This window comes from Sporosarcina sp. JAI121, from assembly GCF_013408665.1.
GTDB lineage: Bacteria > Bacillota > Bacilli > Bacillales_A > Planococcaceae > Sporosarcina.
This window is the reverse complement of sequence record NZ_JACCCL010000006.1, coordinates 1-55,678: the sequence shown is the minus strand read 5'-3', so window position 1 is coordinate 55,678 and position 55,678 is coordinate 1. Positions and strand designations below refer to the sequence as shown.

Sequence of the window (55,678 nt, the reverse complement as noted above, 5' to 3'; positions counted from 1 at the left end):
AGCTTACTAAGAAACGTTTTGCTCAAGTGCGTTAGCACTCTCGCTGTATTTCATTGACGTTTTGCTGTTCAGTTTTCAAGGTTCATTCGAGAGTAATCGTATTGTGTTCCTCTCACTCTCAGTTATCGTTGTTTCGGTGACAACTTTTATATCATATCAAGTTAGGCCGTCCGTGTCAACAACTAATTTCAATTTCTTTTTTCGTTGTTTGACTGTTTTCGATATGTCGGACTGGCAACGTTATCTAATATAACACCTGGTCTTTTTAAATGCAACACTAATTTCAAAAATAGTTTCAATTACTTCTCCAGTAAAACAAAAACCGCTATACAAGGCCCTTTCAAGAGGCATGCATAGCGGTTATTACCTTTATTCTTTTGAACGCATCTGCGGGAATAGAAGGATGTCACGAATCGATTGCGCATTTGTTAACAGCATGACAAGTCGATCGACACCGATTCCAAGCCCACCAGTAGGCGGCAATCCATATTCAAGTGCTTCAATGAAGTCATCATCCATATCGTGCGCTTCGTCATTCCCTTGTTCTTTCTCAACAAGCTGTGATTCGAAGCGTTCGCGCTGATCGATTGGATCATTCAGCTCTGTAAATGCATTCGCGTGTTCACGACGTACAATAAACAATTCAAACCGATCTGTAAAGCGGCCGTCTTCCGCATTTTTCTTCGCAAGCGGAGAGATTTCAACCGGATGTCCATAGATGAATGTCGGTTGCACAAGTTGCTCTTCAACTTTCTGTTCGAAGAATTCATTCAACACATGTCCTACTTCCATCACCGGCTTCACTTCTACTCCGTGTTCTTTGGCTAGCGCATGAGCTTCTTCCTTCGTCATCTCTTTCCAGAAGTCGACGCCCGTGTATTCTTTTATCGCGTCAGCCATATGTAGACGAGTCCACCCCGGCGCTAAATTAATCAGATCTTCCCCATATTGTACTTGCGTTGTACCAAGCACGTCCTGTGCAATGTGTGCAACCAGATTTTCCGTCAATTCCATAATATCGTTATAATCCGCATATGCTTCATATAGTTCTATCATTGTGAATTCAGGGTTGTGACGAGTTGAGATTCCTTCATTACGGAAAACACGTCCGATTTCATACACTTTCTCGAGTCCGCCGACAATAAGGCGCTTCAAGTGGAGTTCAATTGCAATACGCATATAGAGCGTCATGTCGAGCGCATTGTGATGTGTAACGAACGGACGTGCGGAAGCTCCGCCTGCAACAGCATGAAGCATCGGTGTTTCCACTTCAAGAAAACCTTGTCCATCCAAGTAACGGCGCATCGACTGGATGATCCGGCTTCTCAAGATGAAAGTTTCTTTACTGCCTTCCGTTGCAATCAGGTCCAAATACCGTTGGCGGTAGCGCTGTTCGATATCTTTCAATCCGTGGAACTTCTCCGGCAAAGGACGCAGTGCTTTTGTAAGGAATGTGAACTCCGTCGCTTTAATAGATAGTTCACCGACTTTTGTTTTGAAAATCGTTCCGGAAATTCCGACGATATCACCAAGGTCTGTACTATTGAAGAGTTTGTACGCATCCTCACCGATTGCATCTTGTCTTACATAGATTTGAACTTGACCACCAAGATCTTGGAGATTCGCGAATCCAGCTTTCCCTTTTCCGCGCTTCGTCATAATACGGCCTGCGACTGTCACTTCATGTGGTGTTTCATCAAGCTCTTCTTTCGAGAGCCCTTCATAGCGTTCCCTAATTTCATTTGAGAGATGTGTCCGTTCGAATCTTGAGCCGAATGGATCCATTCCACTTTCCCGTATATCTTCCATCTTCTGGCGTCTCACCAAAAGCTGATCGTTCATTTCATCCAAGTGTGACATTTCTTTCACTCCTTCATCATTATCCGTACATTGGATAGCATGCATCTATTGTACACAATTTGCGCCGCCTGGACACGCTTTACTTATCCGCATCCCCGATTGGTTCATAAAAAAAGCTGCCACAATACTGGCAGCCCGGATTATCCGATTCAAACGGCACTTACACCCACTGCCACTTGCTCACGTTGCATCATTTCATCGGCAAAGCCGTTCATCAGGCTGGTTAATTCATCAGCCGTTTCCATTGTATTGATTAGGTTGCGTATTTTTGCGTTACCTCGAATTCCCTTCATATACCAAGACGCATGTTTGCGCATTTCGCGTACAGCGACATGTTCACCTTTCAACGCCATTAGACGCTGGAAGTGAAGAAGACATACATCAATTTTCTCACGCGCAGTCGGTTCACCCATCAGCTCACCCGTCTCGAGGTATTGGACAGTACGATAGATCATCCAAGGATTCCCCAAAGCTGCACGCCCGATCATTACACCGTCAACGCCTGTTTGGTCCAGCATTCGTTTCGCGTCTTGAGGTGTTTCCACATCGCCATTTCCGATTACAGGGATAGATACCGATTCCTTCATCTGGCGGATGATATCCCAGTTCGCTTTGCCTTCATACATTTGTAAGCGCGTCCGTCCGCGGACAGCAACTGCCGCGCCGCCCGCAGCCTCGACCGCTTTAGCATTTTCCACCGCAAAGATATGTTCATCATCCCAGCCGATGCGCATCTTCACACTAACCGGTTTATCGACATTATCAACGACAGCTGAAACCATCTCATGAATTTTGTTAGGGTCAAGAAGCCATTTCGCTCCCGCCTCACATTTGATAATTTTGTTTACAGGACAACCCATATTGATATCTATGATGTCTGCCGCCGTATGTTTGTCGACGTATTGTGCAGCGTCAACGAGCGTCTCTTTTACTCCCCTGAAAATCTGCAGGGATAATGGATACTCACGTTCATCTATATGAAGCATACCCATCGTCCGATCGTTTTTGTACACGATCCCTTTATCACTGATCATTTCCGCATATACGAGTCCGGCACCGAACTCTTTAACCGTCAAGCGGAAAGCCGAGTTGCAAATACCTGCCATCGGTGCAAGGACAACACGGTTGTCCATTGTAATGTCACCGATTTTAAATCGTCTCTCTTTACTATCATTCACTCAATTTCTTCCTTCCCTTTAAAAGCCCATTACCTATTTTCACCGACTAGATGGCTAGAGACATTTCATTCGCCTTCTAGCAGGAAATCATCGACCCCGTTAACTTTCTTCCAAAGTAAAACACCTTCATCCGGCATCGGATCTGCCATTAAAGGTGCAATTTCCAGAAGTGGAACGAGAACAAAAGCCCGCTCATGCATTCTCGGATGCGGTACTATCAAGTTCTCTGTTATAATATTGTCGTTATTATACAACAATACGTCAAGGTCAGCAGTCCGCGGACCCCATCTTATATCGCGAACCCGGCCTAGTCCATGCTCAATCTTTTGACACACTTCCAACAGGTGCTGCGCCGCTAAATCCGTTTCCACGCACAATACCATATTTAAGAAATCGGCTTGCTCAGTAAAACCGACAGGTGCTGTTTCATAAACCGACGATACCGAAGTAACCGTTATCCCTTCATGAAAATGAAGTCCCCGCACAGCTTCCGTCAGATGACGCAACCTATCTCCGATGTTCGATCCGATTGAGACATAAGCCACATTCACACGAAACGCCCCCTTGTAATATCGACCGACACCGACACATAATGACCAGGAATTGGCGGATCTGGTTTGACTAGCACAACACGGACGCCAGTCACTTTATCCGCAAACTTCTCCAATACATCAGCCGCAATTACTTCTGCAACTGTCTCGATTAATTTTACAGGTTCACCTTCGATAATCGATTTGCACACACTATATACTTCCGCATAATTCACCGTCTTATCCAGATCATCTGTTTTTCCAGCTTCCGCAAGATCTGTAGCCAACGATACCGTCACTCGGAAACGCTGGCCAAGTTTCGTTTCTTCGGGCAGCGCCCCGTGATAACCGTAAAACTCCAATTCATTCAGATGAATATAATCCATACTGCATCCTCCTATTGTTCGAAATCCGATTTCCCGGTTAGCACATCCATCATTTTCGCCATACGCGCAATTTCTCTCACGTCATGGACCCGCATAATGTGACAGCCATGTTCAATTCCATAACAGACCGTTGCACCTGTACCTTCCAGCCGTTCCTTGACAGGCAATCCCAGCACACTTCCGATAAGCGACTTCCGTGATGTTCCGAGGAGGACAGGATAGCCCATCTCAGAAATCCGATCGAGCCCTTGCATCGTCCATATGTTTTGAATTGCATTCCGAGCGAAGCCGATGCCTGGATCGAGCCACATATTTTCATGCGCTACGCCTGCCGCAGCTGCAATACGGACACTCTCTTCCAAGTCGGCGATTACTTCATCCATGAAATCACTTTCGTATACCGCCTTCTCGCGGTTATGCATCAAAATAATCGGCACATTGTACTTCGCCGCAACGTCGGCAATATATGGCTCACGTTTAGCCCCCCATATATCGTTTATAATCTGCGCACCCGCCAGCACCGCTTCTTCCGCGACTCCCGCCTTATATGTATCAATCGACACCGTGCATCCTAGTTCTTTCGTCAATGCCTTAATGACTGGAACTATTCGTTCAAGCTCTTCTTCCAACGAAATCGGGATATGCCCAGGACGAGTCGACTCACCGCCTACATCGATGATTTTCGCGCCGTCGCGAAGCATCCCTTCCGCATGCTTAAGCGCAGTATCAATTCGTCCGTATTTTCCACCATCTGAAAACGAATCCGGTGTGACATTCAAAATCCCCATAATAACTGTTTCTTTTTTGAAATCCATTTCTGTGTTTCCAAACTTGTATGTGTCGCGTGCATGAGCCAACTTCATCAACAGCTACCTTCTTTCATCTGATTTAACGCTTGTATATACTTTTCATGCAATTTTTTATAATAAACGCCTGAAGCTCCCGGAAGCCGAGTTTCTTCTATCATAGATAGCGGCACAAGTTCCTGCACTGCATTCGTGACGAAAAGCTCGTCCGCCCCTTCTACATGTCCTTTGCCGTAAAACCCTTCATCCACTACGATTCCATCAGATTTAGCACACTCAATGACAAAGGCACGCGTCGTCCCCGGAAGAATCCCCGTTTCGATAGCCGGTGTAAACAGTGCGCCATCCCTCACCCAAAAGACATTTGACGTAACGCCTTCCGCGACAAAACCTTGCGCCGTCACGAAAAGCCCTTCTATCTCTTTCAATGAAGGCAGCTCCAACCGCCCCCGTACATTGTTCAGGAAGTTATGTGATTTGTGGCGCACAGCACTTTCCGGTTGGTTACGCGGGGTGTCGAGCCAAACCGCTCTTTTTTCTGTACCACGAACAGTTGAAGCCAATTCTTTTCTGAATAAAATGACGTTCGGCGATGTGTAGGATGAAGGTGCTAGCCCAATGTCATGGACGCCCGCCGAGACATTTAACCGGAAGTATCCGTCCTGACAACCACTTAATTCATCCAATCTACGGATCGCGGCAAGGATTTCTTCCCTATTATAAGGCATCTCAATCCGGTATTCCTTGAGTGCACTGTTTAGTCTGTCCATATGTTCATCATACAAGAATACGTCGCCTTCATAGGTCCGGAATGTTTCAAAAAAACCGGCGCCATATAGAAATCCATGATCGAACGGGGATATCTTCAATTCCTCCGCCCGCAGGTATTCACCATTCATCCAGCACCACATACCGAGTCCTCCATTCTTACTTTTCTGCCATCACCTTCGCTTGCCAAAGAGCTTTTGCTTTATTCAGCGATTCAACGTATTCCGCTTCAGGCGATGAATCAGGGACAAGGCCTGCCCCCGCTTGGATATGTGCAATCCCCTCCTTGATGTATGCTGTCCGGATGACGATATTCAGTTCGAAATCGCCGTTAAAACCAAACCAGCCAATCGACCCTGTATATAAACCTCTTCGTGTCGGTTCGAGTTCTTCGATGATTTCCATCGTCCGTAGTTTCGGAGAACCTGTAATTGAACCACCCGGAAATACTCCTTTGACGATGGCAGCATTCGAAATGCCTTCGGCGGCTGTTCCGCGGACGTTCGACACGAGGTGCATGACGTGCGAATATTTTTCCACGACCATGAATTCATCCGTTTCCACCGTTTCAGGTGCACAAATGCGTTCAAAATCTTCCCGCTCCAAATCTACGAGCATAATATGTTCGCTCGTTTCTTTTTCATTTGATAATAAGTCCGCTTGCAGTATTTCGTCTTCGTCTTCGTTTTTCCCTCTCGGTCGCGTCCCGCCAATTGGTCGCGTACTCAATTCATCCCCACGCTTTTTCACTAACAGTTCAGGTGAACCTGAGACGACGGCAAATTCCGGCGAACCGAGTGACGCCATATAAGGTGATGGATTAAATGAACGAAGCGCTTCATACATATCAAGCGGATTTGCAGTAAGCACTTTTGATTGTCTTACTGAGAGATTAACCTGAACGACATCTCCCTGCGCAATGTAATTCTGCACATCGCGGACCATCTGTTCAAACTGAGGTCTGTTTACGGATACAGCGAGATCATCTTCACCTACGGAGATTTCTGCCGCTTTGCCCGGTGAAAACACCTGTTTTTCCAATCCTTTTGAAGCGGCCGCGATCCATTCGGATTCCAAATCATCCGGGTCCAATCCGAGATTTGGAAGAGTCATGAAATAAGCCGTGTCCGTCTTGACGTCAAGTACTGCCCAGCGGTCGAATAAATAGAAAAACAGGTCAGGTGTATCTAGGTCGTCTACCGTTCCGACCGGGATAGTTTCATAGCGCCGAACGTAATCGTAACTGATAAAACCGGCTACACCGCCTTGAAAATCGGGCAGGCCCGGAATAGATTCCATTTCATACGACCGGATGAAATCGGTCAGTAGTTCGAGAGGCTCCCCTTCTCTCACTTCTTCCGTTCCATCACGCCAGATAAGTTGTATTTTATCTCCATTCAATGTCCGCAATGTGACGAGCGGATCAACCCCCGCCATACATAACGCACCACCACGCCCACTTTCAAGAAGGATATGACTATCATGCTTATGTGCTAATTCCTTATATGTATAGAAAAATTGTTCTTTCGTCATCGCCGACTTTGTATAAGCTATCTCTTGTTTGTGCATTCCGATTTCCTCCCGAAAACAATTAGTACCTTCATCTTACCGCGCGAAAGCCGCTTAATGCTATAAAAAGAAAAGCGGATGGCATCTTTTTATTTGGGGAGCGATCATAATACACTGCTGACAAATCATATACTCTCGCCAACTGATCTCATTTCACAGCGGAACGACCGGAACGTAAACATTTAATCAACAAAAAAAGAAGGAGCACCTCGGCTCCTCCTTTCTTCCTCTATTACTCTTCATCAAATTGATAAAGCGGTGTGCTCAAGTACCGCTCGCCGTTCGATGGGAGAATCGCCACAACTTTCTTCCCTTTTCCAAGTTTTTTCGCCACTTGCAGTGCCGCAAAAATCGCTGCTCCGGATGAAACACCACCGAGAACACCCTCTTCGCGAGCTGCACGCCTTGCAGTATCGTATGCCTCGTCGTTCGTCACTGCAATGATTTCATCATAAATATCCGTGTTGAGAACTTTAGGTATGAACCCGGCACCGATTCCTTGGATTTTATGCGGTCCTGGCTTTCCGCCTGAAAGTACAGCAGAGTCCGTCGGTTCGACAGCGATGATTTGAACTTCCGGGAAGCGCTCTTTCAAGACACCTCCCGCACCCGTAATCGTTCCTCCCGTTCCAATTCCAGAGATGAACGCATCCACACGATCTAGCGCATCTGCAATTTCAGGACCCGTCGTCAAACGGTGAATTTCAGGATTCGCTTCATTGTTGAACTGTTGCGGCACAAACCATCCATTTTCCTTTGAAAGCTCTTCCGCTTTTCCGATGGCACCTTTCATTCCTTCAGCACCCGGTGTCAGCACAAGATCTGCACCATAAGCACGGAGCAGATTGCGTCGTTCCGTACTCATTGTATCCGGCATGACCAGAACGGCTTTATAACCTTTTGCCGCCGCAATCATTGCAAGGCCTATTCCTGTATTGCCGCTTGTCGGTTCAATAATCGTGCTTCCTTCTTTTAGAGCTCCCGACTTTTCTGCCGCCTCAATCATTGCAAGTGCTATGCGGTCTTTAACACTGGATCCAGGATTCATATATTCCAGTTTCAAGTAAACGTCCGCGTCATCCGCGCCCGTCATTCTGTTCATTTTAACAAGAGGTGTTTTCCCAACAAGATCTGCTATCGAGTTTCCAACTAACGTCATCATTACCCTCTCCCAATCCCTACTATTTTGATATGCTATATTGTATTAATCTTACTACCATTCTGTGTTCATTGTCAACGTTCGAATGCCCACTATATGTATTATTTTCCCTATCCATTCACACTTATTCTCCTGAAATTAGAAAAGCTATCCGGATTGACCAATTTACATTGGTTTTCGAATAGCCGACTTTCATTTACCGTAAAACCATTTTGCATCAAACTCTTCCCAAAATGCCTCAGGACTAACAGATTGCGAAATTTGTTCAAGCGCAAGTTCGCGCTTGATATGATCTTTTACTTCCTTGAATTTAAATGACTGCCCTTTCACGACTTCACTTACACGAACTACAGCAAATGTACCGTCACTCAACTCTATCACTTCACTCGTAGAATTCTCTGTCGCACCGGATGCAGCCTTAACGATGGCCTTATCGATTGAATCGGTTGAATCGTTGATGTATCCAATATCTCCACCCAGACTGGCCGAAGCAAGATCCATCGACCGTTCTTTTGCAAGAACGTCAAAACTCGAACCTTTGGACAACTCTTCTATCGTCTGTTTCGCCTCGTCCATAGTCGGCACAACGATGATAGCTGTCCGATAAGCCGTTTGAATATTGTATAGCGCACTATTTTCATCATATTGCTTCTTTATCGCACCGTCTTTTACAACGACGTCTTTCGTTAACACTTTTTCAAGGATAAGATTGGATCGGATTTTTTGCCGCATCGTTTCTTCATCTTGACCTGAATGGGAGCGGCCATCCACAGAACGGATGAGGGCAATTTCAAGATTAACCTCTTTATCTGACACTTTGATCCCGTATCGGTCCGCCGCCACTTCCATCACTTTGTCATTCACAAGATTAAGAAGTGTTTCACGTCCAACTTCCTTTTCCATCGCCGTCATCCATTGTTCCCTGGTGATTGGCTCGCCGGAGACCGACGCAACCACTTCATCTGTCTGCTTTGGCTTATTTGGCATAAGCCAACCGACAAACCAGAAAATATTGAAAGCAAAAAGAATTCCAATCAAGATAACGAGCGGCCTCGTCTTCAGTTTGCGCTTTTTTGAACTTTCCGTTCCTGTATCAGGCTTCCGATTGTATTTCATCGATAAAGCCTTCCAACTCTTCTTTCGGATACATATACGTTTCCATGCAGAAGTGACAATGCGCTTCCGCTTTTCCATCTTCGTCGATCATTTCTTGGATTTCTTTTTCGCCCAGGCCGATAATAGCATTGCCAAATCGTTCTTTCGAGCAATTACACGCAAATGCAACATCCATGCGGTCAAGAATTTCCAAATTATCCGCCCCCAGGACTTCGGCGAGAATCTCTTCAGGTGTCAGACCACGGGCGATTAAGGTTGAAATCGGTTCAACGTTCGCAATACGCTCTTCCAGTTTTCCAATCGTTTCATCCGACGCGCCCGGCATAACCTGAATAATGAAACCACCGGCTGCCTTTACCGTATTGTCCGGATTCACGAGGACGCCAAGTCCCACGGCTGAAGGCACTTGTTCTGAAACGACGAAGTACTCGGTAAAGTCTTCGGCAATTTCACCAGATGTAATCGGAACCTGTCCTGTAAAGTAATCGCGCAGACCGAGATCCTTTACAACTGTCAGCATACCGTCCGTTCCAACAGCGCGCCTTACGTCAAGTTTTCCTTGTTCATTCAAGTCGAAATGTGTTTGCGGATTCGATGCATATCCGCGGACTTCCCCATGTGCATTTGCATCGATGACCATTGAACCGATGGGGCCGTTGCCATTAACTTTGATCGTTAATTTATCTTCGCCTTTTGACATGGCACCCATCATGACCGCTGCAGTCATCGACCGGCCCAGAGCGGCTGTCGCTGTCGGCCACATCGCATGGCGGCGTTGAACTTCTGCTACCGTTTCTGTTGAGCGGGCTGCATACGCACGGATGGTCCCATCGAACGCCAGCGCTTTTACCAGGTAATCATTCATTTTTATCCCTACTCCTTTTACATGTTTCTTTCATATATGAGATGAAGCCCTTTCAGCGTCAGGAAATTATCCACGATATCAATTACCGTAGTTTCACTTGCGATCAAATCAGCAAGTCCTCCTGTAGCGATGACTGTGGGTTCTATTTTACTTTGTGCTTTCATGCGGGCAACAATACCATCGACTTGTCCAACATATCCATAAACGATCCCGGCCTGCATAGCTGCCACCGTATTTTTACCTACAACATGATCCGGTTTGGTCAATTCAATACGCGGCAGTTTAGATGCCCGATCGAATAATGCTTCCATCGATATTCCGATACCCGGTGCAATTGCTCCACCCATGTACTCCCCTTTTTCATTAACATAACAATAGGTCGTCGCCGTCCCGAAATCAACGACGATTAGCGGATTCCCATATTCATGAATCGCTGCAACCGCATTGACAATACGATCCGCCCCGACTTCACGCGGGTTTTCATACTTGATGTTTAATCCCGTTTTGAGTCCCGGACCTACAACAAGCGGTTTTTGGTTAAAATACTTTCTGCACATCTGCTCAAGCGGGAACATTACCGGCGGAACAACCGATGAAATGATAATGCCGGTTACATCCTCGAAAGAGAGTCCAACGTGCGAAAACAGCGACTTCACTTGCATCGCATATTCATCTTCCGTCTTATGTCGATAAGTTTCCATACGCCAATGATGTTTAAGTTGCCCCTGTTCATAGACACCAAGGACAATATTCGTATTTCCTGTATCCAGCACTAATATCATAATAGTTTCCTCGCTAACTTCGTCATTTTCCAACACATCATACCACATTCCTACGTATAGAAAAAAGCCGACTGCTTCAAAAGAAACAGTCGGCTCTCATTGGGTGTTTAATCTCTGCGTTCTTCATCAATCGGTTTAAGAGGTTGGTCCCCTGTGGAATCTTTCGGCAAATCGCCGATTGACGGATCCGTAGGCGCTCCCGTTGAATCGGAAATGACTGTGTCATCGCCCCCAACTTTCGGTTCAGAAGCATCAACTTTCTCGTCCAAGCCGTAACGGCCATATGGACGATCAGGCAATGTTCCATGATCTTTCAGGTGATTGATTTGCTCCGCATCAAGTGTTTCCACTTCAAGAAGCGTCGTTGCAATCAAATCAAGCAATTCGCGTTTCTCTGTAAGAATCTCTCTCGTACGAGCATATTGTTCTTTGATGATACGTTGCATTTCTTGGTCGATTTCATATGCGATTGATTCGGAATAGTTCTGTTCGGAGTTGAAGTCACGACCAAGGAACACTTGCCCTTGGGACTGCCCGAACTGCATAGGTCCAAGCTTATCGCTCATCCCGTATTCCGTTACCATTGAACGTGCAATACCGGTTGCGCGTTGGAAGTCATTGTGAGCTCCAGTCGAAACTTCACCAAGGACGATTTCCTCTGCAACACGGCCTCCAAGAAGTCCGGCAATCTTATCGAGAAGCTCAGGTTTCGTCATGAAGTAACGATCCTCTTTCGGAAGCATGACAGCATAACCGCCCGCCTGTCCGCGAGGGACGATTGTTACTTTATGGACGATTTCAGCGTCATCGAGCATAAGCCCAACAACAACGTGACCCGCTTCATGGAAAGCTACAATATCGCGTTCTTTTTTCGATATGACACGGGTCGTCTTGGCTGGTCCCGCAATAACACGGTCAGTTGCTTCGTCAATGTCCGCCATATCGATTTTCGTTTTATTACGTCTTGCAGCAACAAGTGCCGCTTCGTTCAATAAGTTCTCAAGGTCCGCACCCGAAAATCCTGGTGTACGTTGTGCAAGCGCCTTCAGGTTGACAGTATCGTCAAGGGGTTTGTTGCGCGCATGAACTTTAAGGACTGCTTCTCTACCTTTTACATCCGGTCGGCCAACCGTAATCTGACGGTCAAAACGTCCAGGACGAAGAAGTGCAGGGTCGAGGATATCCGGTCGGTTTGTCGCAGCAACGATGATAACTCCTTCGTTCTCGCCAAAACCATCCATTTCAACAAGAAGTTGGTTCAGTGTTTGTTCACGTTCATCGTGTCCACCACCGAGGCCCGCGCCTCGTTGACGGCCGACTGCGTCGATTTCATCGATGAAAATAATACATGGTGCATTCTTTTTAGCGTTTTCGAAAAGGTCACGTACACGTGATGCCCCGACTCCGACGAACATCTCAACGAAATCAGATCCTGAGATTGAGAAGAACGGTACACCCGCTTCACCTGCAACCGCACGTGCCAACAATGTTTTCCCTGTACCTGGAGGTCCTACTAACAGGATCCCTCTCGGAATACGTGCGCCGACTTCGACGAATTTACTTGAGTCCTTCAGGAAATCAACGACTTCCACAAGTTCCGCTTTTTCTTCGTCCGCGCCAGCAACATCTGTGAAACGAACCTTTTTGCGATCATCTGTATGAAGCTTCGCCTTACTCTTACCGAAGTTCATAACACGGCCACCGCCGCCACCGCCGCCTTGTGCCTGATTCAACAGGAAGAAGAACAAAATAAAGATGATGATGAATGGCAGAAGACCCGTGAAAAAGGATACCCATGCGCTCGCCACAGGAGTCGGAAGGATTACAATTTCCGTTTTGGTCTCTAAAGCAAGAGTACGAATATCTTCTTGTGTAGCGACATCATTCATGATGTTCGTCACAAATTCCTCGCCCTCTTCATAGCCTTCCATTACACCCTTCACTTCGAGAACAAGCTGAACGGGCTGCAGGCTTACTGACGTCACTTTTCCACTTTCCAACGCAGTAATAAATTCATCGTACCGAATTTCTTTCATTTTCGGATTTGTATTGTTTAGTGAACTGAATATCCCCATGATTGCAAGAAATATCAGCCCGTATAATAGAAAGTATCGAAGTATTCGATTCATCCCAAGCCTCCTCATTTCATTAGACAGAAAACTAGTGTAAATCTTATCACAGGTCCGATTCAACCTCCAAAGGAAATGCCTTAGCAGAAATAACTTTCCGCCGGCCTTTTAAAAGATTTTTTGGCACCAGTTTAAAATGAATAGATTTCCTTTTTCAACACGCCGATATAAGGCAAGTTTCTGTACTTCTCCATGTAATCAAGTCCATATCCGACAACAAATGCGTCAGGCACGTTGAAACCAACGTAATCCGCTTTCAGATCCACTTTGCGACCGGTCGGCTTATCAAGAAGCGTGACGATTTTAATAGAGTTCGCTTTGCGGTATTTCATCAAGTCAACGAGATAGCTTAACGTCTTGCCGCTATCGATAATATCTTCGATGATAAGCACATCGCGACCTTCAACACTCGTATTCAAGTCCTTGACGATTTTCACCTCTCCTGATGAAACCGTTGCGTTGCCGTAACTCGAAACGTCCATGAAATCAAGTTCGATGTAAGCGTCTATGCGCTTGATGAGATCGCTCATGAATGGCAATCCGCCTTTCAATACGCCGATTGCAAGCACGAACTTATCCTGGTATTCCTCAGTCAATACCGCACCAAGCTCACGTATTTTCCCTTGAATCTCTTCCTCTGTAATCAGTACTTCTTCGATATCCTTCTCCAACATCGATATTCCTCCTCTTTCCTAATAAATCAGTGACAACCTTCTTGTACTAACTATGTACTTACTCCGATCTGTCCTATTTCCAGAAAACGGTACTCCATATCGCACTCCTGGAACCGCACACACCTCACCTTGTGCAGTGACAAGTATCGGTAAACGGTCGCGTTCTGTCATGGCAACCTTTTCATCGATAAATAACCTGGATAAACGCTTTGGATTTTCCATTCCGGGCAACAGGATTCGATCCCCATCTTCTCTTCTTCTGATAGACAAGGGAAATGCGGAATGGGGCAGATCAAAATACATGATTTCATCTGAATCTGTGAGTAATTCTTCAGCGGGGTTATCCGCTTCGTTCCAATAAATTTGCAAGTCATTTCCCCAACTGGTCCAAGTACCCTTCGGCAATATTTTCTGCCCGGTCATTTCCTCGTTTGGTGTATCACGAACGAACGTCAGCACGTCATATTCCCGAACAAATCGGTAACCGCGTGGAAGGTGAATGGATACATTGCCATTTTGTGAAGCCAGGTGATACAACAGCTGGTTTATGAGTGCGGAATTATATTTCACGGGCACATTTTCCCCATCGTAAATATACTTCAATAGTAGTGTAATCATACGCCTTTGTAAAGCTTGGTGCATGTCAGAAAAAGCATTTCCATCAACGGTGGGCAGACCCGCTTCTGTGAATGTCATGATTTCATCCAAACGGTCCTGCGCAAGTGTTTCAAGCAGCTCTTCGTCTTGTTGAAGCAAACCCGTCATTCTCACTGCATTTTCGGCGGCCGCCGGGTTTTCATTCAAAACAAACGGGAGGACCCGGTGGCGGAAACGATTGCGCAGATAGGTATCACTTCCGTTACTCGGATCTTCACGATAATGTAAGTCATTTTCCGCAACATATGAATATAGTTCCGCCTTCATGACGGGCAGGAAAGGTCGGATTAGAAGCCCTCCATCGATCTCGCGTTTCACGGGTATACCTGAAGGCATACGACCTTTTGTCATTTGCATCAATACCGTTTCCAGCTGATCCTCCGCGTGATGCGCCGTCGCCAACACGCTGTAACTATGCTCTTGCATAATATCTGTGAAAAATGCATACCGCCCGTCGCGGCATACGGCTTGCACATTACCGCCGTCTTTTTCGATGATGTCCGGAACCGGAACACTTCCACCAAAAAATGGAAGTCCGTGCATTTCACACATTGTTTCCACGAATGTACCGTCGATTGCAGACTCTTTTCCGCGCAATTTATGATCGACATGAATTGCGGCAACTTCAATTCCCATTTTTTTTCGATTTGAGGCCATGAAATGGAGAAGCGCCACTGAATCCACCCCGCCCGAACAAGCAACAAGAACACGGTCACCCGGGGCGACAAGCGACCAATCTTTGATGAAGCGAAAAATTACCTGTCTGAAGCTATCCATTACCGGTCGCCCTCCTTTTACAAATATCCTCTTTATGAAATTTTACCATAAAGTTACCGTAAGCCCCCACTTCTACATAAGCGGGGGCTCCGAATAGTTATCCAATCGCCTTTTCCCGGGAAATAACTTGTGAATATGGTGTAAAACTGGACCACTTGGGCAGTACGTGGTCGACTTTCATAACTAACACAGTACGGTCATCTCCTATTACGCCAAATTTCCGCTCCATTTCATACATAATACGGTCTGCAATTTTATCGCACTCTAGACCTCCAAACTTATCAAGGGTGCTGTACAATGATTTCTCTTGTTTCTCGAGCGGGATGTCGCCGTTGAAAATGCCATCCGTCAACATAACGATTATATCCCCCGATTTCAGCTCTTCATTTTTCGCCTCAATAGAAAAGGACGGCAGAAAACCGACAGGGACGGATTTACTGTCCAGCCTTAAGAAATCTTCCCCTCGTTTAATGTACGTACTCATTGATCCAGCTTTCCATGACCAAATCCGACCATCCTGTAAGTCAATGAGTGCCAGGTCAAGAGTGGCATACATGTCGTCCAACCCATTTAATGACATCATATAATGAAGTGTGTGCATAGCTGTTTCGGGATCCATTTTTCGGTCTAGGCATTCCCTCATCAGACGGATCACCTTCCGGCTTTCACGATATGCATTGAGGTCCTGGCCCATTCCGTCCGACAACAAAACCGCCGTTAATCCTTCATGAATAGGGAATACCTCGTATGCATCACCGGCATGGAACGTTTCGCCGCCTGCCGTTGCAACAATGCCGTAATCCAGCGAAAAGCGGACAGCCGAACCGAATGTCAGTTGAATATGCGGAAAAGGATCTTGTAACACAACGGATTTGGTCACCCGGAATGGTTCGTCATACATTTCTTCAAGGACTGGCAGGATAAGTCTTTCCGCTACAGTCGTATCCGTTTCAAAGTCGGATCTTTTCTCAGGTATACAACAGATGACACGACGCGCGCCCCTCTCCCCCGATAAAATGTCTATCTGGAAGTACTCGATAGCTTTCTCTTGCAGCCGTTTCGCCAGCTCCTCCTCGGCAGGCTTATAAACGGACAAATCCTCTTTTACTTCGTTCATTATTTTATCAAGATGTGTACTCATATCCCTTAATTGAAGAGCCAGCATTTTTCGGCCATGTTGAAGTTGCCCCGTCAAAAGGCGGTTGGCAGCTTGTTCTTCAAGCTCCGTCACAAGCCCGTTGAACCGTATGCATTTGTATTTAATCTTTTCCTCGACCCGGTGTCGCCTTGCTTTTTTTGTCATGGAATAGGTCGCTTCCCATTCATTGAGAAGTCCACCTATGTTATCTTCCGCACCCTCCCAACATTTCGAATATCGGAAACAGGACTGACAGATTTTCGGTACGACTTGGGGCGATGATAAATCGGCACCATTATCTTGAGGAGAAAATCGGTCGCTGACAAGCGTTGACATGAACTCGGAAAACTGTTGAAAGTCAGATAGCTGTTCGTCAAGCCGCTCCGACAACCACTTTTGTCTTTTTTCAGCGACCTCCGTGCTTTCGGGATAAAAGATTTGTCGGATCGGCTCAAGTCTTTTCGTAGGGAACAATAGAAATAGAACAGTGGCAAATCCGATTGTCACAAAATGCGAAGTATCAAGCGGCAATGTCAAATCATACATAAAGAAAAACACCGATACGGAAGCTCCGCCTACCGCTATGCCGATTTTCCCAAAACGACGCAGTGTGCCTGCAAAGAAACCGGTCATGCCATACACCGCCATCATTCCAGTGAATGATAATTCCGCCAATCCTACAATGGCGGCGATAATCATCGCGACTGTCGTTGAAAACGGAAGTCCGCCTGCAAGTGCTGCCAGTAAGATCGTCACATGAATGAGCGTGCCCGAAACCGATACGGGTCCTATCATTATTCCACTCATACCGGTTGTTGCCATCGCACCGACAAGGCAAGCGGCACCAAGCCGTTCAGGCGTCCATTTCCCAAAAAAGATGCGGTCCGCAGGAGGAAATGCAACAAAAAGAAAAAAGGTCATAAATAAGGCAAGAACCGCTTCAAAGCCAATATACAATTGAACGTTCACCGGCGGCTGTCCAACATGCATAACAAATTGCCATAACACTTGGACAACAATGAGACTGGTAGCCACTGTAAGTGGTATCGATTTTCGCATTATCGGATATTTAATGACTGCGTTGAATAAAGCAATCATCAATAGATGGATAACAGCTTGTCCAAGCCCAAGAAAAGCACTGCCAAACATCCCCCCGATGAACACCCATATAAGATGCTTTCTAAAGCGCGCCTTCGCCAGTGCCCAAACCGGCAAGAAAAACGGCACCGCCGCATCGAACAAAACGGCTTGTGATAAGAAAAAGGAACCAAATAAAAAAAGGAGTGCAACTGAAATATGCATTTTCCGCTTCCCGATCATCTCGAGATACATAGCAATCGGATGGCCCACCGGACGCACTACACTATCTATTAGTTTCATTTCCCATTCCCCCTATGTCTACTATGCTCTGAGTATACATAGGCAAACGGCAGGAAATTGTCTGTTCGTGACAGAGAGAAGACAAAATCTTTCGACTCATTCCGAACTGATTTTTCTTTTTTCTTTAGAATGGGTTGACACTTGCAGAGTTCACTTGTATTATAAATATTGTTGTTCCGAATAGCACAAACAAGCGCTTTTGAGGAATCGATTAAGGCGGCGTAGCTCAGCTGGCTAGAGCGTACGGTTCATACCCGTGAGGTCGGGGGTTCGATCCCCTCTGCCGCCATACTAATAGAACGAAGCCGTTTCTATGTCACAGATTTACGACATAGAAACGGTTTTTTTGATTTTGAAATAATAATACTAAGGGTAATTATTTGATGGACTATGACTATTTACGCGGGTCATAATTATCTTCGAGATCGCCATGACTTCGTTTGCATTTCCCATGACTACCCCTTTACTGCCTATGGTACTCTCAGAATACTTCCATATAAAAACACCAAAAAGCGGCAATCAAGGGTAATAACCCTCGACCACCGCGTTTCTTCATACTATTGTACATTTTTTCATGAATTGAAACAGCTAGCAAGTTATCCTCTACTTGCACCACGGCCGCCGCGTTTCGATTCTGTCGCTCTCTTCAATGTTGAGAGGCGCTCCTCGCTATCTTTCATGAACTTTGCCATCTTCTGTTCAAAGTTCTCCGGACGATCAGGAGCGGGACGACCACCTTGACGCGGGCGTTGCGGGCGCTGAGGACGTTCTGGACGCTGCTCAGATTCAGGCTTCGCTTTTCTGATGGATAACCCGATTTTACCGTCTGCACCGACGTTCATCACTTTTACTTCAACCATGTCACCGACTTTAAAGTGATCATTGATGTCTTTGACATAATTATCCGCCACTTCACTAATATGGACCAGGCCTGTTGAACCGTTCGGTAGCTCAACAAATGCCCCGAAGTTTGTGATCCCTGTTACTTTACCCTCTAGCTTGCTGCCTACTTCAATTGACATAAAAAAAATGCTCCTCCTTAAAATTTAAGCGGGCCCCGCGCTGGGAGCCTTGCAACCGTATTAATGAGCCCTGCAATTTGCAGGATCCTTACTTCCATTATAGCCAATAAAAAAAGAGTGTCAATAAGACTACTCTTTTCCTTTTGCCTTTTTTTCCGTTTTTTTCTTGTTTTCCGGTATCGCAAAAATTATTTCGCTCTTTTCAGACAAAAAGTATTCTTTGCGCGCAAGCTTGGCGATATAGTCATCGTCATTCAATTTCACAAGCTGTCTTTTCAGCATATCTTGTTCTTCTTGCACGTCTTCAAGCTGAGATAACATCTCCGCTTTTTGCAGTTCTTTCGCTGCCAATTCCTGTTTTTGGTTGAAGAACATATTCGTCAGACCGCCAAGGATAATGGCTGCTACGATGGCAAATATCGTTAGTCTTCGATATAAACGAATTTTCCGCGCATTCTTCCGATATGCTTTCTTTTGAAGGGAGCGGACATATTCAGTTTCAATCGATGCGACCCTTTCGGACGATTTCCTCTGTTGCTTTTGTTGCATGTCCCGCACATCCTCTCTTCACACAGTACAAATTGTTATTCCATAGATTATATCTCATTTCACTCTTCTTTTAAAGAGTTTCCCTGAAACGATACGGAATATTTTTACAAATGGTGTGGAGAGTACTGCAAAGACTTTTATGATGAAGCGAATGATCTGCCGGATAAAAGAAACAATCAGACGTGCCAGGAACCACAGCGGTTTTATGAGCAGCGCCAAAATGACTCTTCCGAAAAGTCGGAAGGGCTTATGGAAAATCGTCGCGTAAAGTAATAACCCGCTGACCTGGGCTAACGGATCATACATCCGCCAAGCCCCATCCCTTACAAGAAATAGAATATAAAATGTCCCACATCCGACAAGTATCCAGCCAATTACCTCAATCCAGGCCGCACGCCTCCGGATGATTGATTGCTTCCCGGCATGCGCGGTCCCGGTTCCAATCATGTCCATGAACGCCCCGGCAACAATGCCCGTCCCAATCATAGCGAGCAGACTAAGAAATTGGACGGATAGACTCATCCAAACAATTTATGGAGGAAACCTTTTGAGCCTGATTCTTCTTCATCATATTGAATCGTGGCGACCGTACCCTCCAATGTAAGGAGTCCTTTATCGACGTCGAGATGAACGATGCGCAGTTCCTCTCCTCTGATTTGCAATAACCCTTGAGATGTCCGAACGAGAAATTCTTCCTGATCGAAGCGGTCGATCGATTTTACCGATGTGAGATCCATCCGTTTTCTGTTGCGCATCGTAACGACGTGGTCTCCTGATGGAATTGCGTACGTAGGACTGTCGGTTTGAAATTGCATTATATGCTTCCCCCTTTGCTTGTACGTTCACAGCCATCTTATGCCAGGACATAAAAAAACATGACAGGAAGATTCCCTGTCATGTCCTTCAGTCTTCGTCATCTATGAATTCCGGCTCCACTTTTTCAAGTTTCTCTTCCTTCAAAATGGTATACATTGAGGCGGCATCATCTTTTTTCGTCGTATCTTTCAACATATTGATTTTCACCGTAACAACTTTCTGACCGAAACGGATGGCTAGTTCGTCGCCTTCTTTCACTACGGATGATGCCTTTGCAACTTTTTCATTAATCGTTATACGGCCTTGATCGGCTACTTGCTTTGCCAGTGTACGCCTTTTGATGAGGCGGGATACTTTCAAGAACTTATCGAGTCTCATAATTATCACTCCCTTCTTTCGCTAATTGCCAAAATGCTTCAAGTTCGTCAAGTGTATAGTCAGCAAACTCGCCCCGTCCATCTTTCACACTTTTTTCGACGAATGAAAACCGTCTGTTGAACTTTTGATTGGCATGTACCATCGCTTCTTCCGGAGATAGCTTAAGGAAGCGAGATATGTTGACGATTGTGAACAGGACATCGCCTAGCTCGTCCATTTGACTATATTTCGTTCCACTTTCAAGTTCTTTGCGGAATTCCATCCATTCTTCCTCGAACTTTTCAAATGCACCATCAATCGTCGGCCAATCAAAACCGACCTTTGCCGCCTCTTTCTGGTAATTGAGTGACGTCAGGAGTGATGATGTAGGTCGTTCTTGCCCTGCCAAAAGCGATGCGGGTTGCGGTTTTTCTTCTTGCTTAATTTCTTGCCAATTTTGCAGGACTTCTTCAGAATTCTTCACATTCTTATCGCCAAAAACATGCGGATGCCGGCGGATCATTTTCGAACCGACCGATTGAAGTATATCCTCCATCGCAAAGTAACCGTCATCTTCCCCGATTTGAGCATGAAGGAACACTTGAAGCAACACGTCACCAAGTTCTTCAATTATCGCATCATCATCTTCGTTATCGATTGCTTCAAGCAGTTCATGCGCTTCTTCAATCAAATACCGCTTCAATGATGCATGCGTCTGTTCACGGTCCCACGGGCAACCGTCCGGAGCGCGCAGTGCGGCGATGATTTCCCTGAATGTCGACCAGTCTTTCAACCTTGCTTCCCGTTCGACTACAGGCGGTACGTATACAGTGGTTAAATTGTCGATTTCAGTCACACGGTCCAGTTCAAATAGCGGGACCGTGCTAATTTTCTCACCTGATGAACCGGCCGCCTTCACAATCGTTACTGGGTGATCGTAAGCGTATTTCTCCATCAGTGAAAGTTTCACTTCGGACGCTACGAATGCATCGTACACTTGTCCAATCAGCACATGCTGCGTCATATAAAGCTCATCGCGTTTCATATCCGTACCGTCGAGCAGCTGGAATCCTTCAATCGGGTCAATACGCAGCGCAGCGAAAATCGGGTCAAGAAAACTGTTTCCGCCCGCAATTTCAAGCTGAACTATACCTTCGCGCTCCTTCCCGACTAATAATTGGACTGTTCGTTCCGCCACAAGCGGATGTCCCGGTACAACATATGTCACCGGTTGTTCTGCACACATAGTCAGCAGCCGATCTACGATTTCATCATATACTTGCTCGAATGAGTTGTGTTTCTCATAAATTTCATCGAAGCTTGTCAGAATAATTCCTTCTGCTCTTAATTCAGCGACGGCGGGATGCTGATCCGTACGCGCTACGATAAGGTTCGCTTCCTTTAATTTCCGGTATGTCCCGAGGGCCAATTGGTCAAGGTCGCCTGCGCCAAGACCGATGATTGTCAACTGATGCATGTCATTCACCTTTTCTTAATGAGTCGTAATTGCAATGTAGCCAACCGCTTGCCGAATGGCAGTAGATACCATTCCTTCTCTGCCATTATACGTGATTTCATAACGACGAAAAGGAAAACACTCGCGCCCGCTGCAACGGACGTTAGTGCAATAATTGTCGCCCCGATCCGACTTGATAACCTGTCGAATAAAACCACGTCTGCAATAAGCATCCACGGCAAAACAACAACAACCATAGCCGCAGTAGCCCCTGTTACCCATCCATAAAAGCGGGCAGGTGCCAAGCGGATCGGCCAGACCTTTTTAAAATATAGTATCAATCCAACTGTAATTGTAGCAAAACCGATATTACCCGCTATTGCCGCGCCCGTGACATTCCAAACAGGAACGAAGAGTAGATTTGCAGCTATTTTCACTAGCAGTCCTACAATAAGAAGTAACGTCGGTACTTTCACTTTTCCTGCACCTTGAAGCATCGCTGTTATCGGTAAAATGAGCGACAGCCAAAAAATTTGTAGCGAGAAAACAATGATTGCCACGGAGCCGTCACGTGTTTGAAACAGCATTTCATTCACATAGGGCAAAACGAGTGCAAGCCCTGCGGCGGCGGCCCATCCGAATAGGAAAGCCGTCCGGAACGTTAGCTGGATAAATGGCAACGCTCCCCGTCCAGACTTTTTTGTCGAGTGATGGGCGATAAGTGGAACAATGGCGAGCGCCAGTGTCGAAGCGATTAAAATCCCCATCTGCACGAGCGGTTGTCCTCGATCATAGACACCTTTCGTCTCCATTGCCTCATCCTCGACAAAACCGTTCGATAGAAGAATATTGTAGACCGTAAATGAATCGGCGAGCTGAAACATCAGGAGAATGAGTGAACTTGCGCTGACCCCCAAGCTAACAACCGTCAATTCTTTCACCACTTGCCATGTATCCACATTTTCCAGCGGTCCCTTGAACGTATTCCGGAAATAAAGCGCTAGAATGACAACGCCTGCACTCTCCCCGATAACCGCCCCCCACATCGCCACTTCACCCGCTACATAAAGCGAAGAGCCTGTCCGTACCACAATCCATGTCCCGATCAAAATCACCGTCACTCGGAAAGCCTGCTCGCCGACGCCTGAAACTGCAACCGGTACCATACGACCATCCGATTGGAATGAACCCTTCAAAACCGCCAGCGCGGGCATGAGCAGAACGATATATGCACCCGCTCGTAAAAGGGGTGTTAACCCGGAATCGCCCATGGATTTCGCGAAAAAAGGAGCAAAGAATGTTAAAACGACAAAAAACAGTATTGATAAAAACAGAAGGTAAAAAAAAGCCACACGCATTATTGCTTTCGTTCGACCGCTATTTGTACTCCCCGCAAGCAGTTTCGATACAGCCACCGCAAAGCCATAAGACGTCCAGACAATAAAAATACCGATAAACGGATATACTTGTTGATAAATATAAAACCCTTTGTCGCCGACAAGATTTTGGAAAGGAATCCGGTAGACCGCGCCAAGCAATTTCACGATGATTGCAGAAACCGTCAGAATCGACGCGCCTTTCATGAACGTTTTCATATTCCATTGTTGCGCCATATCCGTGCCTCTTTCTTTCGTACATAATACCCCCATTATATCATGAATAAGAAATGGAAAAATTTCTCGTAAAATCATCAAATATTTAAAATTCATTAATAATAGGTTTAACACTTTAACATTTCGGGAAAGACGTAGGTATGACTAATTGTAAATACTTTACTGTAAATTACATTTAAAAATATTGATTCCATAAAAAGTAAAACGGAGGGAAGTTAAGATGATAAAAAAAGTTCCTGCAAGACGCGTACTATCCGTAAAAATAAAATCAAAAAGACAAGACATGTATATAAATGCAAAACATTTTGGATTTACCCATCCGATTGTCGTTGCGTATAGTCAGGAACTGGACACTCTACTGAATAGATATCAAGGTATCCGATCAATACAGTAATTTTAAAAGTTCACACCTTGTCAAACAATTCATCAAAAAGAGCTACAAACCGCCTTGGTTTATAGCTCTTTTTTTGAATGACAAAACCGCGAATAATATCGACACCAATGTACTTTTACAGTATAAATTTTAGACAGTTCCTCTGTACTTGAAGACTTTTGTAGAAGTACGTTCACGGCAATCCTATTTGTTATTGAAAAATTCCAGTGAATCCTAGAAATACAAGCGAAAGTCAAGCAATCGCCGTAAAACCGTAAAGTAGTCATCTAATACAATACCGCCGTACATATAAAGGACATTTCGACCACCTAAAAACGCAACGAGCAGGCCGCCGACTGCTCATATTATTCCCCCTCACCCTTGACCAACAGCGATTGCTAGTGTTGGAAAATCATCAGTATATGGCATTGTTATCGTGATTTCCTCCATAATTATCGGCTGACCGTTATTTAATCTGAAAGAATTCAAAGTGGAAGAAAAGCCCTGGTTTGTTACGAGTCTTCTGTCTACCTTAATGCCGGTCACATTAATCGCTTCCCACGTACTAATAAAAAGTGTCTTTTTCTCCTGGTTATTGGGAGAAAAAGACACTTTTTATTTACTCTTTTGTTATTATAGTTGAAAATCCGTGTTCAGTTCCATTTTTATTTCATTTTCCGCAAGAGATAAAGTAAATACGGCGTTCCGATAAGCGCAACAATCAATCCGCTCGGAATATCTTTTGGCGCAATGACAATCCTTCCGACAAAGTCTGCGGTGACAAGAAGCAACCCACCTAATAATCCGGATACGACTAGCAAAGGCAGATGGCGGAAACCGACTAATCGGCGCGCTATATGAGGCGCTACAAGCCCGACGAAGCCAACCGTCCCCACAATCGCTACGGCGGCCGTACTTATGGCGACACCGACGACCAATGCCCAAACACGGGTTGATTTAACGGACAGTCCAAGACCCGCCGCCACATCGTCCCCGAAGGTCAGCGTATCCAAACTGCGTGTCAGGTAGACGGCCGGTCCGATGAACACTGCAAATAACAAAATGGCTAGCTGTACATCATCCCACCCTTTGGCGTATGTACTTCCTGACAGCCAGACGAGCGCAGCGGCGACAGCTAATTTTGCTTTTACGACAAATACTTGTGTTGCAGCCGATCCGAACGCGGAAATCGCAATTCCCATAAGCGCTACAAGCATCGGTTGGAAATTGTTTTTCCATGACGTCCCTAAAATAATACCGAGTGCGATGGCAGCTCCCATGACCGCACCGAGCGGCATGTATTCAACCGGAATGGCGGGAAATAATACGAGGAGCATCATCGCTCCGGCACCGCCCATCGATGTGACACCTAAAATACTTGCATCCGCCAGCGGATTTCGTAGCACTCCTTGCAACAATACCCCGGCAATTGCAAGCATCACTCCGACGATGAACGCCGTCAATACTCGCGGTACCCGGAAATTCCAGACGACAGGTTTCAACCATTCCGTCGTCCAAGCTGAACCGTTAAACGATAAGGCCAATGAAATCACAACGACAATGAGTGCAACAACGATTGTGATGACAACCGGCAGTTTCATCGGCTCCAATGTACCGCCCATTTGACGGTCGCCCCGACTATGCGTTTTTGCGGTTTTCCATGCCAAGTACAACAACCATGGCCCGCCGATTAAAGCGGTCATTGCACCAACTGGAACCTCTTGCCCGGGCTGGATCAACCTTCCTAACACATCTGCTCCGATCAGTATGACACTTCCCCATAGAAACGACTGCAGGAAAATATGCAAATGTCCGTGAATACCAAGCATCCGGACGATATGCGGCGCCATTAAACCGACAAAACCGATTGGCCCGACAACACTGACCATTGTAGCTGCAAGCACAATTGCAACAGCCCACGCAAGTACTTTAACAAAACGGACATTTTGACCGAGAGACGATGCAATGTCTTCACCGAGCGAAAGCGTGTCCATTGGTTTCGCTAAAATTAATGCGAGGATGAAAAAAACCAATATAATTGGTGCCGCAAATGACACGCCTTCCCAATTCAACTGAACAAGCGTGCCCGAGCCCCATAAAAAAAGACCGTTCGTTTGATTTTCGAATAATAGTTGTAAAGAACCTGTCATCGACGCAAACAATAACGATATGATCATTCCTGTCAGCGCAACGCGTACCGGCTCCATTTGTTTGCCCGCAAGTACGACAACTAGAACAGATGACAGTACAGCACCCGCTAATGCGACTAGAAATGGAAAATTACCGAGAAGCGATGGAAAGAAGATCATCGAGACGACGACGAAAAAATATGCTCCCGCATTAATGCCTAATGTGCTTGCGGACGCCAATGGATTGTTCGTCAACGTCTGCAAAACAGCACCCGCAACAGCAAGCGCTCCACCAGCAAGAATCCCTATCATTAAACGGGGAAGACGAAGAGAGAGCACGATATCCTGTACTCGCCCCTCCGTCCACACTTCTTTTATTAATTGCGAAATTGAATAATCCGCTTGTCCTTGCGTTAAGTGAATGAAAGATAATAAAACCAACAGGAACAACCCAATAATCATGACACCGAAGGATCGTGCTCCTGAAGTGTTTCTTGCCATTACTTACTCACCATCGTGCTTGTGATCTTATTGAGCAATGTTTCAGCTGAGAGAGGACCTCCATATAACCAAGTATCTCCGCCGAGATCATACAAGCGGTCTTCTTTCACGAAATCAAGGTTTTTCCACACGGCGTTATCTTTTAATTGTTTATCATAAATATTGTCCTCGCTTTGTACGCTATACAAATAATTTGCATTTTCGTACTTCGTTAACCCCTCTACGTTATATGTGCTCGAACCGAAAACTTCAAATTGGTCTGGCACATGGATATTGTTTAGGCCGATTTTGCCTAAAATTATTGAAGCCATTGAGTTTGGTGTAAATACACGGATTTCCGGCGCTTGAGGCCCCGTGTAAGCAAGTGTCAAAATCACATCTTTTGTTTTCAAATTGGCGTCGTTGATTTTTTCTGTCGCTTCCGCATACTTTGTATCCAGGTCAGTTAATACCTGTTTCGCTTCGTCCGTTTTATTAACAGCCTTAGCAATCTCGTTGAATGTTGTCGTCATTTCTTGATACAAATCTATTTTTTCATCTTCAGGATACGGATTAAAAATGACGGTAGGTGCGATTTTTTCCAAATCTGCAATCATCCCATCATGACGGAAACTCGTACCGATGATTAAATCCGGCTCCAATGCAGCAATCGCTTCCAAATTCGGTTCTTGGCGGCCGCCGACATCCGCTACGTCTTTGCTTAGCTCCGCATCAATATTCACCCATTTATGATATTCTTCTATATCTGCCATCCCAACAGGCTGAACGCCTACTGCCAACAAATCCTCCGCATATGTCCATTCCAAAACAACAACTTTTTTCGCAGGCTTATTAAGTGTCACTTCACCGTTAACGCCTGTAATTGTTATACTTGCGTCCGCTTTTTCATTTTCTACAGCTTTGTCTTCTTCTTTCTTCGATGAACAACCGGCTAACACTACTGCAAAAATTGTTAAAACAAGCAGCGCCTTTATGGACTTCTTCATAATTGAACATTCCTCCATTTACACATTCATTGATTATCATTCTCATTTAATATTTTAAACTTGGTTATGCAGTTTTGTAAAGTTTTTTCTGAAATAATTGATTATCATTCTCAATGGACACCAAATATGCTATGCTTATCTCTAATTGAAAATGAAAGCTATTTAGATTTCCTATAGATATGGAGGCATTCCTATGTATACTTCAATAACAGCCGACAACCTATCAATCGGCTATCAAGATAAACTTCTCTTCGAAAACTTGAATTTATCGATTCCAAAAGGTGAGATTACTGTTTTCGTCGGTAGTAACGGCTGCGGTAAATCCACGTTACTGCGTTCCATCGCCCGTCTTTTAAAACCTGCGGATGGTTCTATTTTACTTGAAGGTAAGGATATCCATTCGATGTCTTCACGAAATGTTGCAAAGAAAATGGGCATTCTTCCACAAGGTCCTGTGTCGCCTGAAGGATTGACCGTACACGATCTTGTGAAACAAGGACGCTATCCGCACCAATCTTGGCTCTCAAGATGGACTGAAGAAGACACGAAGAAAACGGAAGCTGCACTGGCAGCAACCCGGATAAGCGAACTTCGGGACCAATCAATTGACACATTGTCAGGCGGTCAGCGTCAACGTGCATGGATTGCGATGACACTGGCTCAAGATACAGATGTCATTTTGTTGGATGAGCCGACGACATACCTTGATATGACACATCAAATTGAAATATTGGATCTGTTGTTTGAACTAAATGAACAAAAGGGCCGTACGATTGTCATGGTTCTGCACGACTTGAACTTGGCATCGCGTTATGCACATAATATCGTGGCCATTAAAGATGGCGGCGTCCACGCGCAAGGTAGACCGGAAGATATTATCAACTGTGATTTAGTCCGTGCTGTATTCGGGATGGAATGCCAGGTTTCAACAGATCCACTATTCGGCACACCGCATTGCGTTCCTTATGGGCGCGGCCGCTGCGTCGTGACGGAACTCCGGAGCAATACAGGTGCCTGATCTACAGCCGGATCAGCTAGACGCACTGAAACGTTTCAGTGTACATGTAGGTGAACAGTCGAACGTATTTTCATCGGTTGCAGATGTTTTATCCGAATCGGGAAGCGATAAGCTATTCGAAAAGGTCAAAAGCTTGTCAGGCGCCTCAGATGATACTGTTGCATCGTCCGTTTACATGAGAAGGCATGGTTTTTTCATTGCCGCGCAACTGCATTTTTTGAGTGAATATGATTTACTATGGGCGGGCGATTTGGAGGATATTTCATTATTCATCGAAAACGAGACGATTCTTTTTTCTGTTCCGGCTGCCAGCTTTAGAAGCGCACAAAACCGTGAACAGGATATCCGCTTTATTCTTGAATCGTATGGGCATCCTGTCGTCGACTATTTAAGCAAGCGTGGAAAAATTGCAAAGTTAATTTTGTGGGAGAATGTGTGGGGCTATGTCTTGTGGATGTACTCGATGCTACTTCAAGAAAATTCACTGTTTGCGCAACAAGACTTAGATGTTTTATTGGAAGATGAAACTTGGAAACCCGCGATGCGCCGCTCCCCTTTTAAACAATATCTGAAAAACCAACTAGCACTGGACGCTATGGCAAATTTCAAACGAGTGACATGTTGTTTGTATAAAGAACTTCCGAATACAGATAAATGTCCGTATTGTCCATTAGCGAAATAAAAACAGCCCATTTAAACCGCTTTATCCGGTTTAAGTGGGCTGTTTTTATGTTTCCATCTGTTTTGCTAAGAAGTGTGCAGCTGTTTCCGCTGCTTTTTGTTCGGTTTCGCCGATGAAATGCACTTTCGACAGCAGGTAGACGGCACCGATTGTATCCCCCGCCGCAATAATGGGGGCAATGCAGTAAGACTTGACTTGTTCCACTTGTCCAGGAACCCATTCTACCGCTTTTTCAAGTTTTTCTGTAACGACTTTACGGCCTGCCAGAATTTCATCGATATCCGGGGATAAATGGCGATTCAAGTAATCTTTTTTCGATAAACCGGATACGGCGATCATTTCATCCCGATCACTAATCAGCGCAGGCGTACCAAGCGTTTCATACAGGGTCTCCGCATATTCTTTTGCAAATTGCCCGAGTTCCGAGATCGGGGAATATTTCTTCAAAATAACTTCGCCGTCCCGATCGGTGAAAATTTCAAGAGGATCTCCTTCACGGATCCTAAGTGTCCTCCGAATCTCTTTTGGGATGACTACCCTTCCAAGATCATCGATTCTGCGGACGATTCCAGTTGCCTTCATACATGATGCCTCACTTTCCACAAAATTGAACATAGACCTCATTTCAATTTTAGTATGCATCAATAGTGGAGAAAATATGCAACATGCCCTTTAGACGGAATCAGTAGTAACTGTTTCCTTTGTAGAGGATTCAAGAATCTTCATCATCGCTTCCAAAACATCAAATGCGGTCTGCTTTCCTGTATGGCGTTCATCAATCGTCATGACGAGACAGCCGTTTTCCATTGTGAAACCTACAGCACGGCCAAACGTCATTGAGTCGGACACAAGTTTTGAACCGTTTGTTTTTGCTGTCCCTTCCGGCGTGATACGGACTTCAATAAGCGATTGCTGTTTTTTGATTGATTCGACGCCTGCGATGCGTCCCCAAGCTTTTATCCGTGCAACACGGAGCAGCAGGTCTGCTTCAAGTGGTATATCACCGAACCGGTCTGTCATTTCGTCGACAAGTTCAATATAGTCCGCTTCACTTTCAATCGCTTTTACCAATTTATACATTTGAATCTTTTGGAATCCATCGCGAATGTACTCGTCGGGAATGTATGCGTTAAGTGGCAATACGATTTCCACGTCGGGTATATCCGCTTTCACGATACCTGTCTGTTTCTCCTCCACCGCTTCTTGAAGCAATTGCGAATAAAGATCGAATCCGACCGAGTCGATAAAACCGTGTTGCTGGGAACCAAGCAAATTACCTGCACCACGAATCGATAAGTCGCGCATCGCGATTTTAAAGCCGGATCCAAGTTCTGTAAACTCCTTGATAGCTTGCAGACGGTTTTCCGCAACCTCTGTCAGTACCTTATCGCGTTGATATAGGAAATAGCCATACGCAACACGATTTGAACGCCCAACGCGTCCACGGAGCTGGTAGAGCTGTGATAAACCCATGCGATCGGCGTCTTGAATGATAAGTGTGTTGACGTTCGGGATATCGATACCAGTTTCAATAATCGTTGTCGTCACCAGAACGTCATACTCGCCTCCAAGGAAGCTTAAAATGACTGCTTCAAGCGCGGATTCTCCCATTTGTCCATTGGCGAATCCTACCCTCGCTTCCGGCACCAGCTGCTTGATTTCATCGACTTTCCGCTCCATGTCTTCCACCCGGTTGTACAAGTAGAATACTTGCCCACCCCGGCTCATTTCCCTTTCAATCGCCTCACGGATGAGTGCGAAGTTTTGTTCCATGACATATGTCTGGACCGGAAAACGGTTTGCGGGCGGCGTTTCAATGACCGATAAATCACGGACACCAAGCATCGACATATGAAGTGTCCGTGGTATTGGTGTTGCTGTCAATGTCAGGACATCGACATGTGTTTTCAACTGTTTAAGTTTCTCTTTATGCGTTACACCAAATCGCTGTTCTTCATCGACGACGAGTAATCCGAGATCGTGATAAACGATGTCTTTCGATAGAAGGCGATGTGTGCCGACCACGATATCAATCGTACCGGCTTTCAACCCTTTCAACGTCTCTGTCTGTTCCTTTTTTTTACGAAAACGATTTAAGAGGGATACTTCGACCGGGAAACCGGAAAAGCGTTCTTTCATCGTCTCATAATGTTGTTGGGCAAGAATTGTTGTTGGTACGAGAAAAGCCACCTGTTTTCCATCTGATACAGCTTTGAATGCAGCACGGATGGCGACTTCCGTCTTACCATAACCGACATCACCACAGAGCAGGCGATCCATAGGGCGCTCTCTTTCCATATCCCGTTTGACTTCCGCAATTGACCTGAGCTGGTCATCCGTTTCGTCGTAAGGGAATGCATTTTCAAATGCCATTTGCATGTCATCATCTTCCGGGAAGGCGTGTCCTTTTTCCGATTCACGTTTGGCATAAAGCTTAATCAGGTCGTCCGCAATATCTTGAACAGCCGCTGTCACTTTGCTTTTCGTTTTCTTCCAATCGGTTCCGCCTAACTTATGAAGTTTCGGTTCCTTTTCTCCGGATGCGACATATTTCTGAATCAGGTCAATCTGATCGGCAGGGACGAACAGCTTATCTTCCCCGCGGTACCGGATGTCGAGATAATCTTTATGGATTCCGCCTACTTCAAGTGTAACGACGCCATAGTACTTTCCGATTCCATGATGGACGTGAACGATATAGTCACCCGGTTTGATTTCCGAGTAGCTTTTAATGCGTTCGGCGTTCGTCATCTTTTGAGGGCGTGCTTTCCGTTTCGGATTTCCTTTGAACAACTCGGAATCCGTCACGACTGCGATTTGTTGGAAGGGAAGCTCAAAGCCCGCTGACAAATCGCCGTCGACAACAATGACACTGACTGCCTTCGAAGGTTTCCCCGTAACAACAGATGTTATATCATAATCTTCAAGGATTGATTGGACTTTTTGCATCCGCTCGTTTCCATCCGCGATGATGAAAACAGTAAAATGTCCTTGCTGCCACCGCTCCATCTCATTTTTTAACAGGTTCATCTGACCATGGAACTGCTGCATCGGTTTACAGGAAAATGTCACAGTCTTTTTGACCGTGATTCCCGGAACTGTGCGGATGAAAAGGGATAAGTACACTTTGCGCTGTTGCAATTGAGCATTCATCTCTTCGAACGAGAGTGAGAGTTTTGAATCGTGGACAATCTTGCCTTCTTCAAGAAGGGCAACCATCCATTCCTTTTCTTCTGATTCAAGCGACCCGGCAACTTCAAGGATCCGTCCGATTTCATCGAACAGAACGATACCATTACTAGGGAAGTAACTTTCAAGAGTAGTAGTAGCGGCAGACAATGAAGCATACTTCAACATGTTTTCAGGTGTTGTACCTTCTCTCATCAAGCCAATATCACCAGTCATATTAATGGTCAACCGCTCTTTTGCTTCAGCGTCCTTCATCTTTTTTAAACTGACGCCAAGTGCACTCTCCAGATTCTCAGCGATAAATGTAAGATCTTCAGCCGTCCAGACAAACTCTGCTGCAGGCAGAATCGATACAGTTTCCAACTTGCCTGTTGAACGCTGGTCTTCCGCTGAAAACGTGCGTATGGAGTCGACGTCCGTGTCAAATAACTCAATCCGGATCGGTTCTTCCATATTCAACGGATAAAGGTCCAGGATTCCTCCACGCAAAGCAAATTCGCCTGGTGCCGTTACCATTGGTTGTCTCGTATAGCCCATTGATACAAGCTTATCGAGCCAATTCGGTATGTTGATCTCCTCGCCTACTTTCGTCGTTAACGAGCCGACCAGCCACCGTTCTTTCTCCGGCAACAACTTTTTCATTCCCGCAATCGGGGTGATATAAATCCCTTTTCCGATTCTCGCCATATGATCCAGCGTGTCAATCCGCTGAGCCCGAAGCTCATAACTTGAAATAGAAAAATCCGCAGCAATGAGTTCCTCTGCAGGATAAAGATGAACGAGCGAATCGCCCAACATTTTAACGAGGTCTTCGTATGTACGCTGCGCTTGCAACAAATTCGGGGAAACGATTAGAATCGGCTCTTCACTCGACTCATGAAGCACTTTGAAAAGTATCGACTTTGCCCCGCCTGACAATCCGGCGATAAGCTGACGGTCTTTTCCGGCCTCCAACTCTTTCACTAGTTCGCTAATCTCTTTCTCTTGTGAAATTAAATCTATAAGCGCTTCCACTGCTGCACATCCTTTCTTCCTTGGTATATGTGGTATGGAAAAACAGAAAAAGCTTTGGACGCATTCGCGCCAAAGCGTACATCTTATTGAAGCCACTTCTGGAGTGTATAGTAATCCGGGAAACTACGGAGCGATTGCTCACACTGCTCACAAATGCACCGCACCGCCAGCGCCCCATCCTTTTCATACGTCAGAAAATGCTCCACTTCCTCCTTGTCTAGCTTTTGCAACAGGAGGATCGTCTCCCTCGCGGATTCAAAAGGAAGTGTGCCAATTTCAGTCTCACAATGCCGGCAAGTATAACGGATCGCCATTTTATTCTCCGCCCCTTTTTTACAAAGTATAGGCGAAAGATGGCACCATTATACCTTAAATCCCATTAAAGTTGTTCATCACATCGTTAAATGGATTAGCCAGCCATGCTTCACAAGCAGATGCACTTTTTTGCACCATGTCTTCAATCGAAGGTTTTTCTTCCTTACTAAACGGAGCTAAAACATAATCGGCAACTTTCATGCCGCCGACAGGTCGTCCCACACCGATTCGTATCCTGTTGAACTGATCTGTGCCTAAATGTGCGATAAGTGATTTCATGCCATTATGACCGCCGGCACTTCCCTTTTGACGCAACCGAATCGTTCCAGGTGCAATATCAAGATCATCATAGAGAACGACGATATCTTCCACATCGACTTGAAAGTAATCCATAAGGGGACGGACGCATTCGCCGGATAGATTCATATAAGTAAGCGGTTTGACGAGCATCACTTTTCCTTGCGGATGATGTATAACGGTATACATGCCATTGAACTTAGATTGCATCGCGGGTGCCGACAGACGGTCGCCCAGTTCGTCAATGACATGGAATCCTACATTATGGCGTGTTTGTTCATATTGTTTACCCGGATTCCCGAGCCCTATTATCATTTTCATCGATTTATCTTCCTTTTACAATAGGTGATTTAGAAAAGCGCAGGTGCCGTCAAGTGAACACAACCTAAGTTCGCCACGTCGTATTGCAACAAGGAGGGAGGTCGTTCAATCCTCCCCGCTGCGTGACCTACATCCCGTAGGCCGGCTCGGGTCATAAGACGGACCAACTAATGACCCGAGCTTTTGGCGCCTGGAGCCTAGCCACTGTTCCGTTTTGAAAGTATTATACTTTTTTATCTTTTATACAGAAAAGAAGCGCACGGGGTTTCCGCGCGCTCATTTTCCGAATTACTTTTCGTCTTTTTTATCGCCGATTACTTCGGGTTCTGCTTCCGTTGATTCAGCAGCATCACTTTCAAGTTCTTCCATCTCTGCAGCAGTACGCGGAGAAGAAATTAGAACAAGTGCATGAGTATCTTCATTTAAAATTTCATACTTCGATTTCTCACGAATTTCCGCAACAGTGATCGATTCGCCGATTTCAAGATTTGTAATGTCGATATCGAATGTTTCCGGTATGTCGGAAGGTTTCACTTTGATCTTCACTTCATGATTCGGCTGCTGAAGTACACCGCCCTGTTTCACCCCTACAGATTCACCTATAAGATTTACGGTTACATCTACTTCAAGCTCTTCCGTCATATTGATGGCAAGGAAGTCTGCATGCCGGATATCACCTTTTAAAGCGTCAGATTGATAGTCATTGAGGACAACGTTTATGTCCTTGCCGTCGACATTCAACTTGATGACGCCATTGCGCCCTGTTACGCTAAGCGTTTTCAACAGTTCGCGCTCTTTTACTGAAATGGGTGTAGACTCTGTTTGGTAGCCGTAGACTACGGCTGGAACAATGCCTTCTTTTCTTAATTGTGTCAGTGTTGATTGTTTCGCTGGTGCTCTCATTTCCGACTGTATACTAGTACTCATATTATTTAGTCACCTTTCTTAAAAAAGTTGTGCTAATCAATAAATACCCAAGGACAGACGACATGAAACATCTTGCTCAATCAAATAATGTGCTTACGGACTTCTCTTCGAACACACGGACAATTGCCTCGGCAAGCAGTGAAGCGATCGACAATTGCTTTATTTTCGGAGACTGTTTCGTTTCCGGCAGTTCAATTGAATTGGTAATGACCAATTCTTTGATTTGTGAGTTGTCGATCCGTTCGATTGCAGGACCTGACAACACAGGGTGTGTACAACAAGCATACACTTCTTTGGCTCCACTTTCGATTAAAGCGCTCGCCGCAATTGTAATCGTTCCTGCTGTATCGATGATATCATCAATGAGAATCGCAGTTTTGCCTTCCACGTTTCCGACGATGTTCATCACTTCGGCAACATTCGGGCGAGGACGGCGCTTGTCGATGATTGCAATCGGCGCTTTCATACGATCAGCCATCTTACGTGCACGTGTTACACCGCCATGATCCGGTGATACTATTACTAATTCGTCACTGTTGATACCTTTTCCTTTAAAGTATTCTGTAAGGATTGGTTCAGCAACAAGGTGATCGATTGGAATATCAAAGAAACCTTGAATTTGCGGCGCATGAAGATCAATAGCAATAACACGATGCGCTCCCGCTGTTTCAAGTAAATTTGCAACTAGTTTCGCCGTAATCGGCTCACGTGATCGTGCTTTCCGGTCTTGGCGCGCATAACCATAATAAGGCATGACGACATTGATCGTGCGTGCAGACGCACGTTTCAAAGCATCAATCATAATAAGAAGTTCCATCAAATTTTCATTGACAGGGTACGATGTCGACTGGATGACGAAAACATCACAGCCGCGGATACTTTCTTCGATGTTGATTTGGACTTCTCCGTCACTGAATTGTTTGACGGAACATTTGCCGAGTGGGCGTCCGATTACATCCGCTACTTGCTCCGCAAGCGTTTGGTTCGAATTCAAAGAGAATATCTTCAGTTTATCGTTAGGATAGTGATTAGCCATCATGTTCCCCCTGTTTACTTTTGATTTAGTTTGTTTGCATATCCTTCTTTATTCTCCTGGCGCGCGCGCCCAATTGCAAGTGAACTTTCTGGCACATTTTGAGTAATTGTCGACCCTGCCGCCACATATGCGCCTTTTCCAACAGTAACAGGTGCGATTAAATTGGAATTGCAGCCGATGAAAGCATCGTCTTCAATTGTCGTAATGTGTTTGTTCGTCCCATCGTAGTTGACGGTAATCGTGCCGCACCCCACATTTACATGCGAGCCCACTTTCGCATCGCCGATATAGCTCAAATGTGATACTTTGCTTCCTTCACCGAGCGTCGACTTTTTAACCTCAACGAAATTACCGATTTTCACACTGTCGCCTAAATCGGAATCAGGTCGGATATGTGCAAACGGTCCCACGGCTGTAGACGAACCAATTCGGCTGGAAAGTACGACCGATGAATGGACAGTCGTCGCATCGCCGATTTCGCTGTCGATAATCTGACTGTTCGGTCCGATTATGCATTTATCCCCGATGACAGTATGTCCCTCAATCATCGTACCCGGTTGAAGTACCGTATCACGGCCGATTTCCGCTGCAGCACTTATATACGTATTTTCAGGGCTGATGATCGTTACCCCGTTACGCATATGTTTTTCAGCAATTCGCAACCTCATGACACGTTCGGCTTCCGCTAAGACAACGCGATCATTGACGCCAATCGTTTCGCTGAAATCACTAGTCACATACGCTGAAACTAGCGCATTTTCCGATTGCAGGATGCCGACAACATCGGGAAGATAATATTCGCCTTGGTTATTATCATTCTTCACCTTTTTCAACGTTTCAAAAAGGGTACGGTTATCAAAGCAATATGTGCCTGTATTGATTTCCGTCACTCGCTGCTCTTCCGGTGTTGCATCTTTCTGTTCAACGTTACGAAGTACTTGACCTTCTTCTCCCCGAATAATGCGGCCATAGCCTGTTGGATCATCCGCATCAGCCGTCAAGATTGTTGCTTTTGCACCCGTTTTGTTGTGGTGTTCAATCAATGCTTCCATCGTTTCAGAGCGGATAAGCGGCGTATCTCCGCAGACAACAATTGTCGTACCGTCTAGATCGCCGATAAGCTTCTCTGCTTGCTGAACAGCGTGTGCCGTTCCCAATTGCTCTGCTTGCAGTGCATACTCGCTTTTATCACCAAGCGTCTCTTCAACCATTTCTGCACCATGTCCGACGATCGTGACAATTCTGCCGGTTCCAAGACCGCGTATATGATCAATTACGTGTTCCACCATCGGTATTCCACAAACGGGGTGGAGCACTTTATATAAATCGGACTTCATCCGTGTACCTTGTCCCGCTGCGAGGACGACGGCATATGTATTCGTCATTTGAATGCCTCCTTGAATGAGGGAGGAAGGCCGATCCCTCTCTTAATGTTTTCATTATTGACTATAGCTGAAAACGCGCTATTTTTCAACTTCTCTCCTCTTGACAAGCCAATAATAATCTTTTATTATTATTGCTTTTCATTTCCCAGTTTACTATAGAGATTATAAAGCGAGAAAAAAACCGCCATGCAAGAGCAGGCAGCCACAATCATTTCATGTGAAGTTAAAGGGGGCGCATCATGCGCCAGCCCCTTCGTATATAACTTCTTCCGCGGATAGATGATATGCCGCGAGTACGGCATCTTGGATTTTCGTGCGGGCATTCGTATTGATTGGGTGTGCTACATCGCGGAATTCCCCCTCGGGCGTCCGTTTACTAGGCATCGCCACGAACAATCCCTCATTTCCATCAATGACCCTGATATCGTGGACGACAAACTCATCATCGATTGTAATCGAAGCAATCGCCCTCATCCTTCCGTCAGTTTCCACCCTTCTTAGTCTTACATCAGTTACTTCCATCCCTCACCACTCCTTTTGTCATTACAGCGCATGACGACTATATTCCACAAAAGTAAGTGTTTTCCTTCTTTATAAACAAAATTATTTAAACATTGGGAAGAACGAGAATTTGCTCCCTACACCAAAGACATCTTACTCTGCAAAATAAAATACCCGCTCCGGTTATCCGGGCGGGCGTCCATCATTCGCCTGACAGGGCAATGACCTCAATTTCAATTTTTACGTCCTTCGGCAATCTTGCAACTTCAACGGTTGAACGTGCAGGTGTGTGTGTACCAAAATGTTGTGCATAAATATCGTTTACTGCAGCAAATTCATTCATGTCTTTAATGAAAACAGTCGCTTTGACCACTTTATCCAAAGAGGAGCCGGCTTCTTTCAGCACTTCTTTCAAATTGGCAAACACTTGGTGTGTCTGGTCCTCAATTGTTCCCTCGACGAGCAGACCTTCCGGCGTCAATGGAATTTGTCCGGATGTATAAACTAATCCATTCACACTAACAGCTTGTGCATAAGGGCCGATTGCCTGTGGTGCTTTTTCTGTCGCAACATAATTCATATCATTTTCCACCTTCCACAAAATAGTTTCCTTCTTCCAACTCGATTGTCCGGTTCTTCTCGTTTACTGCTCGAAGCTTAATGAGAGATAGATAGTTATCGACCAGCACTTCCTCTGCATGGTCGGACTCTACTAGAACGGCTATGCCTGCCAGTTCACAGCCGAATTCCTCAAGCAGGCTCTTCATGCCAAGCATCGTACCGCCCGCTTTCATGAAGTCATCCGTGATGAGTACTTTCCGTCCGCTCTGCATGCTTCTTTTCGATAATACCATTGTTTGGATACGCCTGTTGGAACCGGACACATAATTGATACTGACTGTCGGTCCTTCCGTCACCTTACTATCGCGGCGAACGACGACAACAGGTACATTCAAGTGACGGGCAATGGCATGCGCAATCGGAATCCCTTTCGTCGCCACCGTCATGATGACGTCGATGTCCGTATCAGCAAATGCCGAAGCGAAAACTTTACCGACCCGATCCATAATACGCGGGTTGCCGAGAAGATCGGTCATGAATAAATAACCTCCTGGCAGCATCCTATCTGAATGGCCCAATTCTCCCATTAGTAATGATACTACTTCACGGACTTCCGACTCTGTCATTATCGGTATGAACTTCACTCCCCCAGCTGCTCCGGACACCGTTATCAATTTCCCTGTCCCTTTTTCCTCGAACGTTTCTTTCACGATCGTCAAATCTTCACTGATCGAGGATTTTGCCGCTTGGTAACGTTCAGAAAAGAAGGTCAGTGGAATAAGTTCTTGTGGATTTTCCAAGAGGTGGCGGGTCATATCCACAAGCCTCTCGCTTCTTTTCCATTTCATGGTACATCCTCCTAAACCCGAATGTTTTAATGTACATTACCACAATTATACGTGTTCAATCAAGAATTGAATGTCCTCCACCCATCCTGACCGCATATACTTCCGGACAGAAACCTTTTAACCCATTGTAAATCCGCGGTACTCTGGATTCATGTTTGACTAGACCAAAAACGGTCGGACCGCTGCCACTCATCAGTACTGCGTCTGCACCGAATTTTTTCATCTGTTCCTTCAGAACGACGACTTGCGGATAAAGTTGCATCGTAACGTTTTCAAGGACATTCCCGACCGTGCTGCACATTTTCTCGTAGTCGCCCATTCTTAACGCGTCGATCATAGCACCCGTATCGGCATGATCAATCGTGGATAAGTCCAGATTACCGTATATATCGCCCGTCGAAACCGATATGGCGGGTTTGGCAAGAATGACCCAGCAATTTGGTGGGGCAGGCAGGGTTTCAATCTTTTCCCCGCGTCCCGTCGCAAGTGCCGTTCCGCCGTGGACACAGAATGAGACATCCGATCCTATTTTTGCGCCCAGCGCAGCAAGCTCCCGTAGGCTCAATTTCAAATCCCACAACCTGTTCAAGCCCCGAAGTGTAGCCGCAGCATCTGAACTGCCGCCTGCCAAACCGGCTGCAACAGGAATACTTTTTTCAAGAGTAATCTCAACCCCGTTTGTGATACCGTATTCAATTTGCAGAAGTTCAGCTGCTTGGTAAGCTAAATTTTTCCGATCATTCGGCACGTACCGCTCAGACGCTTTAATTGTAATTTTTCCTTTGTCTGTCGGACGAAGCCAGACTCTGTCCGCTAAATCGACCGTGGTCATAACCATTTCAACTTCATGAAAACCATCTGGCCGCTTATGTAGTACATCGAGTGTTAAATTGATTTTTGCTGGCGCCTTTTCATAAAGCATCCGGCTCCCCCCATTACAGCTTGTCTTTGTTCCCTATTTTACCATAGGTGAATTATTTACGCGGTGAAATGATAACGATTGAAAAAATCATTTTTAGAGGTCGGAGTATATCCTGTTCATCTTCATAAAAAAGAGCTGAACCGGATGTCATGATGACCCCGGATCCAGCTCTTTCATTGTCAGCCTATTAGTTGGATAAAGGGTAATTCATAGCTCCGTTTTCTTTTGTGCTATTCCTCGTTCGGCCATTTCAATCGCCCGCTTCACCATATTACCTGCGTCACGTGATTTGATGCCGCCCCAACCTTCTCGCTCCACAACATCGTAAAATCCAAGTTCTTTAGCTATCTCTACCTTCAAGCCCTCAGACATGATACCACGTTTTTTCGCCATTCGGTTTTCCTCCTTTTGGCTGACAACTGTAGTATGGACCAAACGAAAGAAAAAACACCTGCACAAGTCATCCCTTAATAGAGATGCTTGCATAGGTGTTTCTTTAAAAAATGAATTAAATCATAAATGCTGTAATTATTTGATGATGAACGCAGTGGATGCAGTAGGATCTGCACCATCCAGAATCGTTATTTCAACCGCTTCCGTCAAAATGTCTGCGTAGCTGTAAGATACTCTTTCAAACGCATTTTCGTCCTGGTCAAGTTCAACTACGAATACTGCACGATATGTTTCCCGCAGCACTCCAGCCCTCTCGATTGTCTTCTTCCGACCACCGTTCGCTTTTAAATGCAAACGTTTACCCAGATGTGAATCCAATGACTTCTTAATGTCCGCTAATGTTTTTGGCACGTCGCTTACACCTCACTAAGTATAAGCATAACACTTTTAAAAGGTTCTGTCAATTAAAATCTTCATTTTAACAATGGCTTATCTACTTTGTCAATCATTTTATTATAGAAAAGGGAATTTTTTTAAGAAAAACGTTCTGTTTTCATCATTTTTTACGCTCAGTAAAAAAGTCGTTATATAAAGCATTCGACAAGTTCGCAAATTCTTCAATTGTCAATGTTTCCCCGCGTCTGCCGGGATCCATTCCTATTTCCTCGAACGCTTTTAGTATCTGTTCTTTTTTTGCCTTACCGTCCGGCAGCGACGATTGTAAGTTATTTAAGATTGTCTTCCGGCGCTGGATGAATGAACCTCTGGAAACCGTAAACATAAAGTCTTCATCAATCACTTTCACGGGAACCGTTTCTTTCCTAGTCAAATGTAATACAGCGGACTCGACATTCGGCTGTGGCATGAATACTGTTTTCGGAACAATCATGGCCACTTCCGCATCCATATAGTATTGAATGGCGATGGACAGTGAACCGTATGCTTTCGTCCCTGGTAAAGCAGTAATCCGGTCTGCGACTTCTTTCTGCATCATGACGACCATGCCCGATATTGGAACTTTTCCAAGCAAGAACTTCATGATAATCGGTGTCGTCACATAATAAGGCAAGTTTGCGACGACTACAACATCTTCGTAATCCGCGAAATGTTCGTTCATTACTTGTAGAAGGTCAGCTTCAAGGATGTCCTGATGGATAATCGTCACATTATCATAAGGCGACAGTGTGTCTTCCAAAACCTGAAGTAGACGGCCATCGATTTCAAATGCGACGACTTTCCCCGCGTTTCTCGCGAGATGTTCCGTCAATGCACCAATTCCAGGACCAATTTCAATGACACCTGTTTTTTTCGATAGATCTGCATGCGAAACGATATTGCGTAAAATATTAGGGTCGATCAAGAAGTTTTGACCTAAACTTTTTTTTAACGCAAATCCGTATTTGGCAAGAATCTCTTTCGTTCTGACCGGAGTCGCGATATCTTTATTCATTATTTTTCCTCCTTGTCTAGAACTCTTAATACTTCTCCCAATCGATCATAACTGATTCGGAACATCTCAAGCCTTTTCTTCAATCCTTTTCCATTCACCGGACCGATCTGCAGCAATTCACTTAACCGTTCCCGCCGTCTTTTAGCATCAGGGTGACCGATAAGCCTGGCTGTTATCAAGTCTGAAAGTGGGATATCCACTACCGGCTGATCATCCACGGTATAAACAGACCGAAGCGCCGCCCGGATATCCTCGTCCGCAGCATGTTCAATACCCAGTCCTTGGCCGTTTTTGGCAATCGTCAGTTTTTTTTCGAGAAACGCGTGCTTAACGCCTGGGACATTCTCTTCGATGATGGCACGGATTCTCCTGCCTGGGTAATCGGGATCAGTGAATACAATAACGCCCCTTGTTTCTTGTGCATGACGAATGCGTATAAGCGTCTTTTCATCGATTGCGGATCCGTTCGTTTCAATCGTATCCGCACCAGCCGCACGTTTTAAAGCAACTGTATCAGATTTCCCTTCAACAACAATAATCTCTTTAATGTTCACAAAAATCCTCTTTCCATTCCATTCTTTCCTCAATTCTACTCCGTGAGCAGGCGGATGTACAGAAAGGTAGGTGATCAATTATGCTTCCGTACAATTGCTTCCGAATTTCGAATTGTGCTTGCAAAATTAAACCCTTTCAAAATTTGTGACAAGCACCAAAGGCTATAACGCAATAATCCGCAGGACCGATTACAGTCCTGCGGATAATATGTCAGTCGATGATTTTAACTTTCACTTGGCGTCTTCCAAATTTATACGCTGCGTTTTTCGTCGGGACATGAAGATCAATCTTCTTGCCCTTGATTGCGCCGCCTGTGTCCCCAGCCACCGCATAGCCGTACCCTTCAACCCAAACTTTCGATCCTAGCGGAATAACGCTCGGATCGACCGCTATGACTTTCAAGTTTGGATTGGCGCGTAGATTGATGCCTGTACGCGTTATACCTGAACAGCCATTACATTCTGCCGTATATGCCGTCGCTGTCACGTAAAACTCTTTGCCGCCACCCGAATTGTCACGGGAGACGCTTCTGCCGGCTTTCGATTTGGATTTTGCCGTCGCTGCGCTTGCGACCATCACTTTTGAACCGATTGAAACGATTTTCTTTTGCGGTTCTTTAATTGATTTCTCTTCCAACAGTTTACGGGAAACTTCTTTTCCATTTTCTTTTACAACTTCAAACTTTCGTGAAACAGTCCCTTTCTTTCCTGCCTGGACAATTTTCTCGCGGCCTTTCAGTAATGATGGGTCATTGCGTGTTTCAACTGCAAAGTTCGACGGTTCTTCCACTACATCGGTGACCTTTTCTACTCGTACGATCTCCACTATAGAACCAGGCTTCAAATATCCATCAGCCTTCCTGTTCAGTCGATCGTCTCCATTCAAATGAATGTTCTCCCTCTTTAAAAAGTCAGCGACCGTAGTCGAAGTTGACTGGACTCTTTTCTCTTTTCCGCCGTCATTCAACTTAATTTCGAACGCTTTTTGAACAGTGATACTATCGTTTTCGCCCAGCTTTTCATGTAGTTCCGGACTTACAACGTCATGCTCGGTAAGCTCAATTCCCGCTTCGACTAGTACATCTTCAACTTTATCGTCAGTCGTCCATACGGAAATTGCTTCTTGGTCGACATTTATCGCAACTTGCTGCGACTGTTCCCACCTGATCGATAGACCGTCTTCGATAGGTGCATTCACTGAGGGTATTACTAAATCATGTTTGGCAACTTCGATTTCCTGGTCGGAAAGAAGATCACCAACTGTATGTGCGTGTGTCTTGATGTTTAGTTCTTCACCGTTCACGTTTAACGCGATCGATTTCTTTGTCCCTTCAAAGAGAACAAGTGAAATAATAGTAACGAATAGCGCAAGTGAAACTGCGATAACAGCTATCCGTTTACTCCTCAATGACTTAAAGAACAGGCTTTTCATAGTGCTATTTGACATGAAAAAAACTCCTCCTTCATCACTCGGCTGATTATAAAGGTTACCCTTCCGTGTGTCAACCCCCTTGAATTTGATGTATAACAATATCAAGAAGCTTTCCACAGGAAAAGTATGGAAAGCCCCCGACATTCTAATCATGTTATGTTAAATGTTCTCAAAGCATTCATGGTCGTTATTTTTGCCACTTCTTCAACGGGGAGATCTTTCAACCTTGCAATTTCTTCCGCCACGAGCACTACCCATGCCGGTTCATTCCGTTTTCCACGATTAGGGTGAGGAGCAAGATAAGGTGCGTCTGTTTCTATCAATAAATAATCAAGCGGAATTTCAGTCGCAACTTCTTTCGGGGTTTTTGCATTTTTAAACGTAACGGGACCACCCAGCGAAATCATGAAATTCATGTCGATGCATTCTTTAGCTGTTTCGACACTTCCTCCGAAACAGTGCATGATTCCGCCTGTTTTTTCAGCTCCCTCTTCTTTCAGGATACGGATGACATCCGCTGTCGCATCCCGGTTATGGATAATAATTGGAAGTCCAACTTTTTGCGCGAGCCGAATCTGCTTCCTGAACACTTCTTGCTGAATGTCTTTCGGTGATTTATCCCAATGATAATCAAGACCAGTTTCCCCGATGCCAACCACTTTAGGATGCGCAGCTAGTGACTCTATCCACTCCAAGTCCTTTTCGGTGCAATCAATGGCATCCACTGGGTGCCAGCCGACGACGGCATAGATGAATGCATGTTGTTCAGTCAATTCCATCGCCTTCAAAATCGTCTTTCGGTCAAATCCGATGACGACCATCTTTTCAATGCCAGCATCTAGGGCACGTTGAATTACTTCATCTATATCCTCTTCGTACTGTTCTGCATTTAAATGGACATGTGTATCAATATACATTTTCTTCGCCTCACAATGGTTTTAGTTTAATCGAACAGATTATGACATTCATCACATTCAGTTTACATATCGATGACAACGTTTTGTACTATGTGTACTAGCGGAATGGAAAAACGGCGTTTCCATTAGGGACGCCGTTTTTATTCAATCTTATTTTACTTGAGCACCATTTTCCAATGATTGATCGACCGTCGCCAGTTTCAGATTACCGTCTGACTTTCCTGCCAAAATCATGCCCTGGGAAAGTTCCCCGCGTAGTTTTACTGGTTTCAGGTTGGCAACGACAATTACCTTAACGCCTATTAGCGACTCCGGTTCGTAATATTCGGCAATACCGGATACAACTTGGCGTTGTTCATAGCCCATATCCAATTGAAGTTTAAGCAATTTATCCGCTTTTGGAATCTTTTCGCACGCGGTTACCGTTGCCACGCGGAGATCCACCTTCATAAAATCATCGATTGTAATTTCGGTTTCCACCACTTCTTCAACCTCAGCCTTGGCAGGTTGCTCGGCAGGCATATTTTCCGCAGGTGCGGTGACCGCCATCTGTTCACGGATATAAACGACTTCAACGTCTGCATCGAGGCGCGGGAAGATCGGTACACCTTTTTCTACGACTTTTGTGCCTGATGGTATGGCATCGAAATTGCCAAGGGTCTCCCATTCAAGCAATTCTTCATTCACACCTAGTTGTTCAATGATCTGCCCCGGAGCTTTTGTCATGAACGGCTGCAATAATACGGCAATATGACGGAGCGAAGTTGCAAGATGTGCCATCACGGATGCCAATTTTCCTCTATCCGCTTCTTCTTTCGCCAAGATCCACGGAGATGTCTCATCGATATATTTGTTAGTCCGTGATATTAGAGCCCACAAATCGCCGAGGACAGTGCTGAACTGCATTTTCTCCATAGAAGCTTCGTATTTTTCTACCGTAGTTGTCATGAAACTCGTCAAACTTTCATCGAATTCTGTCGCAATAAGGCCCTCTGTCGGAATTTCACCGTCGAAATATTTATTGATCATAGAAATGGATCGGTTCAATAAATTGCCAAGGTCATTCGCAAGGTCATAATTCGTTCGTTCAACAAAGGATTCCGGTGAGAATACACCGTCTTGCCCAAATGGCAATTCACGTAGCAGGAAATAACGTGTCGCATCAAGACCATAGCGTTCAACGAGCATTTCGGGATAAACGACATTGCCCTTTGATTTCGACATCTTTCCGTCTTTCATCATGATAAAGCCATGTGCAAATACCTTTTTCGGCAATGGCAAGTCCAGTGCCATCAAGAAAATCGGCCAGTAAATCGTATGGAAACGGACGATATCTTTTCCAACGACATGTACGTCAGCGGGCCAGTATTTTTTGAATAACGAATCGTCTGTCGACTGGTAACCAAGTGAAGTGATATAGTTTGTCAGCGCATCCACCCAGACATAAATGACGTGCTTCGGATCTCCAGGAACTTTTATTCCCCAATCGAACGACATCCGTGAGACAGACAAGTCTTCAAGTCCCGGCTTAATGAAGTTATTGATCATTTCATTTTTACGTGATTCCGGTTCGATGAACTTAGGGTTGTCCTCGTAGAACTTCAACAACCTGTCCGCGTATTTCTTCATATTAAAGAAGTATGATTCTTCTTTCACCTTTTGGACCGGACGTCCGCAATCGGGACAGTTGCCGTCTTCAAGCTGCCCTTCCGTAAAATACGTTTCACAAGGCAGACAATACCACCCTTCGTATTCTCCTTTGTAAATATCGCCGTTGTCGAGGAATGTCTTGAAAATCTTTTCGACACTCGCCTTATGACGCTCTTCCGTTGTCCGGATGAAATCATCATAGGAGATGTCCATGGTATTCCAAACTTTTTTCGCACCTTCTGCGATGCCGTCGACAAATTCCTGCGGTGGCAGTCCTGCCTCTTGCGCTTTCTCCTGTATCTTTTGACCGTGCTCATCCATCCCAGTCAAGAAATGCACATCATACCCGCGCAATCGTTTATAACGAGCCATTGCATCAGAAGCAACAGTTGTATAAGCGGTTCCAATATGGAACTTCCCGCTCGGGTAATAAATAGGGGTAGTAATGTAGAATGTTTTATTCTGATCAGCCACGAATATTCCTCCAGTATATATAAATCTATAATCTCTATTCTATCGAAAGGATACTGACGATACAACGAAATTCACTGATGACGGACTTATTCACTCATATATCCTTTATTCAGCGTAGCGTCTATATCAAAACCAATCGATTATTACGCGAAACTACTATTTTTCTCATAGTTTTCAGTAAGGAGTATTGACGTTAATTGGAAGTCTTGGTATGATAAAAAAGACAAGCGAATTATGTCGAATTTTGGCGAAAGTAAATGTATTGAAAGGAGTTTTAGTCATGAAATCCACCGGTATTGTGAGAAAAGTCGATGAACTCGGACGTGTCGTTATTCCAATCGAATTGCGCCGTACGCTTGGCATCGGTCAGAAAGATGCGCTGGAAATTTACGTTGATGAAGATAAGATCATCTTGAAGAAATATATGCCGAATATGACATGCTCGATCACGGGCGATGTGTCTGACGACAATTTAAGTCTGATTGACGGTAAGTTGATTTTGAGCCCAGAAGGTGCCAAACAACTTATTAAGGAAATTGAAGATAGCTTGAAATAATAATTTCAAAAAACTATTTATTGGCCAGGACGGCTATCCGTTCTGGATTTTTTTTGCACAAAATTAGGTCTTTATTCAACTTCGACATGAAATTCTTTATAGACATCCCTGCGGCTTAGCCCGCGGTCATTGGCCACTTCCCTGATCGCTTCTTTTGATCGTAGACCTTTTCCCTCTATCAATTCAGTTACATGCGCATGAATATCCAGGTCATGCCACCACTCTTGCCGCTCTTCCACAATCACTCCATCACTACCTTCGATGACAATGCAAAACTCTCCCCTTAGTTCATTTGATTCTGCCCATAAAACTGCTTCTTCAAGCGTCCCTCGAAGAAATTCCTCAAAACGTTTTGTCAATTCCCTTGCAAGGACGACTGAACGTGTCCCGCCGAAACTATCATGCATGGCGCGCAATGTCTCCTTCAGTCTATGGGGTGCTTCGTACAAGATGAGCGTCTCTTCCCGTTTTCTTAAATCATCTAATTGAATATTCCTCGCCTTTTTCTGACGTGATAAAAAACCGAAAAACATAAAAGGCTGCGGTATCAATCCCGAGGCAACGAGCGCGCTGATCGCTGCATTCGCACCGGGGACAGGAACAACGTCATAACCAGCAATGATTGCTTTTGATACAATATCCGCTCCCGGATCTGAAATGCAGGGCATGCCGGCATCGCTGACGAGTGCAACCGTTTTTCCGTCCGCCAGCATTGCCAATATCTTTTCCCCGCCGAATTCTATATTATGCTCATGATAACTTATGAGGGGAGTCTTAATATTAAAGTGATTACATAACCTGATGGTATTTCGTGTATCTTCCGCCGCAATCGTATCCACTTCATTCAAAATACGGATTGCGCGGTATGTCATATCCTCAAGATTGCCGATTGGCGTTCCGACTAGAAACAGTTTCCCGCCGCCCGGTTCAGCACTTTTTTGTGATTTCATCCACATTCCGCCCCTTTCCAATATATCGTTCTTTTGCATCCCTTTTCAGTTGTTTGAACTGATATTCCGCCTGCATCGCTTCGCGTTTCGTTTCAAAGCTTTCGTGATAAATACAACGGACGGGCTTTTTTGCACGCGTATACTTTGCGCCTTTTCCTTCATTATGTACACGTACACGCCTTTCTAAATCATTTGTATAACCGGCATAATACGAGCCGTCGTTGCATTCCAAAACATAGAAAACATGTTCACTCGTTTTTTCCATAAAGGAGAAGCCTCACTTCTTCCGTGTATTCGTTGTCAGCTCCGTATACATAGAGGGGCGGTAGTATTTTCAAGTCGGGTTTGCCATCTTTTATCCCCTCAATCAGCAAAGTATTCGCTTCTTTCCCCTCTTTCGGATAAACAAATCGGATTCTTTTCGGTTCGAGACGATTTGCCCGCATGGCTGTGACAATATCCAGCAAACGACCGGGCCGATGGACGAAGGCTGCTTTTCCGCCCTGTTTCAGCAATTCACTTGCCGACTGGACGGCCTGTTCAAGCGTTAACCGAATTTCATGCCTGGCAATCGCCAGATGCTCAGATAAATTCTTTTCACTTGCTTCATTTGATGGGAAGTAAGGAGGATTACATGTTACCGTATCGTATTTTTCGGAACCGAGTTTCGTCGCGATTCCGATAACATCATCATTAACAATTCGGATCCTGCTTTCCAATCCATTGTATCGCACGCTTCTTTCAGCCATATCTGCCAGTCGTTCCTGCAGTTCAACGGCAATGATATCTGCGTTTGTTCTCGCACTTAAAAATAACGGAATGGCTCCATTGCCCGCGCATAAGTCCACAATCTTCCCGGAACGTAATGGAAGGTAGGCAAACTTTGCAAGCAGTACTGCATCCAATGAAAACGAAAATACGGAAGGACTTTGGATAATCCGCAGACTTTCCGCTAATAAATAATCAAGCCGTTCATCATCTTTTAAAATTTCATCCATAAAACTTTCCTCCATAAAACGTAATGTACCAGGTGTAGTAGAAAACAGAAAAGCCGATGCCTACATTGCAATAGGATCGGCTCATTTCATACGTTTTGTTTATTTAAAAAAGAGAGACAGAACAAGCAGTCTTCCCCTTTACGACTGCTTCCGTAATGAACATTGCAGACGTGGAACCCTTCGTTATACAAACGCGCTAGATTATCGACGCCTTCACCGACGTCTATTTTATTCGGCTTTTTCTGATGTTGCCTGACATTGATTGTTTGTGTTTTTGCTAGTGCTTGTTCCTCAATCTGTTTATCCATGTCTTCAAGCCGCTTGCGCAAATGATGGTTTTCGAGTTGAAGCGAATGGTTCTCTTCCGTCATCTGCGCGACGAATCCAATCAATTCGCGGAATTGCTTTTGCATAGATTCGAGTTCTTGCTCGAATTCCATAACCCTATCCAGAAAGTTCCTTTCTTTCAACTATCCCACCTCATTATTTCATCAATTGAGCCATATTGTTTTTTTGATTCATTATTTCTTCCAATGTATATTCCAATACCAGGTCCTGATCCGCCATACTTACTTGAAGTAGGCGTTCAAGAAGATTTAGACCAACTACTTTACCAGGTCCCTCAGGTGTTTGGACACGTGTTCCTATGTCCGGCATAAGCGCTTTCGCTTCTTCATAATCATCATTCTCGTATTTCAAACAACACATAAGGCGTCCGCATAAACCCGAGATTTTAGATGGATTAAGCGACAAATTCTGATCTTTTGCCATTTTTATCGAAACCGGTTCGAAATCACCAAGGAATGTTGAACAGCAAAGCATCCGGCCACAAGGTCCGATACCGCCAAGCATCTTCGCCTCATCCCGTACGCCGATTTGCCGCAATTCAATACGGGTCCTAAAGATTGATGCGAGGTCCTTCACAAGGTTACGGAAATCAACGCGACCTTCCGCAGTGAAATAGAAGACAATCTTATTCCGATCGAATGTATACTCAACATCGACCAGCTTCATCTCCAATTTGTGCTCTATAATCTTTTCCACGCCTGTACTGAAAGCGCGGGCAGCCTCAAGACGATTTTCCTCCACCTTTTCGAGGTCCTCCGTTTGTGCTGGGCGAATGATTTTTTTGAGTGGCAAGACTACGTCATTTTCACCGACTTCTCTCACTTCACCTGTAACTTTACCGTATTCAATCCCCCGCGCAGTTTCAACGATGACATAGTCCCCTTCATCGAATAAGTAATCGAGTGGATCGAAATAATATATTTTACCCGCTTTTTTAAAACGGACTCCTACAACTTTATACAACAAGTAACCCCTCCTGCATGCTGAGCACCAATTGTTCCATGAGCAGTGTACGATTCATATTGCCGTGCAATTGCTTCTTCGCCTGCAATATCGCCTCCATGTTGGCAGACAGCCGGCTATATGTCATCTTCATTGAAAGACCTTTGAAAAGTTCATGCTGATCGGGAAATGCCGCAGTTGACTGTAAATCAGCTTTTGACGCAACTACATCCCTGTAAGCATATAACAGCAAGTCGAGTCCGCTCTCAGCCTCTTCCTTCTCTTTAAATAAAGGGACCCACTCCGACTGAATGAACAATAACGCTTCATGTACATGACGATCTGATGCTTCAACCAATTTTAACACTGTTTTTCGCATCTGTGCAAATTGATCATCGCCTGCAAGACGAAATGCTTCATCCACATTTGCGGTCACCATCGAAACCGTTGCTGCCATTGAAGGCGTAATCCCCTTTTCGACGAGTCGATCAATCATCATTTCCCTGGAGGGCGGTAGAAAAGATACCCGCTGACACCGCGATTGAATGGTCGGCAAAATTGATTGATAGGAATCGGTCAATAGAATTGCTGTCACATCGCCTTCGGGTTCTTCAAGAAATTTTAGAAGTGTATTTGCCGCAGCAACGTTCATCCGATCTGCCCTGCTGATGATATAAATCTTCCTGCCTGATTCGTAACCCTTTTTCGTCATGCTATAAACAAGTTTCGACATCTGCTCTTTCTTGATATCTTGTCCATCGGGCACTATAAGCGTTACGTTAGGATGATTACTGGATGAAACACGGCGACAGGAAGGGCATGTTTCACATGGAACAGAGTTTTCAGGGTTCGAACAAAGGAGAAGTTGGGCAAAAAAGATGGCAACCGCCTCTTTTCCTGTCCCGCGCTCCCCGTCGAACATATACGCATGCCCGATGCGACCGTTTCTATGGGATGAACATAATCGTTCAATCACAGTTTGCTGTTCTAGAATCAACCGTTTATTCATTTCTTCTGTCATGTTAGCACACCTCATCCATGTTCAAAAAAAACCGTGTTTCTAAACGTCAGAAAGCACGGGATTACATGTATAGATTAATAAGAAGTCCTTTAATCTCGCCAATTTCAGCTAATAGATCAACAGACGTTTTTTCTTCATCCAACAAGTCACTTGCTAATTCAATGAGTCTCTCATCTAGCGTTTCGACAAGTTTCAAGCGACGCCCCTCACCGAATTGATTCCATGTATGGGACTGTTTAAGACCCATCCCAGATTCGACGGCTTCTTTAAGAAAACGCTTGACGAGCATTTTAAATTTAGCCATGTCACGTAAATTCCGGGAACGTGCAATTCGGTCCCCAGCCGATGAAATATCACCCAGAAGCCGGGAGATCTGTTCACCGTGAAGGCGTTGTTCCTGTTTGACGACCATTTGTCCAAACCTTGCCCCGCCCTGTGATGTCTGTAACGGGTCGTTCCTCATCTTATCAAGTCCAGATCTATAGTCGCCATTGACTTTCACTTCGGTCACCTCTGTCCATCAAAAATGATGAAAATGTTCGATTGGAAGGACAAATACCGTCGCACCGCCAACTTCAACTTCAACCGGATAAGGAATGTATGAATCGGCATTACCACCCATCGGAGAAACAGGTGCTACCATTTGATCGCGCGAACGGCAATTTTCCCGGATAAGTTCAAGCGCCTTCGGAACTAGGGCTTCATCGGTACCAATCAGGAACGTTGTATTTCCCGACCTCAGAAACCCTCCTGTACTAGCTAACTTCGTTGCCCGAAAATCGCCTTTAGTTAAAGCTGTAGATAATCGGTTACTATCTTGATCCTGTACAACTGCCACAATCAATTTCACGATAATCTCCCCTTTTCCGCTTTCCAATCATTATATCATGAATCTGACTATTTAATGAGTTGAGAGCATATGATTTTCCAAACATTTTCCGTTACTTGCTCTTGAGGCAGCGATGCATCGGTAATTTGTATCCTATCCGGATAACGCCGGATAAGCTCTTGATAACCCTCATAAACATCTTGGTGAAAACGAAGGCTTTCTTTATCCAGCCGATTTTCTTCACGTTTATCATTTGCCGTGATTCGCGCAAGTCCGGCCTCCGGTTTAATATCGAAAAACACCGTTAAGTCAGGCATCGTTTCACCGATAGCGAATTCATTGATAGATAGGACTTCATCAATCCCAAGTCCGCGTGCATACCCTTGATAGGCGAGCGAACTGTCCACAAAGCGATCGCATAAGACAATCGTTCCCTCCTGGATTGCAGGAACTACTTTCTCAACGAGGTGCTGACTTCTTGCAGCCGCATAGAGAAGTGCTTCCGTTTTCGCATCCATTTCCTGATGATTATTATCGAGTATGATCCCACGGATTTTCTCAGCAATTCGTATCCCACCCGGTTCACGTGTGAGAATGACATTACGCCCCTCTTTATCCAAACGCTTATACAACTCTTTGATGACTGTTGTCTTGCCCGCACCTTCAGGACCTTCGAATGTGATGAATACGCCTTTCTGCATCATACTATTCCCCCCGTTCTTTTCTTTACTACAACTATCTGTTTTTCATTGATACGAATTGAGCCTTGAAATTTCGCCTTCATTTGTAATAACTTCCCAAGTGATTGAATATGCTCGGCTTTCACGACTTCCCCACCAATTAAAAGCGGAATTCCGGGCGGATATGGAATTATTGACGCAGCCGCTACACGGTCTTCCGATTTTTCATATGGAATCCATTCTATTTCCATATGTGCAATTTCCTCAGACGTGTAAGCTGGACGGGAATGCCCTTCATTGAATGGTGGCAATTCCACTTTTTCCACTGTTCTGCTCGAACCATTCAAACGGGAAATTGCAGTTTCTATTTTCTTGCAAATTTCATCAAAAGGATATGATGTTTCCACTTTTAACAATGGCAAAACGAATAAGACCTGATACGGGTCTGCAATTTCCCCGTAAATCCCTTCTGCTTCAAGCTTTTGTTGTATATCAAAACCCGAATAACCCTTCACTCGCAGTATGAGCTTCAAGGGATCGTCCGTTTCAATTGTGTCAAGCCGCGGAATCATCTCCAGCCGTTTAATAAAAGCCACTCGCCGCTTCATGAATATTATTTTATCTTCTTCATTATAAGACTCCGCATAAGCCCGTGCATCATCAAGTGAAGCCATCAACAAATAAGATGGACTGCTAGATTGTAACATCCTTAAGTAATGAACAATTTTCTCTGGTGATACGATTGTTGAGCGAATATGTAAAAACGAAGACATCGTCATGGCTGGCAACGTCTTATGCGCTGAATGCACCACTACGTCCGCCCCCAAGTCAAGCGCTGAATATGGGAAAGGTTCACCTACAACAAAGTGTGCTCCATGCGCTTCATCCACCAAGACAGGCACACCATATGTATGACAAAGGTTGATTGTCTCCCTCATCTCCACCCCCGTCAAGCCGTAATAAGACGGGTACGTAAGAATTACAGCCTTCGCCCCGGGATATGCTTGAAGCGCCTTGCCAACTTGTACAGCGGTCACACCACCCGTCGTCATTGTAGCTTCATCCCATACAGGGGACACGAATACCGGACGCGCTCCGGTCAGTTCAATTGCATGGAAAATTGATTTATGCGCGTTGCGCTGAACAATGACCGTATCACCTGCCCGACAAGTCGCATAAATCATCGCCAAGTTCCCGACGGTTGTACCATTCACAAGAAAAAAACTTTGACTTGAACCATAGAATGAAGACAGCCTCTGTTGAGCCTCTTCAATAACACCATCCGGCTCATGAAGGTCATCAAGGCCCTCTAACTCTGTAAAGTCATATCGAAGTGCCGTACGTATATCCAAAGGCAAATCGGAGAGCATCCCATGTTTATGTCCCGGCACGTGAAATGAAACTGGGTGTTTTTCTTTGAAGTTAATTAACTTCTCGACAAGCGGGCGTTCAGACCTCTTCATTATACATTCCACTTCCTTTTATCCTTCTATTATATACGACGCTGGATGGCATGAGGGACTGACTACATAACGCGTTCTTCTACCCCAGAACCGACCGTATAGCCACGGTGACCGGCTATATAACCTGGTTGACCAATCATATCGTAATCCAGACCGACCATAAAACCAGAATGTCCAATCATATTGCGTTCAAGACCGACTATATCATGCCGACCCCACTGCGAATAAAAACTCGAAGTGTCCATCAATTTAAAAGTGAACACAAAAAAAGCCATTACCTAATGGTAATGACCTTTCATCTTGCCCGGCGACGTCCTACTCTCACAGGGGGAAGCCCCCAACTACCATCGGCGCTGAAGAGCTTAACTTCCGTGTTCGGTATGGGAACGGGTGTGACCTCTTCGCAATCGTCACCAGACTCTTTGAGCT

General features: G+C 45.1%; 58 protein-coding genes, 1 tRNA gene and 1 rRNA gene. 5 read left to right on the top strand and 55 right to left on the bottom strand.

Going from position 1 to position 55,678, the window contains the following annotated elements; genetic code table 11:
• Positions 1-369 precede the first annotated feature (369 nt).
• From lysS to HDC33_RS16125, 15 genes are all read right to left on the bottom strand, one after another.
• Positions 370-1,860, bottom strand: coding sequence for a lysine--tRNA ligase (lysS, locus tag HDC33_RS16195; RefSeq protein ID WP_179393611.1), 1,491 nt, complete (start codon positions 1,858-1,860; stop codon positions 370-372).
• Positions 1,861-2,009: 149 nt separating this feature from the next.
• A complete protein-coding gene (gene dusB, locus HDC33_RS16190; protein WP_370457496.1) occupies positions 2,010-3,038 on the bottom strand; it encodes a tRNA dihydrouridine synthase DusB in 1,029 nt (342 codons plus the stop codon).
• 65 nt (positions 3,039-3,103) lie between these two features.
• A complete protein-coding gene (folK, locus tag HDC33_RS16185) occupies positions 3,104-3,589 on the bottom strand; it encodes a 2-amino-4-hydroxy-6-hydroxymethyldihydropteridine diphosphokinase (protein ID WP_370457495.1) in 486 nt (161 codons plus the stop codon).
• Positions 3,586-3,954, bottom strand: coding sequence for a dihydroneopterin aldolase (gene folB / locus HDC33_RS16180; protein ID WP_179393610.1), 369 nt, complete (start codon positions 3,952-3,954; stop codon positions 3,586-3,588). The genes folK and folB overlap by 4 nt, the downstream gene beginning before the upstream one ends.
• An 11-nt stretch (positions 3,955-3,965) precedes the next feature.
• Positions 3,966-4,817, bottom strand: a complete 852-nt coding sequence (gene folP, locus HDC33_RS16175; protein ID WP_179393612.1) for a dihydropteroate synthase — start codon at positions 4,815-4,817, stop codon at positions 3,966-3,968.
• The gene (gene pabC / locus HDC33_RS16170; RefSeq protein WP_179393609.1) at positions 4,817-5,671 is read right to left on the bottom strand and encodes an aminodeoxychorismate lyase; all 855 of its coding nucleotides are present in this window, start codon (positions 5,669-5,671) and stop codon (positions 4,817-4,819) included. Before pabC ends, folP begins: the two co-directional genes overlap by 1 nt.
• A gap of 16 nt (positions 5,672-5,687) precedes the next feature.
• Positions 5,688-7,097 (bottom strand): anthranilate synthase component I family protein, encoded by a 1,410-nt coding sequence (locus tag HDC33_RS16165; protein WP_179393608.1) that lies wholly within the window; start codon positions 7,095-7,097, stop codon positions 5,688-5,690.
• Between the two features lie 232 nt (positions 7,098-7,329).
• Positions 7,330-8,256, bottom strand: coding sequence for a cysteine synthase A (cysK, locus tag HDC33_RS16160; protein ID WP_179393607.1), 927 nt, complete (start codon positions 8,254-8,256; stop codon positions 7,330-7,332).
• Positions 8,257-8,448: 192 nt separating this feature from the next.
• A complete protein-coding gene (locus tag HDC33_RS16155) occupies positions 8,449-9,372 on the bottom strand; it encodes a peptidyl-prolyl cis-trans isomerase (protein ID WP_179393606.1) in 924 nt (307 codons plus the stop codon).
• Positions 9,350-10,237 (bottom strand): Hsp33 family molecular chaperone HslO, encoded by an 888-nt coding sequence (hslO, locus tag HDC33_RS16150; RefSeq protein ID WP_179393605.1) that lies wholly within the window; start codon positions 10,235-10,237, stop codon positions 9,350-9,352. The genes HDC33_RS16155 and hslO overlap by 23 nt, the downstream gene beginning before the upstream one ends.
• A gap of 17 nt (positions 10,238-10,254) precedes the next feature.
• A complete protein-coding gene (locus tag HDC33_RS16145; RefSeq protein WP_179393604.1) occupies positions 10,255-11,019 on the bottom strand; it encodes a type III pantothenate kinase in 765 nt (254 codons plus the stop codon).
• 107 nt (positions 11,020-11,126) lie between these two features.
• Positions 11,127-13,148: an ATP-dependent zinc metalloprotease FtsH gene (gene ftsH, locus HDC33_RS16140; RefSeq protein ID WP_179393603.1), complete on the bottom strand. Its 2,022-nt coding sequence runs from the start codon at positions 13,146-13,148 to the stop codon at positions 11,127-11,129.
• Between the two features lie 131 nt (positions 13,149-13,279).
• Positions 13,280-13,822: a hypoxanthine phosphoribosyltransferase gene (gene hpt / locus HDC33_RS16135; RefSeq protein WP_179393602.1), complete on the bottom strand. Its 543-nt coding sequence runs from the start codon at positions 13,820-13,822 to the stop codon at positions 13,280-13,282.
• A gap of 18 nt (positions 13,823-13,840) precedes the next feature.
• Positions 13,841-15,256, bottom strand: coding sequence for a tRNA lysidine(34) synthetase TilS (gene tilS / locus HDC33_RS16130; RefSeq protein ID WP_179393601.1), 1,416 nt, complete (start codon positions 15,254-15,256; stop codon positions 13,841-13,843).
• 97 nt (positions 15,257-15,353) lie between these two features.
• Complete coding sequence (locus HDC33_RS16125; protein WP_179393600.1) at positions 15,354-17,774, bottom strand: SpoIIE family protein phosphatase; 2,421 nt, start codon at positions 17,772-17,774, stop codon at positions 15,354-15,356.
• Between the two features lie 215 nt (positions 17,775-17,989).
• On the opposite strand from HDC33_RS16125, the gene HDC33_RS16120 reads away from it, so the two are divergent.
• Positions 17,990-18,063: transfer RNA gene (locus HDC33_RS16120), tRNA-Met, on the top strand.
• A 307-nt stretch (positions 18,064-18,370) separates the two neighbouring features.
• Here HDC33_RS16120 and HDC33_RS16115 read toward each other — a convergent pair.
• The 7 genes from HDC33_RS16115 to HDC33_RS16085 form a co-directional block, all read right to left on the bottom strand.
• Positions 18,371-18,796: a S1 domain-containing RNA-binding protein gene (locus tag HDC33_RS16115; protein WP_179393599.1), complete on the bottom strand. Its 426-nt coding sequence runs from the start codon at positions 18,794-18,796 to the stop codon at positions 18,371-18,373.
• Positions 18,797-18,925: 129 nt separating this feature from the next.
• The gene (locus HDC33_RS16110) at positions 18,926-19,345 is read right to left on the bottom strand and encodes an FtsB family cell division protein (protein ID WP_179393598.1); all 420 of its coding nucleotides are present in this window, start codon (positions 19,343-19,345) and stop codon (positions 18,926-18,928) included.
• 54 nt (positions 19,346-19,399) lie between these two features.
• On the bottom strand, positions 19,400-19,867 hold the full coding sequence (gene yabQ, locus HDC33_RS16105) for a spore cortex biosynthesis protein YabQ (RefSeq protein WP_179393597.1): 468 nt from the start codon (positions 19,865-19,867) through the stop codon (positions 19,400-19,402).
• Entirely contained in the window at positions 19,864-20,160 is a 297-nt protein-coding gene (yabP, locus tag HDC33_RS16100) for a sporulation protein YabP (RefSeq protein ID WP_179393596.1), read from the bottom strand. Before yabP ends, yabQ begins: the two co-directional genes overlap by 4 nt.
• A gap of 88 nt (positions 20,161-20,248) precedes the next feature.
• A complete protein-coding gene (locus HDC33_RS16095) occupies positions 20,249-20,539 on the bottom strand; it encodes an RNA-binding S4 domain-containing protein (RefSeq protein WP_179393595.1) in 291 nt (96 codons plus the stop codon).
• On the bottom strand, positions 20,526-21,995 hold the full coding sequence (gene yabN / locus HDC33_RS16090; RefSeq protein WP_179393594.1) for a bifunctional methyltransferase/pyrophosphohydrolase YabN: 1,470 nt from the start codon (positions 21,993-21,995) through the stop codon (positions 20,526-20,528). Before yabN ends, HDC33_RS16095 begins: the two co-directional genes overlap by 14 nt.
• Positions 21,996-22,000: 5 nt before the next feature.
• Positions 22,001-23,587, bottom strand: coding sequence for a putative polysaccharide biosynthesis protein (locus tag HDC33_RS16085; protein ID WP_179393593.1), 1,587 nt, complete (start codon positions 23,585-23,587; stop codon positions 22,001-22,003).
• Positions 23,588-23,807: 220 nt separating this feature from the next.
• Here HDC33_RS16085 and HDC33_RS16080 point away from each other — a divergent pair, with 220 nt between their 5' ends.
• A complete protein-coding gene (locus HDC33_RS16080) occupies positions 23,808-23,981 on the top strand; it encodes an aspartyl-phosphate phosphatase Spo0E family protein (RefSeq protein WP_179393592.1) in 174 nt (57 codons plus the stop codon).
• 354 nt (positions 23,982-24,335) lie between these two features.
• Here HDC33_RS16080 and HDC33_RS16075 read toward each other — a convergent pair whose 3' ends face one another.
• The 3 genes from HDC33_RS16075 to HDC33_RS16065 form a co-directional block, all read right to left on the bottom strand.
• A complete protein-coding gene (locus HDC33_RS16075; protein ID WP_179393591.1) occupies positions 24,336-24,506 on the bottom strand; it encodes a hypothetical protein in 171 nt (56 codons plus the stop codon).
• Positions 24,507-24,625: 119 nt separating this feature from the next.
• Positions 24,626-26,590 carry an iron ABC transporter permease gene (locus tag HDC33_RS16070; protein WP_179393590.1) on the bottom strand — a complete coding sequence of 655 codons (1,965 nt, stop codon included), beginning with the start codon at positions 26,588-26,590 and terminating at the stop codon, positions 24,626-24,628.
• Positions 26,590-27,576 carry an ABC transporter substrate-binding protein gene (locus HDC33_RS16065; protein ID WP_179393589.1) on the bottom strand — a complete coding sequence of 329 codons (987 nt, stop codon included), beginning with the start codon at positions 27,574-27,576 and terminating at the stop codon, positions 26,590-26,592. The genes HDC33_RS16070 and HDC33_RS16065 overlap by 1 nt, the downstream gene beginning before the upstream one ends.
• Positions 27,577-27,769: 193 nt before the next feature.
• On the opposite strand from HDC33_RS16065, the gene HDC33_RS16060 reads away from it, so the two are divergent.
• On the top strand, positions 27,770-28,594 hold the full coding sequence (locus tag HDC33_RS16060) for an ABC transporter ATP-binding protein (RefSeq protein WP_179393588.1): 825 nt from the start codon (positions 27,770-27,772) through the stop codon (positions 28,592-28,594).
• Positions 28,587-29,276 carry a hypothetical protein gene (locus HDC33_RS16055; RefSeq protein WP_179393587.1) on the top strand — a complete coding sequence of 230 codons (690 nt, stop codon included), beginning with the start codon at positions 28,587-28,589 and terminating at the stop codon, positions 29,274-29,276. The genes HDC33_RS16060 and HDC33_RS16055 overlap by 8 nt, the downstream gene beginning before the upstream one ends.
• Before the next feature lie 45 nt (positions 29,277-29,321).
• On the opposite strand, the gene spoVT is transcribed toward HDC33_RS16055, so the two are convergent.
• From spoVT to metG, 18 genes are all read right to left on the bottom strand, one after another.
• Entirely contained in the window at positions 29,322-29,858 is a 537-nt protein-coding gene (spoVT, locus tag HDC33_RS16050; protein ID WP_179393586.1) for a stage V sporulation protein T, read from the bottom strand.
• 90 nt (positions 29,859-29,948) lie between these two features.
• Positions 29,949-33,479 carry a transcription-repair coupling factor gene (gene mfd, locus HDC33_RS16045; RefSeq protein WP_179393585.1) on the bottom strand — a complete coding sequence of 1,177 codons (3,531 nt, stop codon included), beginning with the start codon at positions 33,477-33,479 and terminating at the stop codon, positions 29,949-29,951.
• A gap of 83 nt (positions 33,480-33,562) precedes the next feature.
• Positions 33,563-33,793, bottom strand: coding sequence for an anti-sigma-F factor Fin (locus tag HDC33_RS16040; protein ID WP_179393584.1), 231 nt, complete (start codon positions 33,791-33,793; stop codon positions 33,563-33,565).
• Positions 33,794-33,848: 55 nt separating this feature from the next.
• Positions 33,849-34,412, bottom strand: a complete 564-nt coding sequence (gene pth / locus HDC33_RS16035; RefSeq protein WP_179393583.1) for an aminoacyl-tRNA hydrolase — start codon at positions 34,410-34,412, stop codon at positions 33,849-33,851.
• Between the two features lie 288 nt (positions 34,413-34,700).
• The gene (locus HDC33_RS16030; protein ID WP_179393582.1) at positions 34,701-35,339 is read right to left on the bottom strand and encodes a 50S ribosomal protein L25/general stress protein Ctc; all 639 of its coding nucleotides are present in this window, start codon (positions 35,337-35,339) and stop codon (positions 34,701-34,703) included.
• A 76-nt stretch (positions 35,340-35,415) separates the two neighbouring features.
• On the bottom strand, positions 35,416-36,375 hold the full coding sequence (locus tag HDC33_RS16025; RefSeq protein WP_179393581.1) for a ribose-phosphate diphosphokinase: 960 nt from the start codon (positions 36,373-36,375) through the stop codon (positions 35,416-35,418).
• Positions 36,376-36,389: 14 nt separating this feature from the next.
• Complete coding sequence (glmU, locus tag HDC33_RS16020; protein WP_179393580.1) at positions 36,390-37,760, bottom strand: bifunctional UDP-N-acetylglucosamine diphosphorylase/glucosamine-1-phosphate N-acetyltransferase GlmU; 1,371 nt, start codon at positions 37,758-37,760, stop codon at positions 36,390-36,392.
• Between the two features lie 237 nt (positions 37,761-37,997).
• Positions 37,998-38,282 (bottom strand): septation regulator SpoVG, encoded by a 285-nt coding sequence (gene spoVG, locus HDC33_RS16015; protein ID WP_179393579.1) that lies wholly within the window; start codon positions 38,280-38,282, stop codon positions 37,998-38,000.
• A gap of 181 nt (positions 38,283-38,463) precedes the next feature.
• On the bottom strand, positions 38,464-38,841 hold the full coding sequence (locus HDC33_RS16010) for a RidA family protein (RefSeq protein ID WP_179393578.1): 378 nt from the start codon (positions 38,839-38,841) through the stop codon (positions 38,464-38,466).
• Between the two features lies 1 nt (position 38,842).
• Positions 38,843-39,670 carry a pur operon repressor gene (gene purR, locus HDC33_RS16005; protein ID WP_179393577.1) on the bottom strand — a complete coding sequence of 276 codons (828 nt, stop codon included), beginning with the start codon at positions 39,668-39,670 and terminating at the stop codon, positions 38,843-38,845.
• A 55-nt stretch (positions 39,671-39,725) separates the two neighbouring features.
• Positions 39,726-40,592 (bottom strand): 4-(cytidine 5'-diphospho)-2-C-methyl-D-erythritol kinase, encoded by an 867-nt coding sequence (gene ispE / locus HDC33_RS16000; protein ID WP_179393576.1) that lies wholly within the window; start codon positions 40,590-40,592, stop codon positions 39,726-39,728.
• 207 nt (positions 40,593-40,799) lie between these two features.
• On the bottom strand, positions 40,800-40,985 hold the full coding sequence (locus tag HDC33_RS15995) for a small, acid-soluble spore protein, alpha/beta type (protein WP_179393575.1): 186 nt from the start codon (positions 40,983-40,985) through the stop codon (positions 40,800-40,802).
• Positions 40,986-41,120: 135 nt separating this feature from the next.
• Positions 41,121-41,396 carry a biofilm formation stimulator Veg gene (gene veg / locus HDC33_RS15990; RefSeq protein WP_179393574.1) on the bottom strand — a complete coding sequence of 92 codons (276 nt, stop codon included), beginning with the start codon at positions 41,394-41,396 and terminating at the stop codon, positions 41,121-41,123.
• Positions 41,397-41,541: 145 nt separating this feature from the next.
• Positions 41,542-42,435 carry a 16S rRNA (adenine(1518)-N(6)/adenine(1519)-N(6))-dimethyltransferase RsmA gene (gene rsmA, locus HDC33_RS15985; protein ID WP_179393573.1) on the bottom strand — a complete coding sequence of 298 codons (894 nt, stop codon included), beginning with the start codon at positions 42,433-42,435 and terminating at the stop codon, positions 41,542-41,544.
• Positions 42,435-42,989 carry a ribonuclease M5 gene (rnmV, locus tag HDC33_RS15980; RefSeq protein WP_179393572.1) on the bottom strand — a complete coding sequence of 185 codons (555 nt, stop codon included), beginning with the start codon at positions 42,987-42,989 and terminating at the stop codon, positions 42,435-42,437. Before rnmV ends, rsmA begins: the two co-directional genes overlap by 1 nt.
• A 211-nt stretch (positions 42,990-43,200) precedes the next feature.
• The gene (locus HDC33_RS15975; protein WP_179393571.1) at positions 43,201-44,436 is read right to left on the bottom strand and encodes a resuscitation-promoting factor; all 1,236 of its coding nucleotides are present in this window, start codon (positions 44,434-44,436) and stop codon (positions 43,201-43,203) included.
• Positions 44,437-44,570: 134 nt separating this feature from the next.
• Entirely contained in the window at positions 44,571-45,338 is a 768-nt protein-coding gene (locus tag HDC33_RS15970) for a TatD family hydrolase (protein WP_179393570.1), read from the bottom strand.
• A gap of 150 nt (positions 45,339-45,488) precedes the next feature.
• On the bottom strand, positions 45,489-47,462 hold the full coding sequence (gene metG / locus HDC33_RS15965) for a methionine--tRNA ligase (protein WP_179393569.1): 1,974 nt from the start codon (positions 47,460-47,462) through the stop codon (positions 45,489-45,491).
• Between the two features lie 280 nt (positions 47,463-47,742).
• On the opposite strand from metG, the gene HDC33_RS15960 reads away from it, so the two are divergent.
• The gene (locus HDC33_RS15960; RefSeq protein WP_179393568.1) at positions 47,743-48,018 is read left to right on the top strand and encodes a transition state genes transcriptional regulator AbrB; all 276 of its coding nucleotides are present in this window, start codon (positions 47,743-47,745) and stop codon (positions 48,016-48,018) included.
• Between the two features lie 71 nt (positions 48,019-48,089).
• On the opposite strand, the gene rsmI is transcribed toward HDC33_RS15960, so the two are convergent.
• The 12 genes from rsmI to rrf form a co-directional block, all read right to left on the bottom strand.
• The gene (gene rsmI, locus HDC33_RS15955) at positions 48,090-48,968 is read right to left on the bottom strand and encodes a 16S rRNA (cytidine(1402)-2'-O)-methyltransferase (RefSeq protein WP_179393567.1); all 879 of its coding nucleotides are present in this window, start codon (positions 48,966-48,968) and stop codon (positions 48,090-48,092) included.
• Complete coding sequence (locus HDC33_RS15950) at positions 48,946-49,233, bottom strand: GIY-YIG nuclease family protein (RefSeq protein ID WP_179393566.1); 288 nt, start codon at positions 49,231-49,233, stop codon at positions 48,946-48,948. Before HDC33_RS15950 ends, rsmI begins: the two co-directional genes overlap by 23 nt.
• Positions 49,217-49,966, bottom strand: a complete 750-nt coding sequence (locus HDC33_RS15945) for a tRNA1(Val) (adenine(37)-N6)-methyltransferase (RefSeq protein WP_179393565.1) — start codon at positions 49,964-49,966, stop codon at positions 49,217-49,219. Before HDC33_RS15945 ends, HDC33_RS15950 begins: the two co-directional genes overlap by 17 nt.
• 86 nt (positions 49,967-50,052) lie before the next feature.
• Positions 50,053-50,436, bottom strand: coding sequence for a DNA replication initiation control protein YabA (gene yabA / locus HDC33_RS15940; protein WP_179393564.1), 384 nt, complete (start codon positions 50,434-50,436; stop codon positions 50,053-50,055).
• Between the two features lie 13 nt (positions 50,437-50,449).
• Entirely contained in the window at positions 50,450-51,277 is an 828-nt protein-coding gene (locus HDC33_RS15935) for a PSP1 domain-containing protein (RefSeq protein ID WP_179393563.1), read from the bottom strand.
• Complete coding sequence (gene holB, locus HDC33_RS15930; RefSeq protein WP_179393562.1) at positions 51,270-52,277, bottom strand: DNA polymerase III subunit delta'; 1,008 nt, start codon at positions 52,275-52,277, stop codon at positions 51,270-51,272. Before holB ends, HDC33_RS15935 begins: the two co-directional genes overlap by 8 nt.
• Positions 52,278-52,338: 61 nt before the next feature.
• Positions 52,339-52,779 carry a YaaR family protein gene (locus HDC33_RS15925; RefSeq protein WP_179393561.1) on the bottom strand — a complete coding sequence of 147 codons (441 nt, stop codon included), beginning with the start codon at positions 52,777-52,779 and terminating at the stop codon, positions 52,339-52,341.
• An 18-nt stretch (positions 52,780-52,797) separates the two neighbouring features.
• Positions 52,798-53,127 carry a cyclic-di-AMP receptor gene (locus tag HDC33_RS15920; protein ID WP_179393560.1) on the bottom strand — a complete coding sequence of 110 codons (330 nt, stop codon included), beginning with the start codon at positions 53,125-53,127 and terminating at the stop codon, positions 52,798-52,800.
• A gap of 47 nt (positions 53,128-53,174) precedes the next feature.
• Positions 53,175-53,807 (bottom strand): dTMP kinase, encoded by a 633-nt coding sequence (gene tmk, locus HDC33_RS15915; protein ID WP_255457474.1) that lies wholly within the window; start codon positions 53,805-53,807, stop codon positions 53,175-53,177.
• The gene (locus HDC33_RS15910) at positions 53,807-55,249 is read right to left on the bottom strand and encodes an aminotransferase class I/II-fold pyridoxal phosphate-dependent enzyme (protein WP_179393558.1); all 1,443 of its coding nucleotides are present in this window, start codon (positions 55,247-55,249) and stop codon (positions 53,807-53,809) included. The genes tmk and HDC33_RS15910 overlap by 1 nt, the downstream gene beginning before the upstream one ends.
• 62 nt (positions 55,250-55,311) lie before the next feature.
• Complete coding sequence (locus HDC33_RS15905; protein WP_179393557.1) at positions 55,312-55,512, bottom strand: hypothetical protein; 201 nt, start codon at positions 55,510-55,512, stop codon at positions 55,312-55,314.
• A gap of 39 nt (positions 55,513-55,551) precedes the next feature.
• Positions 55,552-55,667: ribosomal RNA gene (gene rrf / locus HDC33_RS15900) — 5S ribosomal RNA — on the bottom strand.
• Between the last annotated feature and the right edge of the window lie 11 nt (positions 55,668-55,678).

What these genes read in the sequence shown, in the direction of transcription:
- lysS (WP_179393611.1), bottom strand. Translation starts at nt 1,860, where the DNA reads ATGTCACACTTGGATGAAATGAACGATCAGCTTTTGGTGAGACGCCAG.
- folB (WP_179393610.1), bottom strand. Translation starts at nt 3,954, where the DNA reads ATGGATTATATTCATCTGAATGAATTGGAGTTTTACGGTTATCACGGG.
- folP (WP_179393612.1), bottom strand. Translation starts at nt 4,817, where the DNA reads ATGAAGTTGGCTCATGCACGCGACACATACAAGTTTGGAAACACAGAA.
- pabC (WP_179393609.1), bottom strand. Translation starts at nt 5,671, where the DNA reads ATGTGGTGCTGGATGAATGGTGAATACCTGCGGGCGGAGGAATTGAAG.
- HDC33_RS16165 (WP_179393608.1), bottom strand. Translation starts at nt 7,097, where the DNA reads ATGCACAAACAAGAGATAGCTTATACAAAGTCGGCGATGACGAAAGAA.
- cysK (WP_179393607.1), bottom strand. Translation starts at nt 8,256, where the DNA reads ATGACGTTAGTTGGAAACTCGATAGCAGATCTTGTTGGGAAAACACCT.
- HDC33_RS16155 (WP_179393606.1), bottom strand. Translation starts at nt 9,372, where the DNA reads ATGAAATACAATCGGAAGCCTGATACAGGAACGGAAAGTTCAAAAAAG.
- hslO (WP_179393605.1), bottom strand. Translation starts at nt 10,237, where the DNA reads ATGAATGATTACCTGGTAAAAGCGCTGGCGTTCGATGGGACCATCCGT.
- HDC33_RS16145 (WP_179393604.1), bottom strand. Translation starts at nt 11,019, where the DNA reads ATGATATTAGTGCTGGATACAGGAAATACGAATATTGTCCTTGGTGTC.
- ftsH (WP_179393603.1), bottom strand. Translation starts at nt 13,148, where the DNA reads ATGAATCGAATACTTCGATACTTTCTATTATACGGGCTGATATTTCTT.
- hpt (WP_179393602.1), bottom strand. Translation starts at nt 13,822, where the DNA reads ATGTTGGAGAAGGATATCGAAGAAGTACTGATTACAGAGGAAGAGATT.
- tilS (WP_179393601.1), bottom strand. Translation starts at nt 15,256, where the DNA reads ATGGATAGCTTCAGACAGGTAATTTTTCGCTTCATCAAAGATTGGTCG.
- HDC33_RS16125 (WP_179393600.1), bottom strand. Translation starts at nt 17,774, where the DNA reads ATGAAACTAATAGATAGTGTAGTGCGTCCGGTGGGCCATCCGATTGCT.
- HDC33_RS16115 (WP_179393599.1), bottom strand. Translation starts at nt 18,796, where the DNA reads ATGTCAATTGAAGTAGGCAGCAAGCTAGAGGGTAAAGTAACAGGGATC.
- HDC33_RS16110 (WP_179393598.1), bottom strand. Translation starts at nt 19,345, where the DNA reads ATGCAACAAAAGCAACAGAGGAAATCGTCCGAAAGGGTCGCATCGATT.
- yabQ (WP_179393597.1), bottom strand. Translation starts at nt 19,867, where the DNA reads ATGAGTCTATCCGTCCAATTTCTTAGTCTGCTCGCTATGATTGGGACG.
- yabP (WP_179393596.1), bottom strand. Translation starts at nt 20,160, where the DNA reads ATGCAATTTCAAACCGACAGTCCTACGTACGCAATTCCATCAGGAGAC.
- HDC33_RS16095 (WP_179393595.1), bottom strand. Translation starts at nt 20,539, where the DNA reads ATGAGACTCGATAAGTTCTTGAAAGTATCCCGCCTCATCAAAAGGCGT.
- yabN (WP_179393594.1), bottom strand. Translation starts at nt 21,995, where the DNA reads ATGCATCAGTTGACAATCATCGGTCTTGGCGCAGGCGACCTTGACCAA.
- HDC33_RS16085 (WP_179393593.1), bottom strand. Translation starts at nt 23,587, where the DNA reads ATGGCGCAACAATGGAATATGAAAACGTTCATGAAAGGCGCGTCGATT.
- HDC33_RS16080 (WP_179393592.1), top strand. Translation starts at nt 23,808, where the DNA reads ATGATAAAAAAAGTTCCTGCAAGACGCGTACTATCCGTAAAAATAAAA.
- HDC33_RS16070 (WP_179393590.1), bottom strand. Translation starts at nt 26,590, where the DNA reads ATGGCAAGAAACACTTCAGGAGCACGATCCTTCGGTGTCATGATTATT.
- HDC33_RS16065 (WP_179393589.1), bottom strand. Translation starts at nt 27,576, where the DNA reads ATGAAGAAGTCCATAAAGGCGCTGCTTGTTTTAACAATTTTTGCAGTA.
- HDC33_RS16060 (WP_179393588.1), top strand. Translation starts at nt 27,770, where the DNA reads ATGTATACTTCAATAACAGCCGACAACCTATCAATCGGCTATCAAGAT.
- spoVT (WP_179393586.1), bottom strand. Translation starts at nt 29,858, where the DNA reads ATGAAGGCAACTGGAATCGTCCGCAGAATCGATGATCTTGGAAGGGTA.
- HDC33_RS16040 (WP_179393584.1), bottom strand. Translation starts at nt 33,793, where the DNA reads ATGGCGATCCGTTATACTTGCCGGCATTGTGAGACTGAAATTGGCACA.
- pth (WP_179393583.1), bottom strand. Translation starts at nt 34,412, where the DNA reads ATGAAAATGATAATAGGGCTCGGGAATCCGGGTAAACAATATGAACAA.
- HDC33_RS16030 (WP_179393582.1), bottom strand. Translation starts at nt 35,339, where the DNA reads ATGAGTACTAGTATACAGTCGGAAATGAGAGCACCAGCGAAACAATCA.
- HDC33_RS16025 (WP_179393581.1), bottom strand. Translation starts at nt 36,375, where the DNA reads ATGGCTAATCACTATCCTAACGATAAACTGAAGATATTCTCTTTGAAT.
- glmU (WP_179393580.1), bottom strand. Translation starts at nt 37,760, where the DNA reads ATGACGAATACATATGCCGTCGTCCTCGCAGCGGGACAAGGTACACGG.
- spoVG (WP_179393579.1), bottom strand. Translation starts at nt 38,282, where the DNA reads ATGGAAGTAACTGATGTAAGACTAAGAAGGGTGGAAACTGACGGAAGG.
- HDC33_RS16010 (WP_179393578.1), bottom strand. Translation starts at nt 38,841, where the DNA reads ATGAATTATGTTGCGACAGAAAAAGCACCACAGGCAATCGGCCCTTAT.
- purR (WP_179393577.1), bottom strand. Translation starts at nt 39,670, where the DNA reads ATGAAATGGAAAAGAAGCGAGAGGCTTGTGGATATGACCCGCCACCTC.
- ispE (WP_179393576.1), bottom strand. Translation starts at nt 40,592, where the DNA reads ATGCTTTATGAAAAGGCGCCAGCAAAAATCAATTTAACACTCGATGTA.
- HDC33_RS15995 (WP_179393575.1), bottom strand. Translation starts at nt 40,985, where the DNA reads ATGGCGAAAAAACGTGGTATCATGTCTGAGGGCTTGAAGGTAGAGATA.
- rsmA (WP_179393573.1), bottom strand. Translation starts at nt 42,435, where the DNA reads ATGAATAAAGATATCGCGACTCCGGTCAGAACGAAAGAGATTCTTGCC.
- HDC33_RS15975 (WP_179393571.1), bottom strand. Translation starts at nt 44,436, where the DNA reads ATGTCAAATAGCACTATGAAAAGCCTGTTCTTTAAGTCATTGAGGAGT.
- HDC33_RS15970 (WP_179393570.1), bottom strand. Translation starts at nt 45,338, where the DNA reads ATGTATATTGATACACATGTCCATTTAAATGCAGAACAGTACGAAGAG.
- HDC33_RS15960 (WP_179393568.1), top strand. Translation starts at nt 47,743, where the DNA reads ATGAAATCCACCGGTATTGTGAGAAAAGTCGATGAACTCGGACGTGTC.
- rsmI (WP_179393567.1), bottom strand. Translation starts at nt 48,968, where the DNA reads ATGAAATCACAAAAAAGTGCTGAACCGGGCGGCGGGAAACTGTTTCTA.
- HDC33_RS15950 (WP_179393566.1), bottom strand. Translation starts at nt 49,233, where the DNA reads ATGGAAAAAACGAGTGAACATGTTTTCTATGTTTTGGAATGCAACGAC.
- HDC33_RS15945 (WP_179393565.1), bottom strand. Translation starts at nt 49,966, where the DNA reads ATGGATGAAATTTTAAAAGATGATGAACGGCTTGATTATTTATTAGCG.
- holB (WP_179393562.1), bottom strand. Translation starts at nt 52,277, where the DNA reads ATGACAGAAGAAATGAATAAACGGTTGATTCTAGAACAGCAAACTGTG.
- tmk (WP_255457474.1), bottom strand. Translation starts at nt 53,807, where the DNA reads ATGCAGAAAGGCGTATTCATCACATTCGAAGGTCCTGAAGGTGCGGGC.
- HDC33_RS15910 (WP_179393558.1), bottom strand. Translation starts at nt 55,249, where the DNA reads ATGAAGAGGTCTGAACGCCCGCTTGTCGAGAAGTTAATTAACTTCAAA.